Below are 57,671 nucleotides of genomic sequence, written 5' to 3'. Positions count from 1 at the left end.
CGCGTTGATCATCGAACCGCTGCCCGCGAGACTCGCGCCTGCGGCATCCGCACGATATTCGCGCCAGCGCGAGAACCAGGCGACGATCATCGAGGCCACCAGGCCCAGCACCAGTTCAAGGACGAAGACCACGGCCATGTAGCCGAAGAAGCCCAGGCCGCCGCTGTTGTCATCTCGCTTCAGGAAGGCGTCGATGGCATGTGCGGCAATGCGCGCGAAGAACATCACGAAGGTGTTCACCACGCCCTGGATCAGCGTCAGCGTCACCATGTCGCCGTTGGCCACGTGACCGATCTCGTGCGCCAGTACCGCACGCACTTCCTCGGGACGCATGCGATTGAGCAGGCCGGCCGAGACGGCGACCAGCGCATCGTTGCGGTTCCAGCCGGTGGCGAAGGCATTGGATTGCTGCGCCGGGAAGATGCCGACTTCCGGCATCTTGATGCCGGCGTCGCGAGACAGTTCCTCGACGGTCGTCAGCAGCCAGCGTTCGGTATCGTTCTGTGGCTGTTCGATGATCACGGTGCCCGTCGAGGACTTGGCCATCATCTTGGACAGGAACAGGGAAATCACCGAGCCGGCCATGCCGATGATGAAGCAGAAGATCAACAGGGCGGTGTAATTGATGCCGTTGGCTTCCATGTAGCCATCGAAGCCCAGCAGGCGCAGCGTGACACTGGCCAGCAGCACCACCGCCAGGTTGGTGATCAGAAAGAGGGCTATCCGCATCATGGGGTCAGGTCTCCAATGCCAATCTATCGGTAAGGCGCAATTATCTGCCCGCCATGCTGACAGTGAGATGAATCACTGCGACATGGCGGGCAGATGGCGCGTAACAGGAAGGTATCACCACCGTGCCGGTGTGCGTAGACCTTTCGTGAGGCAGGTATCGACACCGTGGCGTCAGGCCGTCTCGAGGCTCAGTGCTGCGGGAGCCTGCCGCAGGAGAGAGGTGTCTCAGCCCTTGCGGCGGCGCGCCAGGAAACGACCGAGACGCTCGATGGCCTCTTCCAGCTGGTCGGCGTAGGGCAGGGTGACGATGCGCAGGTGATCCGGATTCGGCCAGTTGAAGGCGGTGCCCTGCACCAGCAGCATCTTCTCTTCCAGCAACAGCTCCAGCACCATCTGCTGGTCGTCCTCGAAGGGATACATCTCCGGGTCGAGACGCGGGAACATGTAGAGCGCGCCCTTGGGCTTCACGCAGCTGACGCCGGGGATCTCGTTGAGCTTCTTCCAGGCCGCATCACGCTGGGCCAGCAGACGGCCACCCGGCAGCACCAGGTCATTGATGGACTGATAGCCGCCGAGTGCCGTCTGGATGGCGTGCTGGGCCGGGACATTGGCGCACAGGCGCATGCTGGCCAGCATGTCGAGGCCAGAGATGAAGTCGGCCGCCGGGCGCTTGTCACCGGAGAGAATCATCCAGCCCGAGCGGAAGCCCGCGCAGCGATAGCTCTTGGACAGGCCATTCATGGTCACGACCAGCAGATCATCGGCCAACGCACCGGTGGAGACGTGCTCGGTATCGTCATAGAGGATCTTGTCGTAGATCTCATCCGAGAACACCACCAGGCCGTATTCCCGCGCAACCTGCAGGATGTCCTTCACGACGGCTGGCGGGTAGACCGCGCCGGTCGGGTTGTTCGGGTTGATCAGCACGATGCCCTTGGTGTGGCTGGTCACCTTGGCGCGGATGTCCTCGATGGAGGGGGCCCAGTCCTGCGCCTCGTCACACAGATAGTGCACGGCACGACCGCCGGCCAGATTGGCGGCAGCGGTCCACAGGGGATAATCCGGTGCCGGTACCAGCAGCTCGTCACCATCGTCGAGCAGGGCCTGCATGGCCAGCACGATCAGCTCCGAGACACCGTTGCCGATGTAGATGTCCTCGATGCCGACACCCTGGATGTCCTTGCGCTGACACTCCTGCATGATCGCCTTGCGCGCCGAGTAAAGCCCCTTGGAGTCACAGTAGCCCTGCGCGGTCGGCAGATTGCGCATCACGTCCTGCAGGATCTCTTCCGGTGCCTCGAAGCCGAAGGGCGCCGGGTTGCCGATATTGAGCTTGAGAATGCGATGACCTTCGTCCTCGAGACGCTTGGCGTGTTCGAGAACCGGCCCGCGAATGTCGTAGCAGACGTTGTCCAGCTTGTGTGACTTGCGAATTTCGCGGGGCTTTCTTTGCTCGGTATCCATGGTGCTTTCCGTAGATCTCCGTCACGTAAGGTGTAGGGGCGAGTGTCCAGCATATCGCGCCGCCTGCCTGCCGCGCCACGGCCAAGGGCCAATAGCGTGGTTAAATTTGCGGTTTGAAATGTTCAGGCAGAAAAAAATCCCGCCAGAGGTTATCTGGCAGGATTTTCAACTGGCTTGCAGGCATGGTCCGCGAATGAGATCTGAATTCGACCGTCGTTATCTCACTGTTCTGGTAGCGTTATTCGCTCGCGGACTCAGGTGGTTCGCTCATCCGTGCGCCATCTTGCGTCTCGCCACTGGCTTCCGGCACCGGCTCGGCGGGAATGTCCACCGGCGTTTCCAGCGTCAGACGTCCGAGCTTGCCATCGCGCAGTTCGTGCAGCAGCACCTCGGCACCGCGATGCAGATCGATGATGCCACCGGCGCGCAGGCCGCCACGCTTGCTGGCGATCTCTTCCAGAATCGCGACCCCGTTGAAGCCCGAGAGCGCCATCAGGTCGACCTTGCGCGGGCCATCACTCTCGACTCGCTCGGCGTCAGGGTTGGCACTGTAGGCCGGCAGTGATTTGAGCTTGTAGCGAGCGATCAGCTCATCGGGATAGCGCCTGGCCAGCTCCGCCGCCACGACCACCGCCACATCGGTGTAGTCGATGGCGGTATCCCGAATCGCGCCGCTGCCGGCCAGACGGTAGGCGCTGGCCTGATCCTCGATCTTCGGCCACATCACCCCGGGGGTGTCGATCAGGGCGATGCCGCCATCGATGCGAATCTTCTGCTGACGCTTGGTGACGGCGGGCTCGTTGCCGGTCTTGGCGATCTTGCGACCCGCCAGACCATTGATCAGCGTCGACTTTCCGACGTTGGGGATGCCCATCACCATCACGCGCGCATCACGATCGACACGGATATGACCGGCCATCTCGCGACACAGCCGCGGGATCTGCTTGAGGTCACGCGCCTCAAGCGTGGTGATCGCCAGTGCACGGGTATCGGGCAGGGCATCGAAATACTCGACCCATTCACGCGTGCGTGCCGGGTCCGCCAGGTCTGCACGTGACAGCAGCTTGAGGACCGGCTTGTGGCGGGTCAGCTCGGACAGCACCGGATTGGTGCTGGAGTAGGGGAGGCGGGCATCGAGGACTTCGATGACCACGTCGATCTCGGGCAGCGCGTCCTTTATCTGACGACGCGCCTTGTGCATGTGTCCCGGGTACCAGCCCAGCATGTTGCTTCTCCTGCCGTCAGGGGTATGACGGTTGTCCTGTCACCTCTTGTCCTGCCTCCTCGCCCGCCTGTCAGGAGTCGCTCACCAATGAAGGTGGCGATAGATGACAGGCAGCAAGAAGAGGGGACGCGTATGGCGGCGCATTCTACCAGAGGCCGCTCGGCCATGGAGAAACGCTGGCATCGTCTTCTCGCGCTCTGGCGTCTCAGCTGCGCACCGGCTTGAAGCGCAGCGACACCGAGTTGATGCAATAGCGCTGCCCTGTCTCGGTAGGGCCGTCGGGAAAGACGTGTCCCAGATGGGATTCGCAACGACGACAGCGTACTTCGACACGTCGCATGCCATGGCTGGTGTCGAAATGCTCTTCGACGGCGGCATCCGCATAGGGCCGATCAAAGCTCGGCCAGCCACAGCCGGCGTCGAACTTGGTGTCGTTGTCGAACAGCTTCGCGTCGCAGGCAATGCAGTGATAGGTGCCCGGTGTCGGGCTGACCTCGTGATCGCCACTGAAAGGGCGTTCGGTACCGGCTTCACGTGCGACGCGATACTGCTCCGGCGTCAGACGCTTGCGCCATTCCTCTTCACTGCGGATCAACTTGTCCTGGGTCGGCTTGTCTTGCTCGCTCATGGTCTCTTCTCTCTATGCGTTTCTCGAATCGACGCCCGCGCGAACCTGCAAGCAAGTTCCCGTGAGCGGCAATCCGAAACAATGGCTACCGGTCTTCACTCGACACCCGGTACATACCCCAAGAATGCGGGCGTCAGGGCGTGACCACAAGCACGTGGTGGATGCACTTGGCCAACGCCGGAAAAATCCTGTTGAAGCAGGGGGTTGACGAAGGGGAGGGGGCTTTGTAATATACGCGCCACCTCGACGAGGCAAGAACGTTACGTCCCATTCGTCTAGTGGTCTAGGACACCGCCCTTTCACGGCGGTAACAGGGGTTCGAACCCCCTATGGGACGCCACTTCTTGCAGCGTAGGGATCGGAGTGCGGGAATAGCTCAGTGGTAGAGCACAACCTTGCCAAGGTTGGGGTCGCGAGTTCGAATCTCGTTTCCCGCTCCAGTGTGTCCCATTCGTCTAGTGGTCCAGGACACCGCCCTTTCACGGCGGTAACAGGGGTTCGAACCCCCTATGGGACGCCATCTTCGGTCTTGTGTGGTCGCATGATCTGCTTGTGTTGCGGGAATAGCTCAGTGGTAGAGCACAACCTTGCCAAGGTTGGGGTCGCGAGTTCGAATCTCGTTTCCCGCTCCAAAGGAAAAGGCAATGCGACAAGGTCGCGAGCTGGAGTGCCAGTCCAATGGCCCGCCAGTCCGATCGAATCTCGTTTCCCGCTCCAGTACGTCCCATTCGTCTAGTGGTCCAGGACACCGCCCTTTCACGGCGGTAACAGGGGTTCGAACCCCCTATGGGACGCCATGCAGAGCATGATGGTGTGGCAAGCCAGCAGTAAGACAGATGTCGTGAGCACAGCTTCATGACACCCGGTGCGGGAATAGCTCAGTGGTAGAGCACAACCTTGCCAAGGTTGGGGTCGCGAGTTCGAATCTCGTTTCCCGCTCCATTCGGAACAAGTGGTGTGACAAGGTCGCGAGCTGAACGTCAGCCCGGTCGAATCTCATCTCTCGCTTCAGAGGAAAAGGTAATGCGACAAGGTCGCGAGCTGGTTCGCCAGTCCGATCGAATCTCGTTTCCCGCTCCAGTACGTCCCATTCGTCTAGTGGTCCAGGACACCGCCCTTTCACGGCGGTAACAGGGGTTCGAACCCCCTATGGGACGCCATTCTGTTTGACAGCGCAGTTTTTGGTTTCGACAGGCGGGAATAGCTCAGTGGTAGAGCACAACCTTGCCAAGGTTGGGGTCGCGAGTTCGAATCTCGTTTCCCGCTCCAGTCGAACACGATGTGATTGATGAAATAGCAGTGCCCCATCGCCTGACAGACACGATCATCGTGCCACGTCACCGGCGATTTTTTTGTGCCTGAAATTCCTCCTCAGGCCGTTCTGCACCGGTCCTTGGTGTTGTCCTCCCAGTTGATTTTTCCCTCCTGCTTGTTTCCCGTATCGCACTAATGCCTTTCCTGCAGCGTGCCTGATGTGGCAGCGCTGAATGCGTTACCATGCGCATCCAATGTCTTGTGTCTGATTTTCATGTTCGAGTGCTGCTCAGCGGTGTCGCTACTGTTGCGCAATTGTTCTCAGATGCGTCTTTTCTGCTGTGCTGGCTGACAGCGCCAATTTGATTACAGGTGTCCGATGTCACGACTCGCCTTGTCCATTCGTGGCCTGACCAAGGTCTACGGTAACGGTTTCGAGGCGCTCAAGGGGATTGATCTCGATGTCCCTGAGGGCGATTTCTTTGCACTGCTGGGGCCCAACGGGGCCGGCAAGTCCACGACCCTGGGGGTGGTGAGTTCGCTGGTGCAGAAAACCGCCGGCAAGGTCGAGATCTCGGGCATCGATATCGACAAGGATTTCTCAAAGGCCAAATACCATCTCGGTGTGGTCCCTCAGGAGTTCAACTTCAATCAGTTCGAGAAGGTGCAGGATATCGTGATGACCCAGGCAGGGTATTACGGTATGCCCATGAAGGAAGCGCGCCCGCGTGCCGAGCGCCTGCTCAAGGATCTCGGGCTGTGGGACAAGCGCGATACCCCGTCACGCATGCTGTCCGGTGGCATGAAGCGCCGTCTGATGATTGCCCGCGCGCTGATTCACAAGCCGCGTCTGCTGATTCTCGATGAGCCGACTGCCGGGGTGGATATCGAGCTGCGTCGCTCGATGTGGGAGTTCATGCGCCGCATCAACCGTGAGGAGGGCACTACCATCATCCTCACCACGCATTATCTGGAAGAGGCCGAGAGCCTGTGCCGCAATATCGCCATCATCAATCACGGCGAGATCGTGCATAACACCAGCATGCGCGAGCTGCTCAAGGAGCTGGACGCCGAAACCTTCCTGCTCGATCTACGTGAGCCGCTTGACAGCGCACCGGTCATCGAGGGTTTCGAGGTCTCTCTGAGCGATCCCCAGCAGCTGTCGCTGTCCGTACGCAAGGGCCAGTCGATCAACACCGCCTTCGCGGCGCTGGATCGCGCCGGGATCACCGTGGTGTCGATGCGCAATCGCGCCAATCGTCTCGAGGAGCTGTTCGTCGACCTGGTCGAGCGCTCCAATGCCGAAAGCGGTATCGCCTCCAATGTCGCCAAGGAGATCACGCAGTGAACCCCCGTCAGCTATGGGTGGCTCTGGTCACCATCGTCGTCAAGGAAGTCCGTCGTTTCACGCGTATCTGGCCGCAGACGCTGCTGCCGCCGTCCATCACCATGACGCTGTACTTCGTCATCTTCGGCAATCTCATCGGCTCGCGCATCGGTACCATGGATGGCATCAGCTACATGGATTACATCGTGCCGGGGCTGATCATGATGTCGGTGATCACCAACTCCTATTCCAACGTGGCCTCGTCGTTCTTCTCCAACAAGTTCCAGCGCAGCATCGAGGAGCTGATGGTCTCGCCGCTGCCGTCCTGGATTATCCTGCTCGGCTATATCATCGGTGGCGCCGTGCGCGGGCTCGGTGTCGGCATCATCGTCACCGCCGTGGCCTTCCTGTTCACGGATCTCGATATCCATCACCCGATCCTGACCATCGTGGTCGTGGTGCTGACGGCGCTGTTGTTCTCCATCGGTGGCTTCATCAATGCGCTGTTCGCACGCAAGTTCGACGATATCTCGATCATTCCGACCTTCGTGCTGACCCCGCTGACCTATCTCGGTGGCGTCTTCTATTCCATCCACATGCTGCCGGACTTCTGGCAGACGGTGTCACTGGCCAACCCGATACTCTACATGGTCAACACCTTCCGCTACGGCATTCTGGGGGTCTCGGACATCAGTGTCGGTCCGGCGATGGCGGCCATCGTGGCCTTCATCATCGGCCTGTTCGCCTTCGCGCTGTGGCTGCTGGAGCGTGGCAAGGGCATCCGCAGCTGAAGATGTCGCCCAGAGGATGATGGTAAGATGCGCGCTATCGCGCCAGTGCACGAAACGCCGGCTTCTGCCGGCGTTCTGCTGTCTGCGCCCCTGATATCGATGCGTTATTGGCCTATTTCACAGGAGTGCTGTCATGGCTCACCCCACTGCCGTCAACGTGCCCGATGAGGCGCGCCCCGAGACTCTCAAGGATGCCCCGCTCGGGCGAGAGTCCGCTTACCCCGAGCACTACGATGCCAGCCTGCTGTTCCCCATCGCGCGGGCGGCCAACCGTGGTCCCATCGGTATCGATGATGCGGCGTTGCCGTTCGTCGGTGAGGATGAATGGCACGCCTTTGAGGTCTCCTGGCTGGATGAATCCGGCAAGCCGTGGGTGCGTGTGGCCCGTTTCCGCCTGCCGGCGGCTTCCCCGAATCTGATCGAGTCCAAGTCCTGGAAGCTCTATCTCAACAGCCTCAATCAGAGCCGCTTCGCCGATCAGGCGGCCGTGCAGGCGACGTTGGAGCGGGATCTTGCCGCCGCGGCGGGCGCGCCGGTCGAGGTGCGTCTGCTGGGACTGGATGATGACGAGCTGGACGTCGGGCGCCTGCCGGGAGAATGCCTCGATGACTTGCCGATCACCGTCGAGCACTACACGCCATCGCCGGAGCTGCTCAGCGCCGATGACGCCGATATCGTCAGCGAAGACCTGCACAGCCATCTGCTCAAGTCCAACTGCCCGGTCACCGGTCAGCCTGACTGGGGCAGCGTCTGGATCCGCTATCGCGGCCCGCGTATCGATCGCGAGCGCCTGCTGGCCTATCTGATCAGCTATCGCCAGCACCAGGATTTCCATGAGCACTGCGTCGAGCATCTGTTCGTCGACCTGATGGCGCGCGTGAAGCCTGAGTCCCTGCTGGTGATGGCGCGCTATGTGCGCCGTGGCGGCCTGGATATCAGCCCGTGGCGTGCCACGCCAGATCTCGAGGCCGAGGCCCGTGCCAGCCTGCCGCTGCGTCTCTCGCGTCAGTAGTCCTCTCTATGGTCATGTCGTCTGATCGGCTTGCCAATCAGGCAGATAGCATCGAGTGATGAGACGGCGTGCTGGTGAGATGCTAGTGTGAGAATCATTCTTATCTTAAGTCTGTGACAGGAGAGACGATGGACGCGCTGACGTTACTGCATGAACGCAATTCCATGGGCAAGCTGATGGCGCCAGCCCCGAGCGATGCGCAGATGGAGGCCATCTACCAGGCCGCCCTGCGTGCGCCGGACCACGCCGAGCTGACGCCCTGGCGCTTCATCGAATTCACGGGCAGCGGGCTGGAGCGTCTCGGCGAGCTGTTTGCCGAGGCGGAGCGCAACACGTCGCCGGCAGGTGACGAGGCAGCCCAGGCCGCGGCCAGCAAGAAGCCGCTACGGGCGCCGATGGTCGTCGCGGTGATCGCCAAGGTCACGCCGGACCACCCCAAGGTGCCGCGTGTCGAGCAGGTGGTGAGTGCCGGTTGTGCCGCTCACGCCATGCTGTTTGCCGCTCAGGCACAGGGACTCGGTGGCATGTGGCGCACGGGCGGCTACGCGTTCGACCCAACCGTGCACGCCGGACTGGGCATGAGTGAGCAGGATGAGCTGGTCGGCTTCCTCTACCTCGGCACCCCGGGCGGACGTCTCAAGCCCTTGCCGAGCCGCGAGAGTGCCGACTTCGTCGAACGCTGGCAGTGAGGCGCTGAATGAACGAGCAATTGCGCTCGAGTGGTGAAGCCTGGCCACCGCTGCCTTTGCCGCGTGACGGGCAGGGGCGGTCGGGCACTCTCGCGGCGCCGGTCAGTGAAGATCTGTCACGGTTCCGTGATTGGCTGAGTCAGGCGATTCCGCTGGCTGCCCACATGGGGCTTGTCGAGATGCAGTGGTCAGAGCCCGAGCGCTCGACGGGGCAGCTGAGCTGGCATCTGCATCTGCCGCCCAATCTCAACGACAAGGGCACGGCCTTCGGCGGGGCCATGAGTCTCGAGGCGACCCTGTGTGGCTGGAGCTGGGTGACGCTCTGGCTGCGTGCTCGCGGTATCCAGCGCGATCTCGTGGTGTCGCGTGCCAGTCAGCAGTTTCTGGCCCCGGTCAGTGGCGATTACCACATCCGCTGTGCGCCGGATGACATGGCCGCGCTGATCGACGTCGGCGAGCGTCTGGCGGCAGGGCGGCGAGCGCGATTGTCGCTGACTCAGCAGTTGTGGTGTCAGGTCGATGGGCAGTCTTCCCCGAGGCTGTGTTTCGAGGCCCGGGGCGATTACGTGGTGCTCGGGCCGTGATGCCGAGCACGGTCTCGGCCCGACCTCGGCCCGAGTGCGGTGGGTGAGGGCGCTGACGCTATCTATCTGAAAGATTTTGGAAAAAAGGCTTGCGTCCCTCAAGGGTTATCGATAATATACGCCGCGTTCTCAAGGGAAACACGACGCAGTCGGGTGACCAATGAGAGCACTGATCTGGAGGGGTGTCCGAGTGGTCGAAGGAGCACGCCTGGAAAGTGTGTAAGTCGAAAGGCTTCGAGGGTTCGAATCCCTCCTCCTCCACCAGATTCAGAAAAGCCCGCATCTCACGATGCGGGCTTTTCGCGTTTCTGAGGGGGGATCTGGTCGAATTGCCTGCACCCCTCGTGATTCCCTGCGTCTACTGGCGCCTCAGTCTCCTGTCATTCCTCCCTCATTCCTCCCTCATTGCTCGCGCCAGCATATCCACGACAGGCTTGCCGACATAACTGGCGAAGCTGCGCTCACCAGTACGGATCATCACTTCGGCAGGCATGCCGGAGAGCAATCGCATGCTCTCGGTCATGTTGCTCTGGCCGGTCCGGGTGACGCGAATCCGCGCCTTGTAATACCGGGCACGCGTCGCTTCATCCTCGAAGCTGTTGGCGCTCACGTGCGTGACCTCGCCATCGATGATGTTGGACAGGCGCTGATTGAATGCGCTGAAGCGAATCTCTGCGGGCTGGCCTAAGTAGAGGTGGTCAATATCATGGTCCGGGACCCTGGCCTCGACGATGAAGCCGTCGCCGGCGGGCACGATATCGAGCAGGGGGTCGCCACTGCGAATCACCGCGCCCAGCGTATGGACCTTCAGGCCGACCACGGTGCCGGCCACCGGTGCGATGACCTTGGTACGTCTGAGGTTGTCATTGAGCGCGACCAGTCGTTCTTCCGCATCGGTGACCTCTGCCTGAACCTGACGCAGAGACTCGCCGATCTGTTGCTGGAATTCCTGCAGGCGAATCTGTTTCTGCAGCTCGTTTTCGCTGATCTGGGAACGCAGCCGTGCGACCTCGGCAAATTGGCCGGCATTGTCGCTCTGGTATTCGAGACTCTCACGCTCCATCTCACGCAATCGCTGATTATTGATCAGACCATTTCGGAACAGCTTGCGATGGTTGGCAACGTCACCATTGAGAGAGTTGATGCGTCGTCTTGTGATGGCCTGGGTATTCTCGAGACCTGCAATCTGCTCGTTCATCTGCACGACCTGCTCATCCAGGGCTGCCATGGCACCGTTCAGCGATTGACGACGTACGTCAAAGAGCCGCTGCTGTACTTCAAGGACCTCCCGCACACGAGGATTGGTCGACTGCCTCAAGGCTTCCGGGAAGGTCAGGGTCTCGGCGTTGCTGTACTCGGCAAGCAGGCGTATCTCACTGGCTCTGGCAATCAGGTATTCAGCCTCGACGATCTTCTGCTGAGAGCGTGCCTGGGTGTCATCGAAGACGATGAGCACGTCGCCGGCCTCGACATGATCGCCATCCTCCACGCGAATCGACTCCACGATGCCTCCCTCGAGGTGCTGGATGGTCTTCGTGAAGCTCTCTACCGATACCGATCCCGGTGCCACCACGGAAATTGCCAGGTTCGCCATGACTGACCAGCTGCCGAATCCGCCGACCGCGATGAGCAGTACGGCCAGGCCCAGGCGTCGATAATTGTGGTCGCGTAGCGGAAGCTCACTGTCAAAGCCGCCATTCATGGAGTGGGAGGTGGTCATCGCGGGCTCTCCTCACCGCCTTCATGGCGGCCTCTGGCACTGGGTTTCAGCTCGGTGACACGCTGTGCGTTCCTGGACGGAGTCGAGTGCCCTCTCCCTGCCACGGCCCGTGCAACGGGTCGTCCTCGCGTCGGCGGGGACAGTGAAGCCACCTGGCCATCCTTGAGGACGAGGATGCGGTCGACCTGCTGCAGTAGACGTTGACGATGGGTGATGATGATGGCCGTGGTGCCTGCCTGGCGCAGTTGCATCAGACACTTGGCCAACGCCTGCTCGCCACTTTCATCCAGGTTGGCGTCCGGTTCGTCGAGCACTACCAGCACCGGTTTTCCATAGAGTGCCCGCGCCAGGCCGATACGCTGTCGCTGGCCCGCGGAGAGGGCGGCTCCCCCGTGGGACAGCCAGGTGTCATAGCCTTGCGGCAGGCGAAGGATCATGTCGTGGACACCGGCGCTCTGGGCGGCTTGCACCACGAGTGACGCATCGACCTCCTGAAAGCGCGCGATATTCTCGGCGATGGAGCCATCGAATAGCTCGATATCCTGCGGCAGGTAGCCAAGATGAGGCCCGAGCGCGGTCCGCTTCCACTGACTGACGTCCACGCCATCGAGGCGTACGCACCCCAGCTGCACTGGCCATAGGCCGAGTATCACCCGTGCCAGGGTGGATTTGCCGGCGGCGCTGGGGCCTACCACGGCGATGTGCTCACCCTTGGCAAGTGTCAGAGTGATGTCCTTGAGGGTCGGTAGACGCTCGCCTGGTGGCGCGGCGTTGACTGCCTCCAGTGTCAGTCGGCCCTTGGGGGCCGGCAGAGGCATCGAGGGCGCCTCGGCCGGCACGGCCTCGAGCAGCTCCTCGAGGCGGGCTCGTGAGGTGCGTGCACCGCTGAAGCCTTTCCAGCCGGTGATCATCTGATCGATCGGCGCCAGCGCCCGCCCCATCAGGATCGAGCCGGCAATCATCATGCCGGGCGTCAGGTCGCCGGTCAGCACCAGATAGGCGCCAAGACCGAGGATCAATGACTGGAACATCAAGCGCAGTACCTTGGAGGTGTTGGTCAAGAGACCTGCGCGGTCGCTTGCCTTGGACTGCAGCACCAGATACTCACGGTGGCGCGCCTCCCATCGATTCTGGATGCCCGGCAGCATGCCCATGGCGTGGAGCACTTCGGCGTTGCGCAGATTGCTGTTGGCAAGATCCTGGGACAGGACATGTTGGCCGTTGGCATCGCTCAGCAGCTTTCTGGTGGTCTTCTCGTTGATCAGCGCAATGACGGTCAGAACAAGGCCCGCGCCCAGGGCGAACAGACCAAACCATGGGTGAAACAGTGCCAGCACGCCGATGTATATCGGCACCCAGGGCGCGTCAAAGAAGGCGAACAGGCCGTTGCCGGAAAGGAATTGGCGAAGGGTGGTGAGGTCGTTCAGCGGCTGTGCGGAGGGCTTGCCCGGTGTCATCAGGGAGTGCTTGAACATGGCACTGTAAAGTCTCGGGCTGATCAGTACGTCCAGTCGATTCCCGACTCGGACCAGGATTCTCGAGCGAATCAGTTCAAGGGCCCCCATCACCATGAAGAGGAACACGACCACCAGAGTCAGCATCAGCAGCGTTTCCTGGCTACGTGTCGTGATGACTCGATCATAGACCTGCAGCATGTAGAGCGGCGGCACCAGCATCAGCAGATTGATGAACAAGCTGAAGAGGCCGACGTAGACAAAGCTGTGCCGACAGTGGTCCAGGATCTTTTGCAGGTCATTACCTTCCCGGGAGATGGCCATGGTGTCGTTCCCTAGCGTCGTTGTTGTTCTTTTTATCCACGTCACCGTCGTTGACGGCTGCCTGAGCTCGGATATTTCACGTTTTCTTGAGGAGACGCCATGGCTCTGTGGTCAATATTGATCATCTATTTATTAGGCTATTCTTTTTTATTCCTCTGGCTGCCTGTTGAAATATTGCTGCTGAATGCTCGGCGAGCAAGTGAATATTTCAATGATCAATAAAAAACTTTCCGGGTTTTATTTTGTTGGTTTTTGCTGTTTATTTTGCTCATGTCTGATGGTGAAGATCCATATGGTTTACGTTTTTCAAAAAGTATGACGGTTCTGGCTTTCGACAAGATTATCTTCTCTGGTATTCAGCATTGTTTTTCTCCTCACGCAAGTCGTATCGAGGGTTTATAGGGGTGGTGTTTTATTATTTCAAAGCATTCAATGTATTGTTTTAATTGAATTTATTTTGATGTGGGAATCTGATGCATATTGCCATTTCGAGGGTGAGTGGAAATACCTCTTGTCTTGCGATAGGCCGCGTCTAGACTCGTTTTTGACGGGTTTACGAGCCTTTGCCGGTCATGTTCTAACTCTTTGGGAAAGCGTTGGAGAGTGGAACGTCATCGGGGATTCATTGCCGGTGAGGGACGTCGTGTCGTGAGGTCTCAAGATGGCGTAGAAATCGCCACTAAAAATTATTCGAGGGGTAGGGAAAATGTATTCCATGTCATTCGTATCGAGTCGTCTTGAGTCCATGGCATCACGTATCAGAAGTGGTGATCGTCTTGAGGGAAAGACGTTCCAGGATCACGAGATAATGGTCACGCCATTTCCCTCAGTGTGGGGGAATTCCATCAAGTCAATGCGAATGACATTCGAGGATGCGCAGGATCGACTGTCGGTATTTGAGCGCTTTGAGCGTCCCTTTGTCTTTGATCATCTGCCTACCCCCCTATCAGGCAAGCTCAAGATGATGATCGAAGCGTTGGACGAAAGAGGCGAGGTACTGCCCGGGTCTGGTGAGCAGTTCGGCTTCGAGGTCGAGTCACCGGATGTCGTCGCCGAGGAGGTGAGTGACCAGAAGGTGAGTGACCAGGAGGTGAGTGACCAGGAGGTGAGTGACCAGGAGGACACGCCGCAAGCCGCCCAGGCGCTACTGACCAGTAGTGATGAACCTGCCGCGGGCACAGGACCTGCCTTGCTGGCCGAACCTGCCCCTCTGGCCACGGCGGCGCTCATCGCACCGGAAAGCTTCACTACCCTTCGTATCGAGGCCGAAGACCTCAGCGATGACGACGGAGATGGCAATGCATCCTCCATCGGTGGGGCCGGTATCGAGGTGGTGACAGGGGGGGATAATCCGTCCAATACCGCCAATGCATCAGGCACTGCCTACGTGGACTTCGGCGGCGCGACCGGCGAGACGCTGACCTTCACCTTCAGCGTCACCGAGGCCGGTGAATATGAACTCGCGCTGGGGTATGCGCTTAGCCAGAATGGCGATGGGTCTGATCGCAACCGACCATTGCGCCTGGACGTCAATGGCGAACTTCAGGATCGAATGTTTGATCTGCCGAGCACGACCCTGACCGGCGACGCCACTGATTTCAGTGAGTTCGGCGAGCGTACCATTCGCGTTCAGCTGCAGGCGGGCGAGAACACGGTGTCCTTCACCTCCAACGGGGCCAGTGGCCCCAACGTCGACTATCTGGAAGTGCGCGCACCGGACCCGGACGTCTTCGTCATTCAGGGTGAGGATCTCGATATCGGCCCGACGTCTGATGTCGCCGACGCTGGCACCAATCGTGTGGTGACTCTCGACAATATCGCCAGCTTCACCAATGGCAGGGAAACCTTCCGGGTCGGCGCCGAAGGCGCCAGCTATCTCGACTGGGCATCGGGCAATGCCGAGGCCTACGGTGACTTCACTTTCGAAGTGGCTACCGCCGGCACGTACAGCGTCACCGTGACCTATGCCAGCAGCTCGGCGCGTCCCATTGGCCTCTTTCTCATCGATGAGGGGACGCCAGGCCAGATTGGTACCTTCCAGTTCGCAGCGGTGACTGCGCCGAATTACTACCCCGATGATGTCGATGATGTGCCCGCAGACAACCAGCCAGGCAATGGCGGGCCTTCCGCGTGGGAGGGCTGGAGCACCGAGACGCTGGAGATCACGCTGGCCGCGGGCAGCAATACCCTGCGTCTGGGCGGCGCGACCAACGGGCCCAACATCGACAAGATCGAGGTGGCGCTTCTGGAGGCCGATGCGGTAAAGCCTGTCGATCCGGTGATTGCGCCAGTCGTGATGCAAGCCGAGGATGCCGTGCTGGGCGCTGACAACGGGGCCGCCACCGTGGTGCGTGACGCCGCGAATCCCGAGGCCGGTGGCTTTGTCGGACTGCGCCCGGACTTTTCCGGCACCGGTTACGTGGATTTCGGCAGTGCGCCGGGTGACAGCCTGACCTTCACCGTCAATGTGGCCGAGGCGGGCGACTACGACCTCAACTTCCGCTATGCCAGCAATGGCGCGCGTCCGTTGGCTCTCTCGATCAATGACGGCGAGTCCTCCGAGCTCGCCTTTGTCGGGACTGACCCCAACGCTGGCAACGTCGACCCTGAGGGCTTCGATGTCTGGAGCTACCACACCCTGACGACGAGTCTGGAGGTCGGTGACAACACCGTCACGCTGACGATCCCTGATGGGCGCAGCAATGGGCCCAATGTCGATCGCCTGGAGGTCACCACGGCGGGCACGGGCCCGGTAGGGGATGTCGTGGCGGATGCCGATGCCTCTGTGCTGACCTTTACCGCCGTAGACCCCCTGCTCAATGGCGCGACCGTCGGTGAAGCGGGCTTCAGCGTCAGCGGACTGGATGCCGACATCACCTTCGTCGGCGTGACCTTCGATGAGGGAATCACGGTCCAAGAGGTGGTGCCGAACCCGGATGGCAGCTTCACGCTGGACCTGTCGGGATTCGCTGATGGCGATCTGTCGGTCACGCTGATCGCCATGGATGCCTTCGGCAACCGTGCCGAACAGAGCCTGGCACTGACGCTGGATACCACCGCCGATGAGGGGGGCGACCTGGCACTCGAAGGCCCGCAAGATGCCATCGAGGCGGATGACAGCGCCAGCGTGGTATTCGGTGTCGCGGGAATCGATGACGGCTCGACTCTCGAGATCAGCTTCGACGGCGGCGTGACCCGTCAGTCCGTTGTCAGCGATGGCGACACCTTGACGGTCGATCTCTCCACACAGGCCCCGGGCGATGTGATCGTGACCCTGATCGTGACCGATGCCGCCGGCAATGAGGCGAGTGTCGCGGAGGCAGTCACGCTGGCCGTCGTCGGCAGCGTGACGCTGGATGTCACCTTCGATGACGCCACGATCAGCGCCTACAACGCGACCCAGGACAATCCCTTCGTTGGCACGGGGGCGGTGGTGGAAGACGACGGTGGCACTCTGACGTTGAACGACAATGTCTGGAAGCGGGCAGCCCTGCCGGAGGACTACACGATCACCAGTGGCAGCATCCTGACCCTGGATGTGGCCATATCCGATTCGCCGGTTCCTGAGATCGTTGCCATCGGCTTCGATGCCGATTCCAATCCGTTCAATGGCGGAAACAGTGTCTATCAGCTGGGCGGCAGCCAGACGCAGGGTGGCTTTGTCGATCTGCGTGGGCAGGGCATCGACAATGGCGATGGCACCTTGCGCTTCACCATCGATCTCTCGGCGCATGCGGGCATCACCCTCGATTCGCTGGTCTTCGTCAACGACGATGATGTGGGCGCCAAGGGCAGTGCGAGCTTCAGTGGCGTAAGCCTGTCAGAAGCCGATGTCGATGACACCAACAGCGCACCGCGCGTGGTGGGAGGTGGCATCGCTGACCTGAGTCTCGACGAAGGCGCGAATCTCGAGGTTGACCTGCCCTTCGTCGATGACGATGGCGATGACCTCGCCTTCAGCTTCCGGGTCACCGATGGCGATGGCCTGCCGGTCACCGTGGACGGGCTGAGTGTCAGCGACAATGTGCTGTCCGGGAGCCTCGCTGGTCTGGTGCCGGGCGATTACACCATCACGGTGACCGCCGATGACGGCACCGCCAGTACCGATACCGACTTCGCCTTGAGCATCGAGAACGTCAACGACGCCCCGGTGGCGGAGCCTGCCGCTCTCGAGCCCTACTTTGGAGAGGTGGGCGAGAGCTTCCTCCAGATTCCGCTGGCGGACTTCGCCTCGCTGTTCTCCGATGCCGATGGCGACAGCCTGACATTGACGGCCGAGGGTCTGCCTGCCGGACTCGAGGTGATCGACGGTGTCATTCAAGGCACGCCAAGTGAAGGAGGCACCTTCGATGTTGTCGTGCGCGCCACCGACCCGAGTGGTCTGTCAGCGACCCAGTCGCTGAGCTTCATCATCGAAGGCACCCAGGTTGGCGATAGCATCACGATCGAGGCGGAAGATTTCACGGATCTCGACGCCGGTAACCTGATCGTCACCGGCAGTGCGTCGGCGTCCAACGAGCAGCTGATTCGTCTGACCAGCAATGCGCCGGCGACGATCGGCACTGATCTCTCGGCGGGCGGTGTGGAGCCGGGCTGGTACATCGCACGCCTCTATGTGTTCGATGAAACCGACGGTGAAGGCACCTTGACCCTGACCATCGGTGACACCGTGCTTGAAGCGCGCAACACGACAACCGATAGCCTGAGCGCCGACGTGGTATTGAACGACGACTTCGGCACCTTCGTCGGCAGTGGCGCGCGCGGAAATGCTGGCCAGAGCGGCAACCGCAAGGAAATCGTCTTCGAGACGCCCTTCGAGGTCACCGCCGGTGATCTGGCAAGCCTCGAACTGCGTGGTGCCGGTGGCGAGCTGATGCGTATCGACTCGCTTGAATTCGAGCGTATCGATGAGCCGGTCAATACTGCCCCGACCCTGGCGGGACTCGGTGCCGCGATCAGTGTCGACGAGAACAGTGCTGGCGTGGCAAGTCTGGTGCTTGAGGATGCCGATGGCGACAGCCTGACGGTGACGCTGTCCGGTGCCGATGCCGCGCTCTTCACCTACGACGTGGCGAGTGGAGGAATCGCCTTCCTCAATCCACCGGACGCGGAGCTGGCCGCCGACAGCGATGAAGATGGTGTCTACGAGCTGACCGTGACGGTGACCGATGGCGAGGACAGCGTGTCACAGGACACCCTGATCACCGTGGCAGATCTCAATGAGAGCATCGCCATCGACCAGACCGCGTTTGCAGTGGATGAGAACCTGACCGAGATTGGCGCGATCCCGCTCGTCGATGAAGACGGGGGGACTCTCGGCCTCAACGCGCCGGTATTCGCCATCACTGGCGGGGCCGACTCTCCGCTGTTCACCATTGACGCCACCACCGGCGTGCTGAGCTTCACCAGTGCCCGCGATTTCGAGCTGGCGGTCGATGATGACGAAGATGGCGTCTATGACGTCGAGGTCAGCGTCAGTGACGGCGACCTCTCCACCACCGCGCAGCTCTCGGTCACCGTGAATGATGTCGATGAAGCGCCGTTCTCGCCCCTGCGTCTGCAGGCCGAAGACGGCACGGTGACGAGCTTCGATGACGGCGCCAACGCGACGGATACCGTAGTGCGCGATGCCGACAATCCCGAAGACAATGCGAATCTGGAGAACGGTCTGCGGCCGGGCTTCTCCGGTACCGGCTATCTGGACTTCGGCGACACGGCTGGCGATAACGTCGCCTGGCAGATCGAGGTGGCCCAGGCCGGTCAGTACGACATCAGTGTGCGTTACGCCACCAATACCGATCGTCCGCTGGATCTGGTGATCAATGGCGGCGATCCGTTGATGCTGGCCATGGCCAGCACGGACCCGGACGGCAGCGGCGGGGAAGAAGGCTTCGACCACTGGGTCTTCGAGACCTTCACTGTCAGCCTGGAGGCGGGCAGCAACGCCATCGTGCTGGCGATTCCCGCTGGCGCCACCACCGGTCCCAACATCGATCGCATCGAAGTGACCGACGCCGGCAGCGGCCCGATCCCGGAGGATGTGAGTGCCGATGAGGACGGCGATCTCGCCATCGTCGCGGCTGACGACACTCTCGATGCCAGTCAGCTGGCGGCGGCAGTCTTCAAAGTCTCCGGCATCGATGATGACGTGACCAGCGTTGCCGTGTCCTTCGACGGCGGCGCGACCCGTGAGGCAGTGACGCCGGACGCCGATGGCAACATCACGCTGGATCTGAGCGGCCAGCTCGATGATCAGAGCGGCGATCTCGCCGTCTCGCTGTTCGTCACCGATGCCGCCGGCAACGAAGCCAGCGCCAGCGAGGTGGTCAGCTTCGCGGAGGGCGACGGCACGCCTGCATTCAACTTCGCCATCGAGGGCGAGGCGCTGACCATCATCGATACCGACGGTGATACCCAGGTGCGCGATGCCGACAATCCGGAAACCAATGTCGCCTCCGGGCCAGATGGGCTGTGGGATGACTTTACCGGCACCGGTTATCTGGACATGGGAGCCGACGCCGGTGACGCCGCCGAGTTCCAGGTGGCGGTCGATGAGGCCGGTACCTACACCCTGGAGGTTCGCTATACCAATGCCGGTTCCAACGGCGCGAATCGCCCCATGGACATCCTGGTGGACGGGCTGAGTCAGGGGAATCTGGCCTTTGCCTCCACGGGGATCGACGCCGCCGGCTGGGAGAACTGGACCACCACGACTCTCGAGGTGGAGCTCGAAGCCGGCGACAACACCATTCGCCTTGCCAACCTGGGCAACGCCGGCCCCAACATCGACAGCCTGACGGTGAGCCGTGATGGCGTGGTGCCGGAGCGTCCGGTGGAGCCGGGCGAGCGCTTCTCGGTCAAGATCAACTTCCAGCCCGAAGGCACCGCGGTGCCGGATGGCTACATCGCCGACAACGGCAAGGCCTTCGGCACCCAATCGGTGACCGTGGACGGCCAGACCCATCAGTACGGCTGGATCACCGAGGCGTCGATCTACGACGGCGAGCCCGGCACCGAGCCGCTGGACATCAGCGCGCTGACCAGCGTGGCGGTGAATGATCGCACCGATGACATCGCCGGGCTCGATCCGCGCCAGGGGACCTACGCCCACTTCGACCAGCCGGGAAGCGCCTATGTGCGCGCCGGCTGGGAGATCGAGCTGGACGATGGCTACTACGAGGTCACCGTCTCCATCGGGGATACCTCCGGGCCCTACGACAGTCGCAACGTGCTCAATGCCGAGGGTGAGCTGTTCAATGATCCCTTCACCCCGTTCCGGCCCGATGATTTCCCGGCGGACGGCAATCCGTCAGATGATACCGATGGCTTCCGCTCGGATCTGGTCACCCGCATCGTGCAGGTCAGCGATGGGCGATTGACACTGGACTCCCTGGGGCTCGACAACGAGAACACCGAGATCCAGTACCTCGAGATCCAGGCACTGCCGGACCTGACGCCGGAAGATGATCGCATTGCCGCCGAGGATTACGCCTTCTTCACTGACGCGCGCGCCATCGCTGGGGTCGGTGACAACGAGGTGGAAGTCGATCTGGATCCCGACGACGGCGGCCTGCCGAGCGGGGTCGACCCGACGTCCGACATCTTCGTCGGCATCTCGGTGGTGGACGGCCGCGGCGGGGCGCTGCTCGAGAGCCTGGCTGACGGTTCGATCCGTCTGATCGAGACGCTGACCGGAGAGGAGGTCAGCTTCAACGCCAACACCACCGGTGGCTTCGATTCCCTGACCATCTCGCCGAGCCAGACGCTCAAGGAGTTCACCAGCTATACGCTGATCATCGACGGCTTCCAGGATCGTGGCGCCAACGACGACCTGGACGCGCCGACCCGTGAGTTCCAGAAATACACCAACACCTTCATCACCGGCGAAGCCCCGGAGATCGTCGCTCGCGATGTGGCCTTCAATGACGTGGTGGAACTCGACGGTGCCTCTGACAACGCCTTCGGTTTCACCTCGCTGGAGATCACCGCCGATGGCTCGACGATGTACATCGCGACCATTGGTGGGCAGATCCTGCGCTACGACATCGACCCCGTCGATGGCTCCCTCGGCAACCGCCAGGAGCTTTCGCTGCCGAGCGATTACTTCCATCAGGACGGGGCCGATGCCAGCAATGATCGCCGCGGGATCATCGGGCTGGTGATCGACCCCACCGACCCCGACGTGCTGTGGATCACCGACAACTATCCGATCCCGCTGTCTGGCCGTGACAACGGCGTGCCCGACTTCAGTGGCCGGATCACCAAGATCACCCTGGAGGGCGGTAGCGAGTTCTCAGGCACCGCCGAGCCCTACATCACTGGCCTGCCACGCTCCAATGGCGACCACGTGACCAACAGCCTGGAGTTCCGCGCGAATCCGGATTACGACGCCGAGACCAATCCCGATGTCCCGAGTCATCTGCTGTATCTGATCCAGGGCTCCAACTCTGCCATGGGCGAGCCGGACAGCGCCTGGGGCAATCGTCCGGAGCGTCTGTTGAATGCCGCGGTGATGGAGATCGACCCGACCCGTGATGCGCCTCCCGGTGGCTTCGATGTCACTACCGAGCCGCTTCCCGACAACGGCCAGAATACTCGCTTCGATGACCCGGATGGCCATCCCAAGGACGACCCCATCCCGATGGGCAATGGCGAGTTCCTGGTGTTCGATGATCGTGGTGTCGCCACGGTGCAGGACGAGTCCGGCAACGTGCTCGAGTCCTACTACGACCCCTACGCCAGCGACGCGGTGCTGACGATCTTTGCCACCGGGGCGCGCAACGCCTACGACCTGGTGTGGCATTCCAATGGCTTCCTGTACGTGCCGACCAACGGTTCGGCGGCAGGCGGCAACGTGCCGGATGACCCGTCGACGCCGGAGGACGAGCGCTACACCAGTGTCGAGAAGCAGGATGACTATCTGTTCAAGATCGTCGAGGGAGGCTATTACGGGCATCCCAACCCGCTGCGCGACGAATACATCCTGAACGGCGGCAATCCGACCAGTGCCACCGACCCCAATCAGGTCGACAAGTATCCGACAGGCACCAACCCCGAGGGCACCTACGATATCTCGGGTGTCTATTCGCTCGGCGAGAATCGCTCGCCCAACGGCGCAGTGGAATACACCAGTGATGTCTTCGGCGGCAATCTGCAGGGCAACGTGCTGTTCACCGAGTACTCCGGCGGTGATGACGTGCGCTCGATCACGCTGGATGCCAACGGCAACGTGATTGGCGATGACGTACTGCGTGATCCTGAGGGCAACGTCATCAGTTACGTCGACCCTCTGGACATCATCGAGAATCCGGTCACCGGCCAGCTTTATCTGCTGACCCTGAATCGCGGCAATGGCCAGAGCCAGATCATTCGCCTCGACCCGGCACCGGGTGGGGTGGTGGATCCGGTCGACCCCGTGGACCCTGTCGACCCGACGGATGAGCTGGTCTCGTTGCTGGTCATTCAGGCCGAGGACAGGACGCCTGACGACGGCACCGCCGTGACGCTCGCGACGGGGACGGACGCCGAGATCCAGATTCGCGACATCGACAACCCCGAGACCAACCAGCCGGACCTGCCCAATGGCCTGCGCCCCGGTGCCTTCGGGCTCGATGGCAATACCGACGATACCGACGGCACGCCAGGTGGCTATGCGGACTTCGGGTCTACCAATGCCGACTTCCTCACCTTCACGTTCGAGCTGGATGCCGAGCAGGCTGGCGACTCGGTGCTGCATCTGCGCTATGCCAACGGCGGCAATGCCGATCGCCCGCTGGAAGTGTTCGTCAACAATGTCAGTGTCGGGGTGTTTGACTTCAGTCCGCCCGACGGCCTGACGGGGGATGCAGCCTGGGCCGAGTGGTTGACCGAGGCCGTGGCAGCGACGCTGGTCAGTGGTCAGAACACGGTGCGCCTGCAGGCCACCGCCGACACCGGCCCCAATATCGACCAGCTGGAGATCCTGCAGGAAGCGCCGGATACCACGCCTGGCGTCGATGAGTACGAGGCCGAGGGGGCAGTGCTCGATGGCGCCGTGGTGGTACTGACAAGCGATGATGATCGCAACGCGTCCGGTGATGGGTACGTCGACTTCGCGGGAACGGGTGATCAGACCATTACCTGGACACTCGATGTCGCCGAGACGGGAAGCTATGACATCGCCTTCCGCTACGCGCTTGCCGCGACCAAGGATGACCGTCCCCTGGGGCTTGCGATCAATGGTGTCGACCTCGGGATGTTGAACTTCGAAGGCCAGAGCGACGCTGACGAGAGCGACTGGTTCTTCCAGAACACGCTGGTCGCTCTGCAGCAGGGCAGCAACACCATCACCCTGACCGCGCCGGGTGCCGTGGGGCCGAACATCGATCTGCTGCAGGTGCCGAATGCACCGTCCGACAGCTTCATCCCGGTCTATGCCGATGTCTCGAACGGGGCGCGCATCGAGCTCGAGAGCGGTGACAGCGCACGCACCCTCAACGAGCTGACCGCCGACTTCTACTTCAGCGTGGACAGCAGCGGACTCTATCGTCTGGATCTGGCCGCGAACGCGGGCGCCGATGATGGTCAGGGCCTGGCCCTGACGCTCAACGGGCAGTCGGTGAAACTGCTGGCCTATCCGGGAGTGGGTGACGCTGGTGAAGAGGGTACCTATGTCGAGCTCGAGGCCGGGGTGGAGTACAACCTGCGTGCGGTGTCCACCGCCGATGGTGCCGATGATCTCGACTATCTCGATGTGATGCCGGTGGTCGGCAGCGACGACGCCGATATCGTGGTAGAGAGCGGTGATGCCGCCTACTACTCCGATCGCCTGCACTTCAGTTATCTGGACAACAACAGCGGCTCGAACCCCGATCGTGACTTCAAGGAAAGTGCCACGGTCACCATTTCCAACACCGGCAGCGATGTGCTGGAAGTGCTCGATGCCGACATCGACGGCCCCTTCACGCTGGCGGACCCCGGGGTGTTTGATGGCCTGACGCTGGCCGCGGGGCAATCCCTCGAGGTCACGGTGCTGTTCGACCGGGACAGCTACACCGCGCCGTCCAACAATGCCGGTGATGGGGTCTTCGAGGGCCGTATCCGTCTCACCACCAACGATGCCGACTCACCGATCGCCGAGATCCACATGGCAGGCTTCTGGCAGGCGCGTGACGAGGGTGGCTGGGAGCCCAACGTCAACGAGGTGTGGGAGGTGTTCGGCTTCGGTAACCGTATCGAAGGCTTGTCGACCGTCGGTGGCGGAGAGAATTCGGTACTCAACGACTTCGATCTGTATCGCCCGGTCAATGATGACGAGGTGCTATCGCGCTACTGGTCTCTGGCCGAGGGGGCTGGCGAGGCCAGGATCACCCAGCTGGCGGCCTATCATGGCGGTGGCGGGGCGACGCTGGGTATCCACAACCCCGGCGACAAGGGGCAGGACGTGATCTTCTCCAATCACGCGGGCGACAATAACCAGTCGATCCTGCCGGTATTGGGCAACGGCAACTTCGCCACCGCGACCTTCGGGCTCGATGATATCCCGGCCGGGTGGGCCGGAAGTGGCGTGTTCGGTATCGAAGTGGCCAATCTGTCCACGGACCCGTCACTCAACCCGACCGGAGGCGGCACCCCGCCGGCCGATGCCGAGGGTATCGAGCGCGGCTATACCGTGCGCATGTTCCGGGCTCTCGATGCCGAGGGCAACGTGATCCCCGACACCTACCTGGGGATCATGGATTACACCGGGATCAACTATGACTACAACGACAACATGTTCCTCATCGAGGGCGTGACACCGGTGTCTGGTGGTGAGCTGACGGTCATCAACAATGACGGCGTGCCTTCCAACGATCGCCTGGTGATGTCGCGCATCGAGAATCCGGCCAATGCCGCGCAGGAGGTGCATGACGAGGTGACCGTCACGCTGAGAAACGATGGCTTCGAGAGTCTCGACATCAGTCGTGTCGAGGTCAGTGATGCGACGCTGTTCGAGCTGACGGAGGCCTTCACTGCGGTGACGCTGGAGCCGGGTGAGTCAGTCGATGTGATCGTGCGCTTCATCGCCGATGACCCCAATGATGGCAGCCTCTACGAATCCAGCCTGATCATCACCTCAAGTGATGCGGATGAGGGAGAGAAGGTCATCGAGCTTGCCGGCCTGGCCCAGAATCGCTCAGAAAGCGGCCAGGAACCGGGAGTGCAGGAGATCATCGATGCCTTCGGCTACTCGACCAATGTTGCCGAAGGGCAGATGAACCAGGGAGGGCTGGTGGAGGCCAACGGCGATGAGATCCTGTCTCCGTACTTCCAGCGCGCCGATGGTGGCTCGCCGATCAAGATCACTCAGCTGGCGGCTTACCATACCCAGGGCGACGTGGCACGACTGTTCATCCACGACGTCGACAGCCGTGATATCGACGAGGTGCTGGCCCACGATGAGGCCGATGGTCAGACGTTGCTGCCGCGCACGCTCAATGAGGGAGATCTGCTGACCACCACCACCCTGGATCGCGATGCGCCCTTTGGTTTCTTCGCTGAGATATCGGGCCGCCAGGGCTATATTTCCTGGTCCGATCCCGACGCCAACCTCCATGAGGACACCGTCGATGCCATCGGCACTCCCGGCAACAATCTCAACTGGGACGAGAATGATGGTCATCTGATCCGTGTGTATGTGGCCAGGGACGCCGCCGGCAACGAAATCCCGGATACCTATATCGTGATCCAGGATTACGCGGGGGTGAACTACGACTACAACGACAACATCTTCCTGGTGGAGAACGTCACTACCTACGATCCCGCAGGGGCGGAAGATGCTGACGGCAATGGACGCGTGGATCTGTACGACGACGATGACAACGACGGTGTGCCGAACTTCCTCGACAATCCCGAGCCGGCGGGACAGAGCGCCTTCAATGCCGGCGAGACTGCCTGGGCGGTGGGAAGCGATGGCCTGACACTGGAGGCGCGCCTGTTCGACAACGGTGGCCAGGGCGTCGCCTACAACGACACCACGCAGGCCCACCAGGGCGATGGCTTCCGTTCCGACGAAGCGGTGGATATCTCCAATGGCAGCCTGGCCATCGGCTATGTGGCCGACGGTGAGTGGCTCGAGTACACCCTGAATGTCGAGACGGCGGGCACCTATGAGCTGAACTTCTCCGCCTCGGCGACTTCCGACGGCAAGTCGATCACCGCCGCCTTCGAGCAGGACGGCAGCTTCTATACCGAGGGCCAGGCGGTGGCGGTACCGGACACCGACGGTTTCACCAACTTCACCGATGTGGGTCCCTTGACCTTCACGCTGGAGGAAGGTGAGCAGGTGCTCAGATTGACCTTCAACGGCGGACAGCTGGATCTGGCCTCTCTGAATCTGACGCTGGTGGCGCCGGTGGACGATGGCCAGCAGGCGTACACCGACGATGGTCAGCCCTGGCAGGTAGGCAGTGACTTCAGCCTTGAGGCGGTGAATTACGATAAAGGCGGACAGGATGTCGCCTACAACGATTCCAGCGAGGTGCAGGAGGGGACCGATGTTCGCGGTGAGGGCGTGGACATGGCCAGCGGCGGCAGCGCCATCGGCTGGATCGAGGATGGCGAATGGGTGGAGTACACCTTGAACGTCGAACAGGCCGGTACCTACGACATGGCCTTCCTGGCTTCCCTGGGAGTCACGGGGGGAGGGCAGCGCAGCATTACCGCAACCTTTGCCAAGGAGGGCGATACCCCGTACGCCAGCGCCACACCGGTAGGGGTCTCACCGACCGGTAGCTGGACCAGTTTCGTGGGTACCGAGACCGCCCAGGTGACCCTGGAGGCTGGAGAGCAGGTGCTGCGGCTGACCTTCAATGGCGGTTCCATGGACCTGCAGGGATTCTCGCTCTCCCTTGATGGTCAGCAGGCCTTCAATGCGGGAGGCATCCCCTGGCAGGTGCAGGCGGATGAGGGACTCAGCCTCGATGCCGTCAACTTTGATGAAGGCGGGCAAGGGGAGGCCTACAACGAGCTCTCCAGCGCTCAGTTCGGCTCGAACTATCGCGATACACCGGTGGATATCGTCGGTGAGGGGGAAGCGATAGGCTGGGTAGAGGATGGTGAATGGCTTGAGTACACCATCGATGTCGAGCAGGCCGGCGCTCACACGCTGTCATTCGTCACCTCCGCTCCTGACAATGGGCGCAGCATCACGGCCTCGGTGGAGAAGAATGGCGAGTTCTATGACGAGGCCAGTGGCACGCTGCCCAATTCCGGCGCCTGGGGAGTCTATGTCGATGGCCCCTCGCTGACGCTGGACCTGGAGGAGGGGGTGCAGGTGTTGCGTATCACCTTCAATGGCGGTTCACAGGATCTGGCGTCCTTCCAGATCACGCGTGATCCGGATGTGGCTCCGGCTGGCTCACCGAATGCACTCGCGATGATGAGCATGCTCGAGGACGGCGACGCGATTCCGGTCTCCAATGATGATGAGGCGCCGATGAGCGACGATGTCGGCCTTCAGGGCATACAGGATGATGTCCAGGCCGGCCTGCTCTAGAAAGACGGCGCAAGATGACGGGAAAGGCGTGAGCAAGTGGCCGGGAACATGGCATGGGCTGGAACCTTGCCTTTCCCGGCCCGCGTAGATGCCTGGCAGGACATGCGTGAGTCTCTGACGCGTATGTCCTGCCAGGCATCTGCGTGTCGCCAGTTCCCCCTCTCCTTCTTTCGGTGTGACGCTCCGAGATCTCCCGGCAACACCTGATGGCGCGAGACGGGGCTCGATCTCCGCGCCTGCGTCTGGCGTTACCGGAGGCTCGCCTGTCAGAAGCGGCTGCGAACACGCACTGCAGCGTCTGTCTTCCTGAGCTGTTATCATGCCCGCCTTCAGATTCACCTTGTTGGCTGTTGTCTCCCTCATCTTTCGTCTGGCCTCCCGCCATGTCCCTCGTCATGCGCCTGTTGTCGCAGGTCGTCGCTGACAGGACGGCACCTCGGAGACAGAACGCGAACCGGGAGAAGACAGGCACGCATTCGCTTGCAAGAGGACATGAGATGGCTCGTATTGCCATGGCACGCCACATTCTGGTGAAGACCGAGGCCGAGGCGCAGCGTCTCAAGCAGTCACTGGAGCGCGGCCAGCCGTTCGAGAAGCTGGCGAAGAAGCACTCCACCTGTCCTTCCGGCAAGCGGGGCGGTGACCTGGGCGAAGTGCGCCCCGGCCAGATGGTCGGCGGCATTGATCGCGCCATCTTCAAGGGCCCGCTCAATACCCTGCAGGGGCCGCTGAAGAGCAAGTTCGGCTATCACCTGCTGGAAGTCTTCTTCCGTGGCTGATGCCTGACGGACCGCGATTCCACACCCCGTATCATCCGGCGCCAGCGTGACGCTTCGTCACCGCCCACCTTTTCATTCCAAACGGATATTCCCTCGTGATCTCTACCGCCAATCTCACCATGCAGTTCGGTGCCAAGCCGCTGTTTGAAGACGTCTCCGCCAAATTCGGTCGTGGCAATCGCTATGGCCTGATCGGCGCCAACGGCTGCGGCAAGTCGACCATGATGAAGATTCTCGGCGGCGATCTTGAGCCGTCCGGTGGCCACGTCATGCTCGAGCCCAACACCCGTCTGGGCAAGCTGCGTCAGGACCAGTTCGCCTATGAGGAATACACGGTGCTCGACACCGTCATCATGGGTCACGAGCGCCTGGCGGTGGTCAAGGCCGAGCGTGACCGCATCTACTCGCTGCCGGAGATGAGCGAGGAAGATGGTATGAAGGTCGCCGACCTCGAGGTCGAATTCGCCGAGCTGGACGGCTACACCGCCGAAGCGCGTGCCGGTGAGCTGCTGATGGGCCTCGACATCCCCATCGAGCAGCACCTCGGGCCGATGAGTGAAGTCGCGCCGGGCTGGAAACTGCGCGTGCTGCTGGCACAGGCGCTGTTCTCCGATCCTGACGTCCTGCTGCTCGATGAGCCGACCAACCACCTGGACATCAACACCATCCGCTGGTTGGAAGGCGTGCTGACCGCGCGCTCCAGCACCATGATCATCATCTCGCACGACCGTCACTTCCTGAACAGTGTCTGCACCCACATGGCGGACCTGGATTACGGTGAGCTGCGTCTGTTCCCGGGCAACTATGACGAGTACATGACCGCCGCCACCCAGGCGCGTGAACAGCTGCAGGCCGACAACGCCAAGAAGAAGGCGCAGATTGCCGAGCTGCAGTCCTTCGTCAGCCGCTTCTCCGCCAACGCCTCCAAGGCCAAGCAGGCGACCTCGCGTGCCAAGCAGATCGACAAGATCCAGCTCAACGAGATCAAGCCGTCCTCACGCGTCAGCCCGTTCATCCGCTTCGAGCAGACCAAAAAGGTCCACAACAACGCGGTGATGATCGACAAGCTTGCCAAGGGCTTCGACGGCAACACCCTGTTCGAGAACTTCAGCTTCACGGTCGCCGCCGGTGAGCGTGTCGCCATCATCGGCCCGAACGGTATCGGCAAGACCACGCTGCTGCGCACCCTGGTCGGCGAGATGCACCCGGATGCCGGTGAAGTGAAGTGGACCGACGCCGCGGAAGTCGGCTACTACGCGCAGGACCACGCGCATGACTTCGCCAACGACATGAGCCTCTACGACTGGATGTCGCAGTGGACCGGTGGGGGCGAACAGGTCGTGCGTGGCACCCTGGGCCGCATGCTGTTCTCCAATGACGACATCCAGAAGTCGGTCAAGGTGCTTTCCGGTGGTGAGCAGGGTCGCATGTTGTTCGGCAAGTTGATCCTCAAGCAGCCCAACGTGCTGGTGATGGATGAGCCGACCAACCACCTGGACATGGAGTCCATCGAGGCACTCAACCTCGCGCTGGAAAACTATCCGGGCACGCTGATCTTCGTCAGCCACGACCGTGAATTCGTCGGCTCGCTGGCCACGCGCATCATCGAGCTGAATGCCGAGGGTGTGGTCGACTTCTCCGGCACCTACGATGACTACCTGCGCAGCCAGGGCGTCATCGTCTGAGCGAGCACGTCTGCTCCCTGGCGTGAAATCGTCGCTCTGATCGCCCCCGTTGCCTCTGGCAGCGGGGGCGATCTGCCATCTGGCGTCGACGATCCGCGCCATTCGATTGCGCGATGTGACTGCATGTGAGAATCATTCGCCGATGAGGTGTATTTGTCTTATCATCTGCGCCTCTTGATCGCACCCGCGCGAAGGCGTGTGCATCCACCTTGTCGTCGCTCACCCCAGGAACAGAGTCATCATGTCAGATGTCGCACCCGGTGCCCCCGCTCAACGGCCCGCCTCGCGCGCCACGTCCCTGCGTCAGGACACCCCCCGTCAGCGAGGGCGGCGCAAGACCCTGGCGCAGCGACTCAATCCCTGGATCCGCTCTCTGCATCTGTACTGCGGCGTCGCGCTGGTGCCCTTCGTGCTGTTGTATGGCGTGAGCGCCTTCCTGATGAACCATCCCGGTCTGTATCGCGACATCCAGCAGACACCCTTGTCGTCCGAGGCATTGCAACGCGCCGCGTTGGGCCCGGTGGATGCCCAGGCTCTGGCCGTGGCCACCGTGGCGGAAATGAACCGAGTCTCCTCGGGGCGTCACGAATTCACGCTGGTTGATCCGCAGGCGCTCGAAGGGGCGCCGTTGTCTCTGCTGCTGGATTCCAGGGGAGCGGACATGCGTCAGCGCTACATGGTGGATCTTTCCCACGGTGAGGGACGGCGCATCGCCATGCAGGAAAACGCCGCGGGAAATGCGTCGGCTCGTCCTGCTCGCATGCCGCTGGCCGGCCAGACCCTGACGCTTCCTGACACCTCACCACTGGCGGTGCCACTGGTCAGTCAGCAGGCCCGTCTGCGCGAGGCGATCGGCGCCAGTGAACGTCAGCCGCTCAATGGCAAGGGGACGCTCGACTTCACGCTGGAGGACGGCAGCGGCCAGCGCTTCACTGCCCAGCTGGACCTGTATTCAGGCAAGCTGAAGGGCCAGCCCGTCGGGCAGGACCAGCCCGGCGCGGGGCTTGGCGAAACCCTGACGCATCTGCACAAGCAGCATGGCTACAAGAGCAGCGTGCTGGAGTGGCTGTGGGCCGTGGTCGTGGATGTCATGGCCTGCGTGATGGTGATGTGGGGGCTGACTGGCCTGTGGATGTGGTGGCAGATGAAACGTCGGCGCCCCCTGGGCGGCCTGCTCATGGCGGCCGGTATCGGTCTGTCGGCGGCTCTGGGACTGGGGCTGCATGCCGGAATGTGACAGGTGAGGTGAGCAGGCTCTTGGCTTGACGTCATGTCCAGCAAGACACGACAGAACCTGACAAGATGGCATGTCAGCTGACGTGCGAGCTGACGTGCGAGATAAAAAGGAGCGCTGTGGATATCCGCAGCGCTCCTTTTGATGGCCAATCCGCGTTCCACATGTTGCCAGGGGACGGCGGGAGCCCGAAACCGGGCGTGGCTTCTGGTAAACTGCGCGGCCGGTGTCTGGCACAGTCGGGCCACCACGGTGCCGCTACTCGAGCACTCGGCGTTTCAGCACCGTCTTTCTCTTCTTGTTGCACGAGGTTTCCAGCATGGCCACATACGACGTCATCATCATCGGCGCAGGCGCGGCAGGCCTGATGTGTGCCGCCACGGCGGGCTATCAGGGCAAGCGCGTGCTGGTGCTGGACCACGCCAACAAGGCCGGCAAGAAGATCCTGATGTCAGGTGGCGGGCGCTGCAATTTCACCAACCTGGATGCCGGGCCGTCCAACTTCTTCTCACGCAATCCGCACTTCTGCATCTCGGCACTCAAGCGCTACACGCCGCATCACTTTCTCGAGCTGGTGGAGCGTCACGGGTTGGAGCATGTCGAGAAGAAGCCGGGGCAGCTGTTCTGCGCGGATTCCGCCAAGGATCTGCTGGCGATCCTGATGACGGAGTGCGAGTGGGCCGGGGCGGAGATTCGTCTCAACACACGCATCACTTCGCTTGAGCGTGCGGGTGAGGGCATGCGGGTCGAGACCAGCAACGGCACGCATACGGCAGGGCGGGTGGTAGTGGCGACCGGTGGCATGTCGATCCCGACGCTGGGCGCGACAGGCTTTGGCTACGACATCGCGCGCCAGTTCGGGCTCGAGGTCACCGAGACCTACGCGGCGCTGGTGCCGTTCACGCTGACCTCGCAGTGGAAGGAGCGCCTGTCGCCGCTGTCCGGGCTTGCCTGTGACGTCAGCGTCACCGCCGGCAAGGGCCAGTATCGCGAACCGATGCTGATCACCCACCGTGGGCTTTCCGGCCCGGCGATGCTGCAGGCCTCCAGCTGGTGGACGCCCGGTCAGCCACTGGACATCGACCTGCTGCCGGGGGTGGACGCCTACGCCGAGCTGCTGGCCCTGCGTGAGCAGCAACCCAAGCGCCAGATCGGTCCCTGGCTTGGCGAGCGCCTGCCCAAGCGTCTCGCCCAGTCGCTGGTCGAGTGGCAGGACGCCGATGCCGGCCGCATCAGCGAGCGCAGTCTCGCCGAGCTCTCCAACGCGCGTCTCGAGAAGCTGGCCAAGGCGCTCAATCACTGGCAGCTCAAGCCGGCGGGCACCGAAGGCTGGCGCACCGCCGAGGTCACCATGGGCGGCGTGGTCACCGATGCCATCTCGCAGAAGGACTTCAGCGTGCGCGATCTCCCGCAGCTGGCCTTCATCGGTGAGGTGCTGGATGTCACCGGCGAACTGGGCGGCTACAACTTCCAGTGGGCGTGGTCCTCGGCGGTGGCCTGCGGGCTGAACTGCTGACCAGCACGTTCTCACCACTGGCCGCGTCTCATGCCATCTGCTGGCGGATGGCGGGGAGGCGCTGCTCGACAAGCGTGACGAAGGCCTCGGTCACCGGTCGGCCCGGTGTAGTCGGATAGTGAAGCTCCAATGGCACCGCCCCGAGCGCCGGACGCAGGGGAATGAACTGACAGCCATCGCACTGCAGACGGCGGATGCAGCCGGGCGCGATGGCGACTCCCAGTCCGGCCGCGACCTCACTGAGCAGCGTCTGCATCATGGCCGGCTGGCGCTGGAGGCGCGGCGAGAAGCCGGCATCGCCGCAGGCGCTGATGATCTGATCAAATAGCCCCGTCGCCTGCGTGCGCTGAAACAGCACGAAGTCCTCCTGCGCAAGCTCGATCAGGGTGAGCCGCTTGCGGTGCGCCAGACGATGGCCCTGGGGTATCACCGCCATCAGCATGTCCTCGTAGACCGGCAGAGCCGTCAGGGTATCGCGCTGCTCGATGGGCAGCGGACGCGACAGGCCGAGGTCGATCTCGTCACGCGCGAAGGCATCCAGCTGCTGCTGGGCGCTCATCTCATGCAAGGTGAGGCTGACCTCGGGGTGGCTGGCGGCGAAGTCGCGCATCAGGCCGGGCACGAAGCTTGCGCAGGCCGAGCTCATGTAGCCGATGCGCAATGTGCCGGTCTGGCCGCTGGCGGCCATCGCCACGCGCTTGCGTGCCTGTGCCTCCAGCGCCAGCATGCGCTGCGCTTCTTCCAGCAACGCCTCGCCGGGTGCCGTCACTCGCACTTCCCGCGTATTGCGCCACAACAGACTCACGCCCAGTTCGGCTTCAAGATCGGCGATCTGGCGACTGATGGCAGGCTGAACGGTGTGCAGCTCGCGGGCGGCGGCCGAGAAGCTCCGGTGCGTCGCCACGGAAACGAAGGTTCTCAGTGTGCGCAGTTCCATGGCAGCTCTCGTCAGTTGATTGATGTCCATCAAGTATAAGTCATATCAAGTATCGTCATTTCTATTATCAATGCTCGCTCATTAGTCTGGGGACCTGCCAAGCCTCCCTCCGTCAGCTTTCTTCCTCTCGCGCCCTCCCGGCTTTCGTGTCTCACAAGCCAGGAGGGCGCGGCGATGCAGTGGCTGGCAAGAGGGCCCTGTTTCCGAGTGGAGCCGATATGACGACATCAACTTCCCGAGGTATCGCGCAGGATACGCGCGATACCTCTCGATCACTTTCTGGCGGCGGGCGTTTCACGCTGCTGGCGGTCGCCTGCCTGACCATCATGGTGGGTACCGTGGTGGCACCGGGGCTTCTGAGCATCGCCTCGGCGCTTGAGGTGGAGAGCCATGCCAGCTGGCTGATCACCCTGCCGTCGCTGGGCGCCGTGCTGTTTGCGCCTATCGCCGGACGCATGATCGACCGCCTCGGGGCCTATCGCGCGCTGACTGGCGGGCTGTTCCTGTATGGTCTGCTGGGGGCGGGCGGGGCACTGCTGGAAGGCACCGTCGCCGTGTTCGCTGATCGTATCCTGCTGGGGGGCGTCACCGCGGTCGTGATGGCGGGCGGCACCACGCTGATCTCCGAGTGGTATCATGGCCATGCGCGACTCAAGATGATTGCCCAGCAGGGCATGTCCATCGAACTTGGCGGTGTGATCTTCCTGTTCGTCAGTGGCGTGCTGGCAGGCATCGCCTGGCAGCTGCCTTTCCTGCTCTACCTGCTGGCCTGGTTGCTGCTGGCCATGCTGTGGATGATGGTGCCCAGGCAGTCACCTGCAGTCCCTGATGAAACGGTTGGCAAGTCGGGCCAGCAGGCGCTGTCCGCTTCGCTCACCAGTGTCTATCTGGCGGCGGCCATGGCCATGACGCTGTTCTTCACCGCCATCGTCATGCTGCCCAAGCGCCTGAACCTGCTGGGGCTGAACGAGGCCTCGACCGGCATCTTCCTGGCGGCGATCTCGATGGTCGCGGTGGTGGCGGCGATGTGGATGCCGAAGGTCTCACGTACCTTGCGCGAGATGCCGACGCTGGCACTGGCCTTCGTGCTGTATGCCGCCAGCCTGTTCGTCTTCCAGCAGGCCGAGAGCATGGGGGTGATGAGCGCGGGTGCCGTGCTGGCCGGGATGGGCTTCGGCTTCTCGATTCCGCTGCTCAACCACATGACGGTGGAGCGCAGCCACGCACTGGTGCGTGGACGCAATCTCGCCTACCTGACGATGGCGATCTTCCTGGGCCAGTTCCTGACCTCCTTCCTGGAGTTCCTGCCCGGCGATGGCCGCCATGTCTTCGGTTTTGGCGCCGTGCTGGGCCTGATCTTCGCGGCTCTCTATCTGGGCATCCATCTGCTCAAGCGCGACAGTCGCGGCGCCTGAGTCATCCCGGGCAACGCCTGCCCGCTGCATATCGAGACGTGCGACGAAAAAAGCCCCGCGACCTGAGTGCCAGGTGGCGGGGCTTTCGGTATGTATCGTGATCACTTGTCGAACAGTATTCTCAGGCGGCGAATCATCACCCAGCTCATCAGGCCGCGCTTGATCAGGCTCAGGCCCTTCTTTGGCCGGAAACCTCCCCGGGCGGCAATCAGGCCGCCCACCAGAACCAACGGGCCACGGTATTGCTGCACCTTGGCCCAGCCACGGTCGATGGGGGCGGTTGCCTCCTTGAGGTCACGCATCGCATGACTGACGTCGAGGCGCTGCTGGCTGATGCGTGCTTCGAGTTCCGCACGCCTGGCATCGCGCGAATGCGCTTGCCGGCGACCGTTCCCCCCTGAGGGGGGCAGTGCCGGCTCACGCTGCGCGAGGGACTGTCTGGAAGAACTCATCTCGCCTCCTTTACAGGGGCTGGCAGGCGGGGGGCATCAGAGGTTTTCGCGTTGGCGCTGGCGTTCCAGTGCGTCGGCGCGGACGTCCTTGAGGCTGTCGCTGTCGCGGCTCAGATTGCTGAGCGTCGAGCGCAGCAGGCTGCGCTGGGAAGCGATCACCTTGACCCGCCAGGCGATCAATCCGCCCAGTGCCAGCAGGATACCGCCGCTCAAGGCGATGGCCAGCAGGCGATGGGTATCCCAGAAGGCCACGACCACCAGCAGGATCGCCAGGCCGATACCGAAGCAGATCAGCATCAGGGCGATACCTGACAGCAGCAGCATCACGAACAAGCGTTCGCGTTCCTCCTCGAGCTCCAGCACGGCGAGACGCAGACGCGTCTCGCCACTCTCCACCAGGCTCGCGGTCAGACGACGGATGGCGCCAAGTACGCGTTCAACCGGCCCTTGCTCCTGCATCAGCGACGGCCAAGCAGCATGCCGATGACGACACCGGCGGCAGCGCCGATACCGACACTGGTCCACGGGTTGTCGTGCACGTAGCGGTCAGCGCAGTCCGCGGATTCACGCGCGCTGGCGGCCAGACGGTCACCCTGGGCACTCAGTCGGGCACGAGTGGCTTCCAAGCGGGTCTGGGCGCGGGCACGCGCTTCCTTCATGCTCTCGCGGGAGTCCTCGGCCGAGGCGTGCAGCAGTTCCTCGACGGTCTGGGAGAGATGACGCAGGTCTTCCTTCAGCTGCTCGGTGTTGGCACCGGTGGCTGAATTGGCTGTGGTCGTATGATCACCGATTTTCTGCATGGCCATGTTGTGTCTCCTTCCCGTGTGTCGAATCAGATTTCGTGAATTGTGAGCGCCAGATGGCGCGCATGACTCTCGAACTCAGTCTTCCCTGGGGCGCCGCTGGCGGCAGGGCATGACCTTTTCAGGTCGCAGCGATTCCTGCCTGGCTGCGTCTTTTCTGGTCATGAACAAATCCTTGGGGCCACCGGGAACAAACACAAGGGCTGGCAATGCCTGGATGATGATATCGGGGGAGCCGAGGCGCATTCGTTGATCTGGATCAGGGAGGATGAATCCTGTCTGCACGGCCTGAAACGACGCAACGGGCAGCCTGGGCTGCCCGTTGCGTCGCGAGGGGATCATGGCTCGGCGGCCCGTGAGAGGCGCGCTGGCCGAAGATCAGGTCTCTGGCAGGCCGGCGAAGAAGGTGTTGATCGAGAAGCCCAGCCCCAGGCGGTTCACGCTGTGGTCGTAGTCGATGAGGCTCTCGCCATAGCCGTGGTAGTACTGCACGTAACCGCGCACCTTGCCGAACAGCGGGAAGGAGTAATCCAGCTGGTTGCCGAAATTGCCCTTGGAGGGGTTGCCGCGCACCATCCAGGTGAACTCGTGCTGATCCGCGGTATAGCCCACGGTGATGTCGCCGTAGCCGATGTAGTTGTAGAGGTCCGGATTGTCGTCCTCATCGGACTCCTCGGGCACGCGCCAATGCGGCGTGATCGCCACGGCCCAGTCGCCATTCTGGAACATCATGTCGGCATAGACCCGGTTCCAGCTGCGCGACAGCGGGTCGGAACGCCCGTTGGACTGATGGGCGAAACCGATGCGATTGCGCGTGTTGGTCCAGCCCAGCAGTTCATAGCGATTGTCGAACTGAAGGAAGGCTTCCGGCTCGTAGTTGGTCTCGCGGAACGGCGCCGAGGCATCGGAGTTGTAGGCCTGCCACCAGCTGCGCTGGGTATAGGCGAAGTACAGGTCGCCATTGTCATCGAAGATGTCATTCACCAGCCCGACCTTGAGACTGAGCTGGTACTTCACCTCGGTGTTGTCCACCTCGCCTTCACGGGTCACCTGGGCGAAGCTGCTCTCATTCGGGGTCGAGTTGTAGGCCCAGGGCAGCAGATAGTTGCGCTTGTAGGCGGTGATGGCCAGGGGATTGCTCTCGGCATCGTCCTCGAGCACCACCCGCTCCTCGGCACGTTTCTGAGCCAGGCTGTCCTGCCCCTGACTCTCCTGACCTTCCACGGAGGCAGGGGCGTCATCACTCGCCGCCAGCTCTGCGCCGCCACGTGCGGGTTGCGTATAGATCGGCGTGCGACGTGGATCGCTCTTGCGTGCCCCTGCACGCGCCTGGGCCGGAGTCATCCCCAGTTCTCGGGGCGTGAAGCGCTGGCCATTGGCCAGTACCACGCGGCCCTGGCTGTCCATGGTATAGGGCACGTCTGCGCTGGCCAGTGGGGCGCAGGTCAGCAGCGCTGACGCCAGCATTCCGGACAGGCATGCCGCGACTGGCCGAGAGCCGGTGGAGGTAGGGCAGAGAAGCATGGAAATATCCTGTCTGTAACACCGCAAGAGACGAGCAGCGCATTATGGGGCAACGATCATGACAAGTCTGCCATTCTACTGGCTGGCAGGCGTGGGGTGCCAGCTGGCAACCGACGACACCTCTGTCGCCTGCCGCTCACATCCCCATGGTGCGCTTGGCAGGGAGGTGTCGGAGCGATTGCGCCTGACTGAGGCTCAGTTGACAATGCAGGCATCGTGGACCCCGAGAGGTCTGCCTCTGGTAACGATGCGGGTGAGGAGATGGATGTGTCAGGCATGAATTCCTTGAGAGCGACGACGCGATGGATCGTGATGATGCTTGTCGTGCTGCTGTGCGCCTTGCCCGGCATGGCACAGGCCGTCGTGGAGCGCAGCGATGTGCAGGGCCAGCTGGAGGACCTGCAGAGCGTCGAGAAGCCTGACGCGGAGACACGCCAGCGGATCGCGGATCTCAAGGAAACCCTGACGGTACTCGATGATCTCGGTGAGGCCAACAGCAACCTCAAGGACATCAAGGCCGAGGTGAAGACGGCGCCGGGTGATCTGGCCGAGGCCCAGGCAGCGCTGGCGAGCCTGCCTCGCGACAGCACCAGTCAGCTCGACGAAGCGAGTCTCGCCGAGGAATCGGTGGAGGCATTGGATGCGCGCATGACGCGTATCCTGGACGAGCTCCAGAGCCTGCAGGACAAGCTCGCGAGTACCAATCGGCGCCTCATCAATGCCCAGAGTCTGCCGGAGCGCTCTCGTTCGACCCTGGCGGATGCCCAGCAGCAGGTGCAGCGCCTGCAGACCCAGCTCTCCGGCAGAGACAGCCAGGCACTGACCGGCACGGGCCGAGACCTGCTGGAGGCGCGTCTGGCCCTGGCCGAGGCACGTGGCGAGCTCAGCCACACCGAGCTCAACTCCAGTTCGCAGCTGCGAGAGCTGGCGCAGGTACGCAAGACGCTCTACAGCCGGCGTATCGAGACTCTCGAGCAGGACCTCAAGGTGGTGCAGAGCCTGGTCAACGCCAAGCGGCGAGACCAGTCCGAGCAGACCATCGCGGAGGCCACCAGCGGCGAGAATGCCGAGCTGGCCAGCAACCCCATCTTCCAGCAGGTCCTGAGTCGCAACCGTGAACTCAGCAGCCAGCTGCTGGCGATCACGGATCGCGTCAACGCCGTGATCCGCGATGGTCTCGAGGTGCGCACCCAGCTGGATCGCGTCACCCAGGTCGAGCGCACCATGAGCGAGCAGATCGAGGCCATCAAGGGCAGCGTGCTGCTGGCCCGTATCCTGCGTGAGCAACAGAGTCATCTGCCCAAGGTCGACGTGCGTCAGGACCTGAAGGAAGAGATCGCCGACCTGCGCCTCAAGCAGTTCGAACTCAACAAGGTGCGCGAACAGCTCGCGGACATTCCGCACTATCTGCAAAGCGAAGTGCTGAGCGAAAGCGCCGCGCTGGAGCGCCCCGGCGGCAACGCCGATGCCCAGACGGTCAGCTCCGAGCTGCGTCAGGCGCTGACTCGCCAGCTGGAGGCCCGCAAGGAGCTGGTCGACAAGCTCGACAAGGAATATGACAGCCTGCTGGCGCGCGCCATTGATCTGCAGCTCAACCAGCAGCAGTTGCTCGAAGTCTCCGGACGTCTGCGTCAGACCATCGAGGAGCAGCTCTTCTGGGTCGCCAACGGCAAGCCTCTGGACCTGGACTGGCTGTCGCGTACTCCACAAATGCTGGCGGACGAGCTCAAGCCCACCGTATGGCGCGGCGTGGTGGCGGGGCTGTCCAAGGGCTTCCAGCTCAATGATCTGTGGGTGGCGCTGCCGGGGCTGCTGTTGCTGATCTTCATCACCTGGAAGCGCTCGCACATCCGATCGCGCCTGGCGGACCTGCATGCCCAGATAGGCCGCCTCAAGCAGGACACCCAGCTGCACACTCCGCGGGCGATCCTGCTCAACGTGATGCTGGCGATCCCCGGTGCACTCGCGCTGGCACTGATCGGCAGCGTGCTGTCGCTGGGGGAGGGCGTCATGCTGTGGGCGCTGGGCCAGGCACTGCTCAAGCTGGCGCTGGCATGGGGGATCTTCGCCATCTTCCGGCGCCTGCTGGTCAAGGACGGCGTGGCCGAGCGTCACTTCCAGTGGCCCGCCAACTACGTGGCCGAGCTGCGCCGCCATCTGTGGTGGCTGGGCTGCGCGCTGCTGCCGGTCATCCTGACCACCAACATCATCAGCGAGGCGGATCTCAATCTGCTGGAGCGCCCGCTGGGTCTGCTGATCCTGTTCTCGGGGCTATGCGCGATGAGCTTCTGTCTCTCGCGGTTGATCCTGGCGCATGTGCCGTTCTTCGGTCTCAAGCTGTTCCGCCTGATTCTGGGGCTGGCCATGGCCATGGTGCCGGTGGCGCTGGGCGTGCTGATCTGCCTGGGGTATGAGTACACGGCACTGCGCCTCAGTGGACGCTTCATCACCACGCTGTTCCTGTTCGGTGCCTGGATTCTGGTCGAGGCCACCGTGGTGCGCGGGCTGGCAGTCGCGGCGCGCCGTCTGGCGTATCGACGTGCCGTGGCGCGTCGGCGAGCCCTGGTGCAGGAAGGCGCGGAGGGCGGCGTCGAGGTGGTCGAGGAGCCGCCGCTGGACATGGAGCAGGTCAATTCGCAGTCGCTGCGTCTGTCGAAGCTGATTCTGGTCATCAGCTTCATGTTCATCTTCTATCTGGTCTGGGCGGATCTGCTCAATGTGCTCAGCTACCTGGACAGCGTCGTGGTCTGGGAGATCGCCGCCTCGGCCGAGGGAGATTCCGCGACCCCCATCTCGCTGGCGGATCTGATCGCGGCGCTGGTCACTCTCGGAGTCGCGGTGATGATGGCGCGCAACCTGCCGGGCCTGTTGGAGGTCTCGATCCTGTCGCGGCTCGAACTCAAGCAGGGGTCGAGCTATGCCATCACCTCGCTGCTGTCCTACGTGATCATGGCGACGGGCTTCGTGATGACACTGGGCAGCATGGGCGTCAGCTGGGACAAGCTGCAGTGGCTGGTGGCGGCGTTGAGTGTCGGCCTGGGCTTCGGTCTGCAGGAGATCTTCGCCAACTTCATCTCGGGTCTGATCATCCTGTTCGAGCGCCCGGTACGCATCGGCGACACCATCACCATCGGCAATCTGCACGGGACGGTCAGTCGTATCCGTATCCGTGCCACCACGGTGACGGATTTCGACCGCAAGGAGATCATCATTCCCAACAAGGTGTTCGTGACCGACCAGCTGATCAACTGGTCACTCTCGGACAACGTGACGCGGGTGGTGCTCAACTTCGGCGTCGCCCATGGCAGTGATCTGGATCTGGCGCACCGCCTGCTGATGCAGGCCGCCCAGGAGAACAGGCGGGTGCTCAAGGACCCGGAGCCTCTGGTGTTCTGTCTGAGCTACAACAAGGACAACTTCGGCTTCGAGCTGCGCATCTACGTCAACGACCTTACCGACCGTCTGTATGCGACAGACGAGATCAATCGCTGGGTCGATGCACGCTTCCGCGAGAACGGTCTCAAGGTGGCCTTCCAGCAGATGGATGTCTGGCTGCATCGTCAGGATGGCACCGAGCGTCTCATCGAGCAGCGAGCGGCCACGGGCGAGCCGCTCAGAGCGGCCAGCGGCTCGCCGGAAAGCGTTGGAGCCGAGACGGGAGACGCACCGTCAAGCAGCGAACATCGTGAGGGCGGCGCCTTGATCGCTCGTCGCAAGCCGACCACCGGCGTGGGCGGCCGTGAAGATGCCGGGTTGCGCGAATCCGCGCCCGACGCGACGGACGGCGACGGGGGAGATGGCGGCGGCCGCTAGTCGTCGAGCGTGGCCGGTGAGGCCGGTGTTGCTTGAGTCTCAGGCGCAGGCCCGGTTTCAGACTCAGACTCAGAGTCAGGCTCAGAGCCAGACCTGGGCCCGGGCGCCGGGGCCCGAAACTCCAGCGCCCAGCGGCTCAGGAAGCTGGCCTGCTTGAGCCTGTCGAGGGTGGCGAGCAGGCCGGGGCCTATCTCGATGGGGCGCAGCGCGTTGCCGAGACGTTCACGCAGATCACGCGCGCTGCCGTCACCGCTCACCTCGGGATGCAATGCGCCCAGATCGCTGTCACTGGCCACCGCCTGTTGGCCCTCAAGACTCAACCACCAGTCCAGAAATGCCTCGCCGGCATCACCATGCGGTGCCTGGCGCGGCACGAACGCCAGTCGGCGCTGAATCAGCACGTAGTCTTCAGGCACGATCACCAGCAGCTCAGGGTGCGCGCGGGCAAAGGAGATGGCATAGGGCCCGACCAGGTTGTAGGCGATATCCACCTCGCCGTTGGCCAGTGCCTCGAGCATGGCGCCGGTGGTGGTCACCAGCCGTGCATCGGCCTGACCCATGGCGCGCACCAGTGTCCAGTAGCGAGGCGACTGACGGGCATCGGAGACGGCATAGGTGAAGCCGGAGCCGCTGCGACGCGGGTCGTAGGTGATCACGCGACCGCGCAGCAGCTCCCGGCGTGTCTCCAGCAGATGCCAGAGATCCCGATGACTGCGCAGGGCATCGCGAGGGTCGCGCAGTCCTTCGCTGTCGGCCAGACGTTTCAGCGCATCGCGGCGCGCCACCATCACGATGGGCTCGAAGCTCATGGCGAACAGCTCATTGCGCCAGCGTGAGCTTTCGGGCCAGCCTGTCAGGTTCGCGGCTTGCAGCGGTCGTGCATGGCCGCCATTGGCCAGACGGTACTGCAGGCCCATGGCCGAGGAGATCATCAGGTCGGCCCGAGGTGTCAGGGGGGCGGCCAGATAGCGGGCTTCCAGCGCCAGCGCGGAGCGATTGACGTAATGCAGCAGCATCCCGGGGTGTTCGCGGCTGTAGCGTTGCAGCAGCGGACGAATCTCGGGCAGATCCAGCGCCGCATGGATCACCAGATCCGCCTCTTCCCTGGACTGGACGGCCTGCGCGGCCACGGGCTCTCCTGCCTTGAGCCAGAGTGCCTGATGCTCATCGAGTTGCGGGTCGAAGCTCGCGGTGTCCTGTGCCGAGCACAACGACGCGACGGCCAGCCCGACGACGGTGAGCACGGCGGCCCAGCAGCGGTGCGTTCTCAACATGCATCCCCCTTGGGGCCGGTCGATGCCTCGCGTGAGGCTGGGGCAGTGGCGGTCACGGGAGGCGGGCAGGGCAGCAGGTGAAAGCTCACGCGCAGTCCCGGCCGAGCGCCATCAGCGGGGGCAGGGTCGGAGGCCTCCAATGACAGCCGGGCATCGTGGTGGCGGGCAATGCCATCGACGATGGCAAGCCCGAGCCCTGCGCCACTCTGCTCGGGTATCTGGCCGCCTGAGGCATCGGACATCGGCTGGGCGGCCGGGTGCTGGTCTGCCCGGGCATGGCGATGAAAGGGGCGCAGCACCAGCAGACGCCGCTCCGGCGTGATGCCCGGGCCATCATCCTCGACGCTCAGGCGCAGACGGCCTGGCGTGGCCGATTCACGTGCCGCGTCTTCTCCGCTGGCGGGTATCGCGTGCTCGCGGCTCAGCGTCACGGTCACTACCCGCGCGCCATGCTTGCAGGCGTTGTCGATCAGGTTGGCCAGCGCCTCCTGCAGTTGCCAGTCCACACCCGGCGTCCAGGCGGCATGGTCGATGTCCGGCGCGATCTCGAGGCCGAGATCCACACCGGCGCGATCACAGCGCAGGAAATGACGGCTGACCGTGTCGCGCACCAGGCTCGAGAGCTCCAGCGGCACCCGAGGAGGTTGCACTTCCGGATTGTTAAGGCGTGTCAGCGACAGCAGCTGATTGGCCAGGTGGGCGGTGTGGCTGGCAGTGGCCTGCATCTGTGCCAGTGCCGCGTGCCAGGCGCTCGGGTCCTGCTGGCGCAGGGCCAGTTCGGCATGCGCGGAGAGACCGGCCAGGGGCGTGCGCAACTGATGGGAGGCATCGCCGATGAAACGCTCCTGATTGGCACGGACCCGGCGCATGCGGGACAGCAGCTCATTGAGGGCATGCTTGAGTTCCTCAAGCTCGCGCGGCAGCGTCAGCTGCAAGGCCGCCAGGCTGCGCGGGTCGCGTTCGCGGATGGCTCGCCGCAGCCGCGTGAGGGGCGCAAGCGCCATGCGCACGCCCACCAGCACCACCATCAGGGCCAGAATGGCCATGCCTGCCAGGCGCACCAGCGAGCCACGGTACAGCTCCTGGGTCAGCGCATCGCGCCCTTCGCGGGTATGGGCGACACGAATGCTGAAGCGTTGGCCATGACGCGGGTCATCACCCCAGCCACCGAGGCGGGTATCGAGCGTGCCCAGGCGCAGTGCCTGCCCCTGCCAGGCGATGTCGCGAAAGGCCAGTTCGCCACTGCGTCCCGCCATCTCGTCCCGCGTGCCATGCGCGCCGGCCTCGCTTCGTGCATCGGGCAGCCGCGTATTGCCCGTGACCTGCTCGCCATCGGCGTCCACCAGGCTGTAGAAGACCCGCTCCTGGGCATCGGTGGCCAGCATTTCCAGGGCTGCCGGCGGCAGGTCGAGCCATAGCTGACCATCCTGCCATTTGACCTGCTCGGCGATGGTCACCAGCGAGGCTTCCAGCAGACGATCATAGGCGCGGTCCGCGGCTTCACGCGCGGACAGGAAGGCCTGCACCAGCAACAGGGTACCCAGGGCCAGCAGCGGGATCAGCAGCCAGCTCAGCAGACGACGATAGAGACTGACGGGCTGTTGGGCATCGCGTGGTGGCTGTGGGGACGCCGTGGCCTGGTGAGAGTCGAGCGCGCTCAAGGAGTCCGGCTCTCCGCCGGGGCCTGTTCCAGCAGATAGCCGAGGCCGCGAATGGTGCGCAGACTGACGTCGCTGCCGTCCAGGCGCTTGCGCAGGCGGTGGACATAGACCTCGATGGCATTGTCGCCGACCGCCTCCTGCTCGCCGAAGGCCTCGCGGGTCAGGCGGGCCTTGTCCACCGGCTCACCGGCGTGCTGGATCAGGCAGCCAAGTAGACGCTGCTCGCGCGGGGGCAGTGACAGCGGTGCCTCGGCCAGCAGGAAGCGACCATTCAGCGGCTCGAAGGCCAGACTGCCCACCACCAGTCGCTGTTCGAGCGCCCGGCCCTGATGCGTGGCCTGGCTGGCCTGATGATTGGCATGACGACGCAGCAGAGCACGCACGCGGGCTTCCAGTTCATCGAGCACGAAGGGTTTGGCGAGGTAGTCGTCGGCACCGAGATCCAGTCCGCGTACGCGATCCTCGATGGCGCCGCGGGCGGTGAGAATTAGGACCGGGGTATGGCGATCGTGCTCACGCAGGGCGGCCAGTATCTCGAGCCCCGAGGCGCCGGGCAGGTTGAGATCCAGCACGACCAGCGCGAAGCCGTGCGGCTGCCCTGGCGAGAGTCGCGCCAGCGCCGCGCTGCCATCGGCCAGGTGCGTGACGTCGAGTCCCTCGCTGATGAAGACACTGTGCAGGGTGTTGGAGAGCAGCGCGTCGTCCTCCACCAGCAGCAGTGACGGCGTCTGTCGGGAAGGTGTGGAAGGTGTCGATTGCGTGGGGGTCATCCGGGCTCCGGGAGATGCACGGTATTCCCGTTCAGGTGGCTGCCGAAGGCACCACGATTCACGGTAGGATCATCAGGGCAACAAGCCATGTGGCTAGCGTACCATCGCAGGCCCCTCTCGTGCCGCTGGCAAGGATGTCGGAATGTCACTCATCTCGTTCGCGCGCGCTGTCAGACAGCGCTTCAGGACTCCATCCGTGGATAACGATCAGTGGAAATCGCTGGCGGTCTCGCTGGCGCTGGGCGTGGCGGGAGGCAGCCTCTTCCAGCTGACCGGCATGCCGCTGGCGTGGATGCTGGGGCCGTTGGTCGCCAATCTGCTCGGTGCCATGGCCGGGCTGACACTCGCCGTGCCGGAGCGATTGCGCAGCCTGTTTCTCGGGGTGCTGGGTCTGACGTTGGGAGCGCGAGTGTCGCCGGAGCTGGTCTCGCACCTTGCCAGCTGGTGGCTGTCGGGGACATTGCTGTTGCTCGGCGTGCTGGCCTCGACACTGGCCTGTGCCGCCTGGTATCGACGCTGCGGCTTCGATGCCACCAGTGCCTGGTTCGCCTCGGTGCCCGGGGTGCTGACGGCGATGGTGATCATCGGGGAGCGCAGTGGCGGCGATGCCCAGCGTATCGCGGTGGCCCAGTCGCTGCGCGTGCTGCTGGTGATACTCATCCTGCCGCCGCTCTACTGGCTGCTGGAGGGTGGCGGTGGAGCGGACGGGGCAGGCGACCCGCCGGTGAGCGGGCTGTGGCTGGTACTGACGCTGCCATTGCTGTTGCCTCTGGGCAGGCGCCTGCGCTTGCCGAATGCCGCGTTGCTGGGGCCATTGCTGGTGGCGATGGCGTTGTCATTGGCCGAGGTGGTGCGCTTTGCGCCCCCGATATGGGGGACGGATGTGATGCAGCTGGTGCTGGGCTGCGCCATCGGGGCACGTTTCAAGGGGCTGTCGCCCGCCAGACTGGCGGGGCTGATGGGGCAATCGGGGGTCGCGACACTGATCGCGCTTGCGGTACTGGGTGGCTTCGCCGAAGTGATCCATCAGGCAATGGGCGTGCCGCGCGATGTGGCCTTTCTGGCACTGGCACCGGGCGGTATCGGCGAGATGGCACTGCTGGCGGTGGCGCTGGATCTCGATCCCGTCTTCGTCGCCTTTCATCACCTTCTGCGCATGATCGTACTGATGCTGGCGCTACCGCTGATGGTGCGCCATTTCCGGAGGCGTGCGCCGGTACCTGACGGCGAGGCGTGCGATGAGAGGAAGGGGGAGTGAGGCGCTGCGACATCTCCTCTTGTGAGGGCGGCAACACGCTGTTATAGTGTGCGCCTTGATCACGCCAAGTGCTTGAAGTTCAAGCGATTGGCTCGGTAGTTCACCGATTGATCATGTCTGTGGTGGCCCTGTTGGTCCTCCCGCAATGCTAGGCTGCAAACCCCGCCAGGCCCGGAAGGGAGCAACGGTAGTGGCTGACGCGTGTGCCGGGATGTGGCTGATGGGGCCGCCTCCATTTCAGGGCAGCAAAGATCCGCATGCCTGAAATGCCACGTCTACGTGTTCCCCCCGCAAGTCCCCTGATCGACTCCTTCGTATGTTGCCATGCCCTGTCGGGCGTCTTGTCGTGTCCGTCTTGTGCCTTTGGCTTCCCTGTTCGGCGCTTATGTTCAATATCCGCGTCCAGCACCCGCGTTCGGCGCTTATGTTCAACACTCGCGTTCGGCATCTATGACCAACACCCGTGTGCGATCCTCATGCTTGATCATCATGTTCGACTGTCATGTTCCGCCGTCGGGCCCGTCATGCGGGCCTGGAGACAGCAATCCCGTTGCACAAGTGGTTACGTGCTTTGAAGCCACTCGGCAAGTCGCTAGAATGAGCGCATTCTCAGCGAGGCCGCGTCATCGGTCTCCGTCTGTCGACTGTCGGTGGTGACGCTTATCCGGGTCGTGCAGGCTTTCCGCTCATGTTTCAGATCACCCAAGGAATGCCTCGCTCAATGAGCTATCAGGTATTGGCGCGCAAGTGGCGCCCGCGCAATTTTCACGAACTGATCGGTCAGGAGCATGTCAGCCGTGCGCTGGTCAATGCCCTCGATCAGGGGCGCCTGCACCATGCCTATCTGTTCACCGGGACTCGCGGTGTCGGCAAGACGACGCTGGCGCGCATTCTCGCCAAGTGTCTGAACTGCGAGGAGGGTGTCAGCTCCAGACCCTGCGGCGTGTGTGGCACCTGTCGCGAGATCGACGAGGGGCGCTTCGTCGACCTGATCGAAGTCGACGCCGCCTCGCGGACCAAGGTCGAGGACACGCGTGAGCTTTTGGACAACGTCCAGTACGCCCCGACCCAGGGACGCTACAAGGTGTACCTCATCGATGAGGTGCACATGCTGTCGACCCATAGTTTCAATGCGCTGCTCAAGACGCTGGAAGAGCCGCCGCCCCACGTGAAATTCCTGCTCGCGACCACCGACCCGCAGAAGCTGCCGGTCACCATCCTGTCGCGCTGTCTGCAGTTCACGCTCAAGAACATGCCGCCGGTCCGCGTGGTCGAGCACCTCACCGACATTCTCGGGCGTGAGGAAGTCAGCTTCGAGGAAGACGCGCTGTGGTTGCTCGGCAAGGCCGCCGATGGCTCGATGCGTGACGCCATGAGTCTGACCGACCAGGCGATCGCCTTCGGCCATGGACAGGTGCGGCGCGAAGATGTCGCCGCCATGCTGGGCACCCTGGATCACCGTCATGTGCTGGCGCTGCTGGAATGTCTGGCGGATTTGAACGCCGCGAGTCTGCTGGCGGAGGTCGCGACGCTGGCCGAGCAGGGCCCGGATTACGGCGGTGTGCTGGATGACATGGCCTCCGTCTTCCATCGCCTGGCGATCGCCCAGATGGTGCCGAGCGCGCTGGACAACGGCCATGGTGACCGTGATGCACTGCTGGCGCTGGCCAGCCGCTTCACTGGCGAAGACGTGCAGCTCTATTACCAGATCGCCCTGCAGGGGCGCGCCGACATGGCCAATGCGCCGGATGCCCGCACCGCGCTGGAGATGACGTTGCTGCGCATGCTGGCCTTCCGCCCGCAGGGCGTGCCGCGTCCGGCGCAGACGCCGCTGCCGATGACCGGCCAGCCGGAGGGCGCCGCTCAAGCCCCGGCACCACAGGCGTCCGCGCCGCAGGCTCCGGCTCAACAGGCTCCTGTTCAACAAGCTCCGGCTCAGCAGACTCCTGTTCAAGAAGCACCGGTACAGCAGGCCCCGGCTGCCTCTGTGGCTCCCGCCGCGGCGCAGTCTGCCGCACCGGTGACTGAAGCACGGCCGCCGATGGCCGATGAGCCGCCCCCCTGGGCGACGGAGGACGTTCCCCATGACGCCCGGGATGCCGGCTTTCGCGACCTGACACAAGATGAGCCCCAGACATCGGCCGCGACAGGGTCAGCGCCGGCTGCCGAGCCAGCCCCGGCGATGTCTGCCACGGGTGCGCAAGCGTCGGAGCCGGTGGCTGCGCCCGCACTGGCAGCCGCTGCGCCCAGCTCGGCGATGTCACGCCTGAGCGCCGCCTTTGGTTCGGCGCAACCGGAACCGGAACCGGAACCGGAGCCGAAACCGGAGCCGAAACCGGAGCCGGAACTGGAACCCGCTGAAGCATCAGTACCGGAGCCTGCTGAAACAGCAGCGCCGACGTCTGCTGAATTGTCAGCGCCAGCACAACCAGAGCCTGCTGCGCCGGTCGTGTCTGAGCCGGTCATGCCCAAGCCTGTCGAGGCAGCGGAACCGATGCCGGCAGCGGCTCCCGCGCCGGTTCAGGCATCAGCGCCTGCGCCATCCGATGCGCCGAGTGGTGATGGCCGCTTGAATCACGCGGCGTGGCTGGAGCTATTCCCGGCGCTGGGGCTTGGCGGCATCACACGCAACATCGGTGCGCACTGTCTGGTCGAGCACGATGATGGCACGCACCTCAAGCTGAGGCTGGACCCTGCCCAGTCCGCGATGATGGCGGATGTCCACCGGGAGCGCATTCACAAGGCGCTGGCAGGGCAGGGCGTGGTGCGGGAACTCGAGATCAATGTCGGCCCGCTGCCGGAGGGTCTCGAGACACCTCACAGCCGACGCATTCGACTGCTGGGTGAGCGTCAGCTGCGGGCGGTTGAAGCCTTGCGTGCTGACCCGCATATCCAGTCATTGGAGCAGCAATTGGGCGCGCGCTTGATCGAGGAAAGCGTCAACTCCTTCGAGCCGGACAATTTCTGATCGAGCGTCATCGGTCACCGCGACCGGTGACGCTCCCGGATTCCGGGGGGACGTGCTTGCGGGCATGTGCCCCCACGCCAGCCATGCCAGATGGCGCGGCTGGCAGACAGCATTTATCGTTAGTTCATGTACAACACGTCATTGATGAGGTGAGCCATGTTTGGTGGAAAAGGCGGTATGGGCAACATCATGAAGCAGGCGCAGGAAATGCAGGAGCGCATGCAGAAGGTCCAGGAAGAAGCGGCCAAGGCCGAAGTCCAGGGAGAAGCCGGTGCCGGCATGGTCAAGATCACCATGAACGGGCGCCATGACGTCTCGCGCGTCGAGGTCGACTCGAGCCTGATGGAAGAGGACAAGGAACTGCTGGAAGACCTGCTGGCCGCTGCCGTCAACGACGCGGTGCGCAAGGTCGAGGTCAATTCCAAGAAGCAGATGGAAGAGGCGACTGCGGGTCTCAACCTTCCGGCCGGCTTCAAGATGCCGTTCTGATGGGATTCTCGCCGCTGGTCGATCAGCTGCTGGATGCTCTGCGCGTGCTGCCGGGCGTCGGTCCGCGTACCGCACAGCGCATGGCGCTGCATCTGCTGGAGCGTGATCGCATGGGGGCCGACCGGCTGGTCGGTGTACTCGGCGAGGCGCTGGAGCGTGTCGGCTATTGCGCGCGCTGCCGGACGCTGACGGAAGAAGAGATCTGTCAGCTGTGCCTGAGTCCTCGGCGTGATGAGCGAGTGCTGTGCGTGGTGGAGTCCCCCGCGGACCAGCTTGCCATCGAAGGGGCGGGTGGCTACGTGGGACGTTACTTCGTGCTGCATGGCCACCTGTCACCGCTGGACGGCATCGGGCCTGAGGACATCGGCCTGGATGCGCTGGAAACCCGTGTGCGCGAGAGTCAGATCGAAGAGCTGGTGCTGGCCACCAACCCGACGGTCGAGGGTGAAGCCACCGCGCACTACATCGCCGAGCAGCTTCGCGATGTGGCGCATGGCGGGCAGCCTCTCAAGCTGACACGGCTGGCCTATGGCGTGCCGATGGGTGGCGAGCTGGAATACGTCGATGGTGGTACGCTGAGTCGTGCCTTCAGCGGCCGATTGCCCTTTACCCTCGGCGAGATCTGAACGTGTCGGGTTCGCCCGATCGCGTTTCGCCAGCGGCATGTCCTTGACGCAAAGCGTCCGAAAGGCAACAACAGCAGCACGTCTGCGGGCGTGGTGGTCAGGAACCACCACGCCCGCCGTCGTTTCCGCCCGGTGTCTGGCGAGTGCCCGTCACCCTTCATTTATCGCTTGCCCGGGCAAGCCAGTCACCATGAGATATTCTTGCAGATGAGTGATCAATCCGCCGCCACCGCACTGCTGTCAGAGCTAGACTTCGACGCCATCTGGGTCGAGACCCCCGAAGCGCTGGCCGCTGCCTGTGCCGAACTTGAGGGCGCCGACTGGTTGGCGCTGGATACCGAGTTCATCCGTGAGTCCACCTTCTTCCCGATTCCGGCACTGGTGCAGCTGATGGCGGCCCGCGATGGTGAGCTGCCCGGTGCGGATGGCAAGACGCCGCGCATCTTCCTGATCGACCCCACGGTGGTGCCGGCCAGTGACGCGCTCAAGCGTCTGCTGGGTCCTGAGGGGCCGCTCAAGCTGCTGCATGCCTGCGGCGAGGACATGGAAGTCTTCCTGCGCTGGGCGGGCGTGGCGCCGGCACCGCTGATCGATACCCAGATCGCCGAAGGGCTCACGGGTGGCGAGGCCTCCATGGGCTATCAGCGTCTGGTCGAACGTGTGGCCGGCATCACGGTGCCCAAGGAAGAGACGCGCTCCAACTGGCTCAAGCGTCCGCTGAGTCAGGCGCAGTGTGACTATGCCGCTCTGGACGTGCTGTTCCTGCCGCAGGTCTGGGCACAGCAGCGTGAGGCCCTGAATCAGCTGGGTCGCATGGCCTGGCTGGAAGAGGACTGCAGTGCCCCGGGCAGCAGCGGGGGTGCCACGCCGGACCCGGAGTACTGGAAGCGCCATCGCAGCCTGTGGAAGCTCACGCCGCGTGGGCTGGCCGCCTGGCAGTCCCTGTGCGAGTGGCGTGAGGCCCAGATTCGTCTGCGTGACGTGCCGCGCTCGCGCCTGCTGGCGGATGCCCAGCTGTTCGCCATCTGCGAGCGTCTGCCGGTCAATCGTTTCGAGCTGGCCAAGGTCGAGGGGCTCCACCCGCCGCAGATCAAGCGCATCGGCGACAGCGTGCTGGAAATTCTCAAGGACGTGGCGATGATCGATGACAGCCAGTTGCCGCGCGTGCCGCCGTCGCCGTTGGCGCCGGAATGGAAGGCGCGCATGAAGCGCCTCAAGCGTGAGGTCAACGCGGTCGCCGAGGCCCAGGACCTCAAGCCGGAGATTCTCGGCAAGCGTCGCGACATGGAAGCGCTGGTGATCGCCGACTACGAAGGTGAGCCGCTGCCGTTGCCGGGTGGCTGGCGCGGCGCGCTGCTGGCCGAGCGCCTCGCCAAGGCGTTCCAGCCGGAATGAGTCAAGGATTGCCTCCGGCATGGCCGGGGGCGATGACGTAACCAATGTGAGACGCCGTGCGCTCGTGTCCCGTGCGCACGCTGATGCGCGCATGCGCTGCAAGATGACGTGATGGGTGGTCCCGATGACTGATGACAAGATGATCTGCGAGATCTACAAGAGCGCCCGTAAGGACGAGATGTATCTGTACGTCGAGAAGACGCGAGGTCTCAAGGATGTGCCGGAGTCCCTGCTGGAGATCTTCGGCAGGCCTGCGCCGTTGATGACGCTGTTGATCCGTGCCGACAAGCCGCTGGCGCGTGTGGCCAGTACCACGGTGCTGGAGAAGATCCGGGAGCAGGGCTTCTACCTGCAGATGCCGCCGGTCAAGGAAAATCTCCTCAAGGAGATTGGCGTGACGCCGCCGGAAACGCACTACTGACGACAGCCCGTCGTCAGACGAGACCGACTGGACCGACCCTGCTGCCCGGCAGGGCGAGGAGAGCAAGATGAGTGATGTTCCGCAACCTGACGGCGGAAAACGTGAGCGTTTCTGGGAGCGGCATGCGCTTTCGGAGCTGAACACGGCCGAGTGGGAGGCACTGTGTGATGGCTGTGGCCAATGCTGCCTGCTGAAATTCGAGGATGAAGACAGTGGTGACATCGCGGTACTGGATGTCGCCTGTCGCCTGCTGGATGTGCGCAAGGTCAGCTGCCGTGATTACCCCAATCGCGCCACACGCGTGCCGGGCTGCATCCCGCTGGATGTCGAGACGGTGGGCAAGCTGCGCTGGCTGCCGGAAACCTGTGGCTATCGCCGCCTGAATGAAGGCCGTGAGCTGCCAGAATGGCATCCGCTGCTGACCGGGGATGCCAGAAGCGTCAAGCGTGCCGGTGTCGCGGTGTCACGCTTCGCCGTCTCCGAGGCCTCGGTGCGCCAGCAGGATCTGGAAGACCATATCATTGCGATCATCGACCCGGAGAGCTGAGGCGCTGACGTTTTCGCGTCTCCCTGTCTGCCCGTCTTGATCGTGCAAGCGCAGCTCCTTGAGCTGCGCTTTTTCTTTGCCCGTTTTTCTTTGCCTGTTTTTCCTTGCCTCGTCTGAGGCAGGTGGGGCCTGGTGGTGTCTGCATCAGAGCCGTCGTCTGCATGGCAAGGCATGGGGCCGGCTGGCGCAATGGCTGGTTGTAAATAAATGAACGTTCATTTATTTTGTGTGGATTCTCATCCTGAGCAGATCCAGAGGCAGACAGGCCATGCGCCATCGTGATGAACACAAGCAGCAGGCGCTGCTGGAAGCCACTCTGCATGAGGTGGCCGAGCATGGTTTTGCCGTGACCTCCGTGGCACGCATCGCGCGTGCTGCCGGCATGTCCCCCGGAACGCTCTATCTTTACTATCGCGACAAGGACGACTTGCTGGAGGCCACCTTCAGCGAGGTCAGCCGCCGCATCATCGAGGTGGCGCTTGATGCCTTCGAGGCCGAACCGGACGCGCAGGTATCACGGGTCACATCGCCCGCGATGTCCCCCGCGGCCTGGCAGCTCAAGTCAGCGCTGTGTCGGGTGTGGCACGCCCTGGTGATGCTGGGGCGCCGCCAGCCCGCCTTGTTCCGGTTTCATGATCAGTTTCTTCACTCCTCGCATATGCGGGACGCCCTGAAGGTGGCCAACCAGGAGCGGGCCGCGCCCTTGCTGGAAGCCTTCGCGCAGGGCCAGCGGACCGGCATTCTGAAACAGATCGACATCGCTCTCATCGAGGTGTTCATGTTTCGTTCGATCTACAGCCTGCTGCAGGGCTCGGGCTGTCAGGTGCCGGCCATCAGTGATGCCTGCTTCGACCAGGCCTTCGAGATGGCCTGGGACGCGATAGCGCTTCGTCATCCAGCGCCGTGAGCCATGGCCGTACGCATTGCCGGACAGATGACAGATCTTCGTTTTGTGCTTTTCCATTCCAATGACTCAAGGGCCTGCTGATGAAACTTCGACCTGGTGCCAAGCCACACCTGCGTACTCCCGCCGCCTGGCGCGGAGGCCTTGCTCTGCAGCTGTTTGCCGGTCTGCTGCTGGCCCTCGGGCTTTCGGCCTGCAGCGAGGCCGAGGCGCCGCTGAAGAAGCAGAAGGTGCATCCGGTCAAGTTGCTGTCATTGTCGGATGAGGGGGGCGGTGTCATACAGCGCTATCCCGGCGTGGTCGAGGCCTCCGAGCGTTCCAATCTCTCGTTCCGGATCGGCGGTGAGCTGCGTGAGCTCAACGTGCAGGCCGGCCAGGAGGTCACGCAGGGTGAGCTGATCGCGCAGCTGGATGATCGTGATGCCCGCAGTCAGCTCAACAACGCCCGTTCCAGCTTCAATCTCGCCCAGGCGACCTACAAGCGCATGAAGTACTCGGTGGAGAAGGGCGCCATCAGCCGTGCACGCTTCGATGAGGCGCAGGCGGAATTCCAGTCGGCACAGGCCCAGTACTCCCAGGCGCAGGACCAGCTCAGCTATACCGAGCTGAAAGCCCCCTATGACGGGGTGATCGCCCGAGTGCCGGTGGACAACTATCAGGTGGTCACGGCGCAGGAAACCATCGCGGTGCTCCAGCAGCCCGGTCAGATCGACGTGACCTTCAATCTGCCGGAACGTCAGGTGCGCGCCATCGACCGTGAGCGTGCCATGGCCGGGCGTCAGGAGGATGCAGCGCTGGCCTGGGTACGCTTCGGGCGCGGTGAACAGCGCTATCCGGCGCGCTACAAGGAGCATGACACCAGCGCCAGTGAGGGCTCGCTGAGCTATCAGGTCACCCTGACCCTGCCGGAGCCTCAGGACATCACCGTGCTGTCCGGCATGAGCGCGACGGTCGAGCTGGACATGCAGCAGCTGACGGGGGCCACCGGGGGGCAATGGCGTGTGCCGGTGGAAGCGGTGGTGATGCGCGATGCCGACCCGCAGCAGGCCGTGGTGTGGCGTTATGTGGAAGACGGCTCTGCTGCCACCGAGACGTCTCCGGACGTCGAGGACAAGGACAAGGCAGGGCAGGGGACGGTGGAAGCCGTGCCCGTCGAGGTGCTTCAGGCCACGGGGGAGGGGCTGGTGATCACGGGGGAGTTGAATGCCGGTGATCGTCTGGTGACCGCGGGTGCCAGCCGCATGCAAGCCGGGGAGCCTGTGCGCCCCTGGGTCAAGGAAGCGGGGCTCTGATCCATGGTCGATTACTTCCTGAGACACAAGGTCATCAGCTGGATGGTCACGCTGTTGCTGTCGGTGGGCGGCGTGGTGTCATTCTTCAATCTTGGCCAGCTGGAGTTTCCCGAGTTCACCATCCGCAATGCGGTGGTGATCACCCAATATCCGGGCGCCACCCCCAAGCAGGTGGAGGAGGAGGTCACGCTGCCGCTGGAGAAGGCCATCCAGCAGATTCCCAATCTCAAGCGTGTCAGTTCGGTCAACAGCTCAGGCCTTTCGCAGATCACGCTGGAACTCGAGAGCAGCGTGCGCGCAGGCGAGATGCAGCAGTACTGGGATCTGTTGCGGCGCAAGATCAATGATGCCCAGTCGAGTCTGCCACCCGGCAGCTCCTCCTCGGTGGTCAATGATGACTTCGGGGACGTGTTCGGCCTGCTCTACAACCTGAGTGGCGAGGGCTACTCGGCGCATGATCTCGAGGATCAGGCCGATTTCCTGCAACGCGAACTGACGCTGGTGGAGGGCGTGAAGAAGGTCTCCATCGTCGGCGCGCGCAGCGAGCAGGTGATCGTGGCGCTGGACCGTGATCGCATGCAGGCGCTGAACATCTCGCCGGACCAGCTCTCCAATCTGCTCAATGCCCAGAACGTGGTCGGCAATGCCGGTCGTATCCGTCAGAACGGCCTGTCGCTGGAATTGCAGCCGGGCGGGGAGTTCCAGAGCGTGCAGGATCTGGAGCGTCTCGTGGTCGGTCGCCCCGGCAATGGCGGCCTGATCCGCCTCGGGGATATCGCCTCCGTCAGCCGCGAGTACACCGAATCGCCGTCACGTCTCTATCACACCGATGGCGAGACCGCTCTGTCGCTGGGGATCTCGTTTGCCTCCGGCGTCAATGTGGTGGAGGTCGGCGAGCGAGTCGACCAGCGTCTGGGGGAGCTTGAATCGCGCATGCCGTTGGGCATGGAGCTGACCACCGTCTATCACCAGCCGCAGGTGGTGGATGAGGCGGTCTCCGGCTTCCTGCTCAATCTGGCCGAGGCCGTCGGTATCGTGATCCTGGTGCTGCTGCTGTTCATGGGCGTCAAGAGCGGGGTGCTGATGGGGCTGGTGCTGCTGATCACCATCCTCGGCACCTTCGTGATGATGTCGATCCATGGCATCGAGCTGCAGAAGATCTCGCTGGGCGCGCTGATCATCGCGCTGGGCATGCTGGTGGACAACGCCATCGTGGTCACGGAAGGCATGCTGATCGGCCTCAAGCGTGGCAAGACCAAGCGTCAGGCTGCCTTCGAGGTGGTCAACCAGAATCGCCTGCCGCTGCTGGGGGCCACGGTGATCGCGATCACCGCCTTCGCGCCCATCGGTCTGTCGCCGGATGCGACCGGGGAATTCGTCGGCTCGCTGTTCTGGGTGCTGTGTTACTCGTTGCTGTTGAGCTGGATCACCGCCCTGACGCTGACCCCGTTCTTCTTCGACATGTTCTTCCGCGAAGCGCGTGAGACATCGGGCAACGACAAGGACGGCGCCGAGCATGAAGACCCTTACCGGGGCGTGATCTTCCGTGGCTTCCGTACCCTGCTGGGCTGGGCGATCCGTCTGCGCTGGCTGACCCTGGGCGGGGCGCTGGCACTGCTGGTCGTGGCCGTGATGAGCTTTGGCCAGATCAAGAATGCCTTCTTCCCGGATGCCTCGACACCGCTGTTCTTCGTCGATGTCTGGATGCCGGAAGGCACCGATGTGCTGGAGACCGAACGGCATGTCTCGCGTCTGGAGCAGCAGGTGCTGAAGATGGAGCGCGTCAACCATGTCACCAGCGTGACCGGGGGCGGTGCCCAGCGCTTCACCCTGACCTATTCGCCGGAAGACAGCTACGCGAGCTTCGGTCAGCTGATCGTCGAGACCGAGGACCGCGACAGCCGCGAAGCGCGCATGGAGGAGGTGATACGCCTGTTGCGCGCCGAGTATCCGCAGGTGGAATACAAGGTGCAGGCCTTGCAGGTCGGCCCGTCCGCCAAGGCCAGTCTCGAGGCGCGCCTCTACGGCGAGGACCCGGCGGTACTGCGCCAGCTGGCCGCCGAAGTGCGTGACGTCTTCGAGCAGGAGCCGCTGGCAGACAGTATTCGCCTGTCGTGGCGCAACCGCGTCAATCGCATCGAGCCCGAGTTCCTGGATGATCAGGCGCGGCGTGTCGGCGTGACGCGGGA

36 protein-coding genes, 9 tRNA genes and 1 other RNA gene (2 of these 46 cut by a window edge) are annotated in these 57,671 nt (G+C 63.1%); 32 read left to right on the top strand and 14 right to left on the bottom strand.

The genetic code is table 11. The features are described 5' to 3' along the window. The 4 genes from htpX to msrB all read right to left on the bottom strand — a co-directional run. Window positions 1–732, bottom strand: the 5' portion of a protein-coding gene (htpX, locus tag PJK54_RS13645; protein ID WP_077378460.1) for a protease HtpX. The gene continues 168 nt to the left of window position 1, outside the view; 732 of the gene's 900 nt are visible here — the first part of the coding sequence; the start codon lies at window positions 730–732; its stop codon lies off the left edge, out of view. A 225-nt stretch (window positions 733–957) separates the two neighbouring features. Beyond that, on the bottom strand, window positions 958–2,196 hold the full coding sequence (locus tag PJK54_RS13640; protein WP_271303161.1) for a pyridoxal phosphate-dependent aminotransferase: 1,239 nt from the start codon (window positions 2,194–2,196) through the stop codon (window positions 958–960). A 238-nt stretch (window positions 2,197–2,434) separates the two neighbouring features. Then, window positions 2,435–3,421, bottom strand: coding sequence for a ribosome biogenesis GTPase YlqF (gene ylqF, locus PJK54_RS13635; protein WP_271303160.1), 987 nt, complete (start codon window positions 3,419–3,421; stop codon window positions 2,435–2,437). A 205-nt stretch (window positions 3,422–3,626) separates the two neighbouring features. Further along, window positions 3,627–4,049: a peptide-methionine (R)-S-oxide reductase MsrB gene (gene msrB, locus PJK54_RS13630; RefSeq protein ID WP_077378468.1), complete on the bottom strand. Its 423-nt coding sequence runs from the start codon at window positions 4,047–4,049 to the stop codon at window positions 3,627–3,629. Between the two features lie 264 nt (window positions 4,050–4,313). Here msrB and PJK54_RS13625 point away from each other — a divergent pair. The 14 genes from PJK54_RS13625 to PJK54_RS13560 all read left to right on the top strand — a co-directional run bounded on the left by PJK54_RS13625 (window position 4,314) and on the right by PJK54_RS13560 (window position 9,970). Beyond that, a tRNA-Glu gene (locus tag PJK54_RS13625) sits at window positions 4,314–4,389 on the top strand. Window positions 4,390–4,414: 25 nt separating this feature from the next. Next, a tRNA-Gly gene (locus PJK54_RS13620) sits at window positions 4,415–4,489 on the top strand. Between the two features lie 4 nt (window positions 4,490–4,493). Next, window positions 4,494–4,569: transfer RNA gene (locus tag PJK54_RS13615), tRNA-Glu, on the top strand. Window positions 4,570–4,606: 37 nt separating this feature from the next. After that, window positions 4,607–4,681 (top strand) — tRNA-Gly (locus PJK54_RS13610). An 89-nt stretch (window positions 4,682–4,770) separates the two neighbouring features. Next, window positions 4,771–4,846: transfer RNA gene (locus PJK54_RS13605), tRNA-Glu, on the top strand. 70 nt (window positions 4,847–4,916) lie between these two features. After that, window positions 4,917–4,991, top strand: a tRNA-Gly gene (locus PJK54_RS13600). A 142-nt stretch (window positions 4,992–5,133) separates the two neighbouring features. Continuing rightward, window positions 5,134–5,209: transfer RNA gene (locus PJK54_RS13595), tRNA-Glu, on the top strand. A gap of 34 nt (window positions 5,210–5,243) precedes the next feature. Then, window positions 5,244–5,318, top strand: a tRNA-Gly gene (locus tag PJK54_RS13590). Window positions 5,319–5,682: 364 nt separating this feature from the next. Next, window positions 5,683–6,651, top strand: coding sequence for an ABC transporter ATP-binding protein (locus tag PJK54_RS13585; protein WP_191237612.1), 969 nt, complete (start codon window positions 5,683–5,685; stop codon window positions 6,649–6,651). Further along, the gene (locus PJK54_RS13580; protein ID WP_077375500.1) at window positions 6,648–7,421 is read left to right on the top strand and encodes an ABC transporter permease; all 774 of its coding nucleotides are present in this window, start codon (window positions 6,648–6,650) and stop codon (window positions 7,419–7,421) included. The genes PJK54_RS13585 and PJK54_RS13580 overlap by 4 nt, the downstream gene beginning before the upstream one ends. Window positions 7,422–7,554: 133 nt before the next feature. After that, window positions 7,555–8,433 (top strand): NADPH-dependent 7-cyano-7-deazaguanine reductase QueF, encoded by an 879-nt coding sequence (gene queF / locus PJK54_RS13575; protein ID WP_176503208.1) that lies wholly within the window; start codon window positions 7,555–7,557, stop codon window positions 8,431–8,433. Window positions 8,434–8,561: 128 nt separating this feature from the next. Further along, window positions 8,562–9,122 (top strand): NAD(P)H nitroreductase, encoded by a 561-nt coding sequence (locus PJK54_RS13570; RefSeq protein WP_077375494.1) that lies wholly within the window; start codon window positions 8,562–8,564, stop codon window positions 9,120–9,122. 8 nt (window positions 9,123–9,130) lie between these two features. Then, window positions 9,131–9,706 carry a YiiD C-terminal domain-containing protein gene (locus PJK54_RS13565; RefSeq protein ID WP_176503207.1) on the top strand — a complete coding sequence of 192 codons (576 nt, stop codon included), beginning with the start codon at window positions 9,131–9,133 and terminating at the stop codon, window positions 9,704–9,706. Window positions 9,707–9,882: 176 nt separating this feature from the next. Further along, window positions 9,883–9,970: transfer RNA gene (locus tag PJK54_RS13560), tRNA-Ser, on the top strand. A 127-nt stretch (window positions 9,971–10,097) separates the two neighbouring features. Here PJK54_RS13560 and PJK54_RS13555 read toward each other — a convergent pair. Then, the gene (locus tag PJK54_RS13555; protein WP_077375488.1) at window positions 10,098–11,426 is read right to left on the bottom strand and encodes an HlyD family type I secretion periplasmic adaptor subunit; all 1,329 of its coding nucleotides are present in this window, start codon (window positions 11,424–11,426) and stop codon (window positions 10,098–10,100) included. Further along, window positions 11,423–13,204 (bottom strand): type I secretion system permease/ATPase, encoded by a 1,782-nt coding sequence (locus tag PJK54_RS13550; RefSeq protein ID WP_271303159.1) that lies wholly within the window; start codon window positions 13,202–13,204, stop codon window positions 11,423–11,425. The genes PJK54_RS13555 and PJK54_RS13550 overlap by 4 nt, the downstream gene beginning before the upstream one ends. 859 nt (window positions 13,205–14,063) lie before the next feature. Between PJK54_RS13550 and PJK54_RS13545 the strand changes: the two genes are divergently transcribed. The 5 genes from PJK54_RS13545 (at window position 14,064) to PJK54_RS13525 (ending at window position 32,933) form a co-directional block, all read left to right on the top strand. Continuing rightward, window positions 14,064–27,719, top strand: coding sequence for a carbohydrate-binding protein (locus PJK54_RS13545; RefSeq protein ID WP_271303158.1), 13,656 nt, complete (start codon window positions 14,064–14,066; stop codon window positions 27,717–27,719). A 497-nt stretch (window positions 27,720–28,216) separates the two neighbouring features. Then, window positions 28,217–28,498: a peptidylprolyl isomerase gene (locus tag PJK54_RS13540; RefSeq protein WP_077375482.1), complete on the top strand. Its 282-nt coding sequence runs from the start codon at window positions 28,217–28,219 to the stop codon at window positions 28,496–28,498. A 95-nt stretch (window positions 28,499–28,593) separates the two neighbouring features. Beyond that, the gene (locus tag PJK54_RS13535) at window positions 28,594–30,183 is read left to right on the top strand and encodes an ABC-F family ATPase (protein WP_077375479.1); all 1,590 of its coding nucleotides are present in this window, start codon (window positions 28,594–28,596) and stop codon (window positions 30,181–30,183) included. 241 nt (window positions 30,184–30,424) lie between these two features. Next, entirely contained in the window at window positions 30,425–31,420 is a 996-nt protein-coding gene (locus PJK54_RS13530) for a PepSY domain-containing protein (protein ID WP_271303157.1), read from the top strand. 316 nt (window positions 31,421–31,736) lie between these two features. After that, window positions 31,737–32,933: an NAD(P)/FAD-dependent oxidoreductase gene (locus PJK54_RS13525; protein WP_271303156.1), complete on the top strand. Its 1,197-nt coding sequence runs from the start codon at window positions 31,737–31,739 to the stop codon at window positions 32,931–32,933. A 28-nt stretch (window positions 32,934–32,961) separates the two neighbouring features. Here PJK54_RS13525 and PJK54_RS13520 read toward each other — a convergent pair whose 3' ends face one another. Next, on the bottom strand, window positions 32,962–33,870 hold the full coding sequence (locus tag PJK54_RS13520; protein WP_271303155.1) for a LysR family transcriptional regulator: 909 nt from the start codon (window positions 33,868–33,870) through the stop codon (window positions 32,962–32,964). A 218-nt stretch (window positions 33,871–34,088) separates the two neighbouring features. Here PJK54_RS13520 and PJK54_RS13515 point away from each other — a divergent pair, with 218 nt between their 5' ends. Next, complete coding sequence (locus tag PJK54_RS13515) at window positions 34,089–35,285, top strand: MFS transporter (RefSeq protein WP_271303154.1); 1,197 nt, start codon at window positions 34,089–34,091, stop codon at window positions 35,283–35,285. Window positions 35,286–35,386: 101 nt separating this feature from the next. Here the strand turns inward: PJK54_RS13515 and PJK54_RS13510 are convergent, their stop codons facing one another. The 4 genes from PJK54_RS13510 to PJK54_RS13495 form a co-directional block, all read right to left on the bottom strand. After that, window positions 35,387–35,737 (bottom strand): YqjK-like family protein, encoded by a 351-nt coding sequence (locus tag PJK54_RS13510; protein WP_271303153.1) that lies wholly within the window; start codon window positions 35,735–35,737, stop codon window positions 35,387–35,389. Window positions 35,738–35,773: 36 nt separating this feature from the next. Then, on the bottom strand, window positions 35,774–36,196 hold the full coding sequence (locus PJK54_RS13505) for a phage holin family protein (protein WP_043333873.1): 423 nt from the start codon (window positions 36,194–36,196) through the stop codon (window positions 35,774–35,776). Further along, a complete protein-coding gene (locus PJK54_RS13500) occupies window positions 36,196–36,537 on the bottom strand; it encodes a DUF883 family protein (RefSeq protein WP_065392495.1) in 342 nt (113 codons plus the stop codon). The genes PJK54_RS13505 and PJK54_RS13500 overlap by 1 nt, the downstream gene beginning before the upstream one ends. Before the next feature lie 381 nt (window positions 36,538–36,918). Beyond that, on the bottom strand, window positions 36,919–38,064 hold the full coding sequence (locus PJK54_RS13495; RefSeq protein WP_254696555.1) for a phospholipase A: 1,146 nt from the start codon (window positions 38,062–38,064) through the stop codon (window positions 36,919–36,921). A 276-nt stretch (window positions 38,065–38,340) separates the two neighbouring features. Here PJK54_RS13495 and mscK point away from each other — a divergent pair, with 276 nt between their 5' ends. Next, a complete protein-coding gene (gene mscK, locus PJK54_RS13490) occupies window positions 38,341–41,877 on the top strand; it encodes a mechanosensitive channel MscK (protein ID WP_271303152.1) in 3,537 nt (1,178 codons plus the stop codon). On the opposite strand, the gene PJK54_RS13485 is transcribed toward mscK, so the two are convergent. The 3 genes from PJK54_RS13485 to PJK54_RS13475 are packed head-to-tail and all read right to left on the bottom strand — an operon-like array spanning window position 41,874 to window position 45,582. Then, window positions 41,874–43,151: an ABC transporter substrate-binding protein gene (locus PJK54_RS13485; RefSeq protein WP_271303151.1), complete on the bottom strand. Its 1,278-nt coding sequence runs from the start codon at window positions 43,149–43,151 to the stop codon at window positions 41,874–41,876. The genes mscK and PJK54_RS13485 overlap by 4 nt on opposite strands. Beyond that, window positions 43,145–44,812, bottom strand: coding sequence for a sensor histidine kinase (locus PJK54_RS13480; RefSeq protein WP_271303150.1), 1,668 nt, complete (start codon window positions 44,810–44,812; stop codon window positions 43,145–43,147). Before PJK54_RS13480 ends, PJK54_RS13485 begins: the two co-directional genes overlap by 7 nt. Next, complete coding sequence (locus tag PJK54_RS13475) at window positions 44,809–45,582, bottom strand: response regulator transcription factor (RefSeq protein WP_271303149.1); 774 nt, start codon at window positions 45,580–45,582, stop codon at window positions 44,809–44,811. The genes PJK54_RS13480 and PJK54_RS13475 overlap by 4 nt, the downstream gene beginning before the upstream one ends. Before the next feature lie 196 nt (window positions 45,583–45,778). On the opposite strand from PJK54_RS13475, the gene PJK54_RS13470 reads away from it, so the two are divergent. From PJK54_RS13470 to PJK54_RS13420, 11 genes are all read left to right on the top strand, one after another. Continuing rightward, entirely contained in the window at window positions 45,779–46,840 is a 1,062-nt protein-coding gene (locus PJK54_RS13470; RefSeq protein WP_255303149.1) for an AbrB family transcriptional regulator, read from the top strand. 129 nt (window positions 46,841–46,969) lie between these two features. Further along, window positions 46,970–47,066: signal recognition particle sRNA small type (gene ffs, locus PJK54_RS13465), an RNA gene on the top strand. 495 nt (window positions 47,067–47,561) lie between these two features. Further along, window positions 47,562–49,808: a DNA polymerase III subunit gamma/tau gene (gene dnaX, locus PJK54_RS13460; protein ID WP_271303148.1), complete on the top strand. Its 2,247-nt coding sequence runs from the start codon at window positions 47,562–47,564 to the stop codon at window positions 49,806–49,808. Window positions 49,809–49,964: 156 nt separating this feature from the next. Next, window positions 49,965–50,297: a YbaB/EbfC family nucleoid-associated protein gene (locus PJK54_RS13455; RefSeq protein ID WP_271303147.1), complete on the top strand. Its 333-nt coding sequence runs from the start codon at window positions 49,965–49,967 to the stop codon at window positions 50,295–50,297. After that, entirely contained in the window at window positions 50,297–50,923 is a 627-nt protein-coding gene (recR, locus tag PJK54_RS13450; protein ID WP_077375437.1) for a recombination mediator RecR, read from the top strand. Before PJK54_RS13455 ends, recR begins: the two co-directional genes overlap by 1 nt. Before the next feature lie 207 nt (window positions 50,924–51,130). Continuing rightward, window positions 51,131–52,318, top strand: coding sequence for a ribonuclease D (gene rnd, locus PJK54_RS13445; protein ID WP_084207963.1), 1,188 nt, complete (start codon window positions 51,131–51,133; stop codon window positions 52,316–52,318). Window positions 52,319–52,442: 124 nt separating this feature from the next. Then, entirely contained in the window at window positions 52,443–52,739 is a 297-nt protein-coding gene (locus PJK54_RS13440; protein ID WP_077375431.1) for a YcgL domain-containing protein, read from the top strand. A 67-nt stretch (window positions 52,740–52,806) separates the two neighbouring features. Beyond that, window positions 52,807–53,286 (top strand): YcgN family cysteine cluster protein, encoded by a 480-nt coding sequence (locus tag PJK54_RS13435; protein WP_077375429.1) that lies wholly within the window; start codon window positions 52,807–52,809, stop codon window positions 53,284–53,286. 268 nt (window positions 53,287–53,554) lie between these two features. After that, on the top strand, window positions 53,555–54,193 hold the full coding sequence (locus PJK54_RS13430) for a TetR/AcrR family transcriptional regulator (protein ID WP_077375426.1): 639 nt from the start codon (window positions 53,555–53,557) through the stop codon (window positions 54,191–54,193). Between the two features lie 80 nt (window positions 54,194–54,273). Beyond that, a complete protein-coding gene (locus tag PJK54_RS13425) occupies window positions 54,274–55,482 on the top strand; it encodes an efflux RND transporter periplasmic adaptor subunit (RefSeq protein ID WP_077375422.1) in 1,209 nt (402 codons plus the stop codon). Between the two features lie 3 nt (window positions 55,483–55,485). Beyond that, on the top strand, window positions 55,486–57,671 hold the 5' portion of the coding sequence (locus PJK54_RS13420; protein ID WP_084207966.1) for an efflux RND transporter permease subunit. 892 nt of this gene lie beyond the right edge of the window; only the first 2,186 of its 3,078 coding nucleotides appear in the window; the start codon lies at window positions 55,486–55,488; the stop codon falls past the right edge of the window.

The organism is Cobetia sp. MMG027 (assembly GCF_027947415.1).
In the GTDB taxonomy this organism is placed as follows: domain Bacteria; phylum Pseudomonadota; class Gammaproteobacteria; order Pseudomonadales; family Halomonadaceae; genus Cobetia; species Cobetia marina.
Note: the sequence above shows the minus strand (reverse complement) of the source record. Positions and strands in the feature narration are given on the sequence as shown.

Excerpts from the sequence above, each read along its gene's own strand:
- PJK54_RS13475 (WP_271303149.1), bottom strand. The coding sequence starts at position 45,582 with ATGACCCCCACGCAATCGACACCTTCCACACCTTCCCGACAGACGCCG.
- dnaX (WP_271303148.1), top strand. The coding sequence starts at position 47,562 with ATGAGCTATCAGGTATTGGCGCGCAAGTGGCGCCCGCGCAATTTTCAC.
- PJK54_RS13565 (WP_176503207.1), top strand. The coding sequence starts at position 9,131 with ATGAACGAGCAATTGCGCTCGAGTGGTGAAGCCTGGCCACCGCTGCCT.
- PJK54_RS13585 (WP_191237612.1), top strand. The coding sequence starts at position 5,683 with ATGTCACGACTCGCCTTGTCCATTCGTGGCCTGACCAAGGTCTACGGT.
- PJK54_RS13510 (WP_271303153.1), bottom strand. The coding sequence starts at position 35,737 with ATGAGTTCTTCCAGACAGTCCCTCGCGCAGCGTGAGCCGGCACTGCCC.
- PJK54_RS13500 (WP_065392495.1), bottom strand. The coding sequence starts at position 36,537 with ATGCAGAAAATCGGTGATCATACGACCACAGCCAATTCAGCCACCGGT.
- PJK54_RS13520 (WP_271303155.1), bottom strand. The coding sequence starts at position 33,870 with ATGGAACTGCGCACACTGAGAACCTTCGTTTCCGTGGCGACGCACCGG.
- recR (WP_077375437.1), top strand. The coding sequence starts at position 50,297 with ATGGGATTCTCGCCGCTGGTCGATCAGCTGCTGGATGCTCTGCGCGTG.
- PJK54_RS13540 (WP_077375482.1), top strand. The coding sequence starts at position 28,217 with ATGGCTCGTATTGCCATGGCACGCCACATTCTGGTGAAGACCGAGGCC.
- PJK54_RS13430 (WP_077375426.1), top strand. The coding sequence starts at position 53,555 with ATGCGCCATCGTGATGAACACAAGCAGCAGGCGCTGCTGGAAGCCACT.
- PJK54_RS13545 (WP_271303158.1), top strand. The coding sequence starts at position 14,064 with ATGACATTCGAGGATGCGCAGGATCGACTGTCGGTATTTGAGCGCTTT.
- msrB (WP_077378468.1), bottom strand. The coding sequence starts at position 4,049 with ATGAGCGAGCAAGACAAGCCGACCCAGGACAAGTTGATCCGCAGTGAA.
- PJK54_RS13440 (WP_077375431.1), top strand. The coding sequence starts at position 52,443 with ATGACTGATGACAAGATGATCTGCGAGATCTACAAGAGCGCCCGTAAG.
- mscK (WP_271303152.1), top strand. The coding sequence starts at position 38,341 with ATGAATTCCTTGAGAGCGACGACGCGATGGATCGTGATGATGCTTGTC.
- PJK54_RS13495 (WP_254696555.1), bottom strand. The coding sequence starts at position 38,064 with ATGCTTCTCTGCCCTACCTCCACCGGCTCTCGGCCAGTCGCGGCATGC.
- PJK54_RS13640 (WP_271303161.1), bottom strand. The coding sequence starts at position 2,196 with ATGGATACCGAGCAAAGAAAGCCCCGCGAAATTCGCAAGTCACACAAG.
- ylqF (WP_271303160.1), bottom strand. The coding sequence starts at position 3,421 with ATGCTGGGCTGGTACCCGGGACACATGCACAAGGCGCGTCGTCAGATA.
- PJK54_RS13550 (WP_271303159.1), bottom strand. The coding sequence starts at position 13,204 with ATGGCCATCTCCCGGGAAGGTAATGACCTGCAAAAGATCCTGGACCAC.
- PJK54_RS13505 (WP_043333873.1), bottom strand. The coding sequence starts at position 36,196 with ATGCAGGAGCAAGGGCCGGTTGAACGCGTACTTGGCGCCATCCGTCGT.
- PJK54_RS13435 (WP_077375429.1), top strand. The coding sequence starts at position 52,807 with ATGAGTGATGTTCCGCAACCTGACGGCGGAAAACGTGAGCGTTTCTGG.
- PJK54_RS13485 (WP_271303151.1), bottom strand. The coding sequence starts at position 43,151 with ATGTTGAGAACGCACCGCTGCTGGGCCGCCGTGCTCACCGTCGTCGGG.
- PJK54_RS13555 (WP_077375488.1), bottom strand. The coding sequence starts at position 11,426 with ATGACCACCTCCCACTCCATGAATGGCGGCTTTGACAGTGAGCTTCCG.
- PJK54_RS13570 (WP_077375494.1), top strand. The coding sequence starts at position 8,562 with ATGGACGCGCTGACGTTACTGCATGAACGCAATTCCATGGGCAAGCTG.
- PJK54_RS13525 (WP_271303156.1), top strand. The coding sequence starts at position 31,737 with ATGGCCACATACGACGTCATCATCATCGGCGCAGGCGCGGCAGGCCTG.
- rnd (WP_084207963.1), top strand. The coding sequence starts at position 51,131 with ATGAGTGATCAATCCGCCGCCACCGCACTGCTGTCAGAGCTAGACTTC.
- PJK54_RS13425 (WP_077375422.1), top strand. The coding sequence starts at position 54,274 with ATGAAACTTCGACCTGGTGCCAAGCCACACCTGCGTACTCCCGCCGCC.
- queF (WP_176503208.1), top strand. The coding sequence starts at position 7,555 with ATGGCTCACCCCACTGCCGTCAACGTGCCCGATGAGGCGCGCCCCGAG.
- PJK54_RS13515 (WP_271303154.1), top strand. The coding sequence starts at position 34,089 with ATGACGACATCAACTTCCCGAGGTATCGCGCAGGATACGCGCGATACC.
- PJK54_RS13455 (WP_271303147.1), top strand. The coding sequence starts at position 49,965 with ATGTTTGGTGGAAAAGGCGGTATGGGCAACATCATGAAGCAGGCGCAG.
- PJK54_RS13530 (WP_271303157.1), top strand. The coding sequence starts at position 30,425 with ATGTCAGATGTCGCACCCGGTGCCCCCGCTCAACGGCCCGCCTCGCGC.